Here is a 57,671-nt window from a genome sequence, read left to right on the forward strand (position 1 = left end):
TTGGGCCTCCTTGCCTTGGATGGGTTGCGTGACAACTCCCATCTAGACAAGCGAGGCCCTTCTTCGTAGGTCACTTCGTGGTAACGACTTGCGGAAAACTACGTGCCATTCGCGTTTACGACCGACGCAGCTTGCCGTATCGCACGGCGGGGGCTGTCCGTCACGTCAGCCTAGCTCGCGATGAACACCTGCTTCGGCTCGAATGGCCCAACCGTAACTAGCTCATCCCGAGCCTTCGTCGGATCGGTCGTGAACATCAACACCCGGAGGTTTCGGATCGCTCGCGAGAAGCAAACGTAAGCGAGCCTGCGGCTTCTCTCATGCTGGGTTTCTCGGGCTTCTCCAGAAACGCCCGGCGTCAGCATCTTCGTGAAACTGTAGAACGACCACGACGCTTCGGTGTCATCGAACACGACGACGACATCGTCGTACTCTTCGCCCTTCACTCCATGCTGAGTGCTGAACGGCGTGTTCTCGTCGAGAAACGCACAGTACCGCTCAACCTCAACGCCGCCCATCCCCAGCAATTCGTCTGCCAGCCAATCGCCTTTCTCTACGCGATGTTGCTCGTCATCGTACGTTTCTTCGCGAGGCTTTCTTGTGAGCTGATCCGATAGCCGCTCCGAAGGCCGGATCAGCTCCTCCTCGATACAGCATTTGAGTACGTCTCGAAGCGTTTCCGCCTGGAGCTTCGAAGAGAGCAAGGCTGCGATTCGATTAGCCTCGTTCTTGACCTGCGCCAGCGTCGCGCATGCCAGTGTGCCGTAGGAGCTGAACCGATGGGTGTTCTCGGCCAAACAGCGGCTCAACGACCGAGTATCTCTCCCTCGGTAAGCCACCGCGATAGGAACAGCGACTCCAACGAGCGGTTTCAACAAGTAGTGCGTGCCCGATTCGTAGTCATTCTTTGCTCGTTGCGACGCGTAGTCCCCATTGAACAGGTCGTGCAGGGTCAAGAAGCCGAGCCGCCGCGCGATCATCCGACGGGCCAAGAAAAGCTGCTTCGCAGTCGCGTTGTCGCTCCACCCCCAATCGGATAGGGCTTGGTGATAGGAGTCGATCGCACGCTCCAGTTGAGCTTCGCTGTATCGCTTGCCTTCTTTTGGCGTTTCGGCTTGCACCAAGGTTACTTGTACGCTGCTGGGTAGTTCGCTGTTCTGTGGGCCGGGGACTTGCTCCAGGTCATTGCGGAACCGGTTTAGCAGCTTGATGACCTCCGGGCCGCTGCGGAAGTTCTCCACCTTCGTGATGCGTGCAGCCCCCTCAGGCCCCGTAAACTCCGATTGCCCCTTGTCGTAGATCTGCTGCATGGGATCGCCGAAGTAACCGACTACCGGCAGGCCGTCCCCGGCGCAAAGTACGTTGAGGGCGGCGACGACCTCGGGGGACGTGTCCTGGGCTTCGTCGACAAAGAAGTAGGGGTGCCGCTGGCCCAGAACCGCTCGGAACGCCTTACTCGATTCAATGAGCTCTGCCGCGATTCTCAGCAGGTCGTCATGCCCGATCTCTCCGGCGAGAAAATCGCTGTATGGGGTATCGTCCCCGTACCGAAACGTGTCAACGCTTCCTAGGTGGTCGAGAACCTGTTGCAGCGCCGCCGCCTTCTCCCTCGCGGTGATGGAGGTCTTGGTCTCGTTCCCTTTGTCTTTGTTCTTTTGCTTGTCGATATCTGCTGGCAGCAGGTGCTTGCTTACTACCTCGCGGATGCTTCGGTCATGGCCGCTCAGCACGCCCCACAGAAAACTGTGCAGCGTAGACACCAGGACGCGAGGGTCGTCGCGCAAGCGGCTGCGGATGACCTCGGCCGCCCGGTTGGTGTAGGTGATGCATACCGCCTGTTGGCCAGCTTGCAGCAGCTGATCTCCCTCCGTACGCATGAGCGTCTTCAAGGCCTCGACGAGCGAAGTCGTCTTGCCTGATCCCGCGCCCGCCACAACCGAGAAGCTGCGTCGCGCCAACAGGCACTTCTCGATCTCGCGGTCGGCCTCGGTCGGCTGGTGCTTATTCGCCATCACCCGCCTCCTCGGACCGGGGATGCCCACTCAGCCTTAGCTTGGTTTCAAGCCATCGCAATCCCTCCGCGATGTACTCGGGCGTGGTCCACTCGGATTGAGTGTGTGCGATGTTGAGTGCAAATTCGGTCTTTTTGAACGACTTGGAATGCACCGCCTTGTAGACCGTCTCGTACTCAGCTGCGTGGTCAAGCCCATTGGCCAGGTCATCGGTAAGCGACAGATCACCTTTGCGAAACAGGGTCATGTTCTCATAGACGAACGTCTCCTCGAACGTTCTGCCGTGCATTGTCTCCGTGCGCTCAGCAACGGACGAGGGCCTCTGGTAGGTGACATAGCAAACGCCTGCTTGCACCGTTCGCTGCGCATCTGTGAGGGCAACCAATTCCTCGATCGTTGTCTTGCCGAGCAACGCCTTAAGCGCTCCGTTGGAAGTCGAGGCGCCGGGAGTGTTCGCGGGGACGGCGCCGTCCCTCTTTTTGCCTTCGACTGGCCCTACCGAATCAACATCGGTGATGACGAGGTAGGGCAGCCCGAGGAATCGCATCAGGCCCGCAAACCTATGGGCATAGGCGCCGCTCACCTCGAGCACGGTCAGGTAGCTCCGTCGTAGCGCGGGCGCCGCTTTATCAACCATTAAAGGGAGCAGCAGATTCTCGGCGGCACCTTCTACCAAGACAGCCGCGTCAGCGAAAAAAAGGTCGCAGTGGGTAAGTCTCAGATAACGCTGCAGGAACCGGCGGGTCTCGTCTTCGGTCCATTGATCGTCGTCGTTCGCCACTTCTCCGTCGCCGGGAGAGAAGCGTTTCAGGTTCAATACCTCCGAAGCATTCATCCCGGACGTGTCGGGCGTGTCAGCCACTCCGCGGCATCGACGGAAGTACCGGACGCTGTCGAAGTCGACCGTATCGAGGATGTGCGATGAGTGAGTCGTCACCACTAGCTGAGGCGTCATCTCCGATTGCTCGTACTTTGTGGCGGCAGCCTCAACGATTCTCCAGACATTGCTAATGAAGGTCTGTTGGGCCTGGGCGTGGAGGTGTACCTCCGGCTCTTCAACGAATACCACTAGGCAGGCCGGTCTCGCCTCCTTGGTCTGCATCCAGTGCAGGTGGTGATCGCAGACGCGGAGGGTCATGAAGATCAGGTTCTTCACGCCGAGTCCGTTGTAGTTCTCGGGCAGCGGGTGCTCGGTCGCTGCGTCGACGTAGGCCAACGTCGCGTTGTGCTGCAGCGCAGTCTCGGACTGAAGTGCCGAGATGATGCGAGGCGTTCGATCATTAACGGACGGAACACCGAGGCCCTGGAGCGAATCGAGCAGCTCCCCGAATACGTTGGCGAAGTGAACAGTTAGTCCTGCGTTGTGCTCGTCGATCAGGCGGTTGGCGTCATCGCTGGCTTCCGCCTTGTCGAGGTGGCGCCGGTAGTAAGACGTAAACACCTTCGACAGCAAGGTGCTACCACCGCGCTCGTGGTCGTCGAGCCCCCGCTGCGCCTCGACGTACCTGGCTTGGATTAGCGACTTGAGAAGCGGCTTGCACCGATCCTTTGCAAGCAGCGTGTCGTCCACTCCCTCGTTCGTCCGTTCGAGCTTGTAGTACTCGAGCCCTGAGTGCTGCTTGAGGACGCCAGGAAGGCAGAGGTAGTCGCTGATAGGCTTGCTGGGACTCTCGGCCCCCGTCGGCGTCAGACGCGCCGCGTAGTCATCTCGGAGCTTGTCGAGGTCTTTCAGCGCAAACCGAACGCGGATGCCCACCTCTTGATGCTCGCCAAGCAGATCGGGCAACAGATCGCTGACCCTTCCGTAGTCTTGCTCCGGGTCTACCGAGAACCAGAGGTCGAGGTCGATTGACGGCAGTGACGCGCCGTCGGCTTCCGTGTCTTCGCCGAAGTCGTTGAAGCTCTTGAGCGTCGAAGCGGAGAAGTCGTGAAATGCAAAGTCGCCGTCTCCAAGGAAGAGTCGAAACAGGTCGGTCACGGAGGTCTTGCCGCTGTTGTTCGGGCCGACAAATACCGTCTCGCCTGGCTCGAAGTCGATCGAGACGTCTTCGAGCCGCCGGAAGTTGCGGATGTTGGCTTGCTTGAGTCTCATGGGCAGAGAACCGCTCTGTTGGGCCGACTAGGTCACGACGTAATCATAGCGATATCTCCTCCCGCCGCAGCTACTGAGACACGGGCCACGAGGTAGTCGGGGGGCACTGTGACAGAAAGTTGTCACGCACCTCGTCGCACCTCAACAAGTCGCTAAGGTTCGTCACCGATGGGGTACAGAGGTGGAGTACGCAGCAGTTGGAGCGAACCTGCGTCGGCCCGACACGCCGAGGAGTGTTTGGCACGCTTCAGAGCCATTGCGTTGACTCACTAGCCATCTCCACCGCACATAGCTTTGACGCAAGGCAGTCAACGCTCGCGGGGAGACGAGAACGCCGTAGCGGTTGATCAAGCAGCGTGCTTCCCGCTGTCGTACTTCGTGACCGATGTCGAACCGACTGAGACTCTCGCCGGTCGTCGTCGACACTAGAGGCTCTTTACGTCGCAAATTTCGGCCTCAAGACGCTTCGTCTCGGTACACGGCATCGATAGCCGCTTGCTGCTGGGTCGGGGCCAAGTGACGGTAGCGTTGCCGCATTTCTTCGGTCTGGTGCCCCATCCAGGCGTCGATCATTCGTTGGTCGATGCCCTCCGCCATAGCGTTCGACGCAAAAGAGTGCCGGAAGACGTGGAAGCCGCGGACCGCCTGCCAAGCCGAGTCTTTCAAGGCGACCTCGAAGAAGTGATCGGCTGCATCGGTGGTCAACGGCTGATCGTTGTCACGTGTCAGTGCGTACGGACCGGATGGGTGTTCCGCGAAGTACCGCTTGAACACCCGGCCCAGCAGATTCGTCATCGGAACCCGGCGGAAGCTCAGGGAATGCTTGCGGGAACGCTTCTTTTCGCGGACTAGAATCGTGCGTCCTTCGAAGTCGAAGTCGGCCTTCTCAGCGCGGAGCAGCTCGCTGCGTCGCATCCCGGTGTGGGCAACGAGCACGAACATCGGGTAGACAAAGGGAAGCCCGGCCTGCTTTGAGGCGTGGTCGAGCAGGCGATCCACCTCGGGGCGGGTTAGGAAGAGTGATTCCCAAAGAGCGGCTTCTTGAGCCTTCGACAACTTACCCCCGCTGACGGCCCGTTGGATCTCCGCCAGGATCTGAAAGGGGGGCTTCTCATCCCGCTTGGGGTAGATCACGTGGCTGATCGGCGGCGGGTTCTCGACGTACTCTTGCCGCTTCGCCCAGTTCCACACCAACCGGAGGGTCGTGATCTCTTTCTTGATCGTGTCGGGGGTGATCGACCGTTTTGCGTACTGATCTCTGGAGCGGAGTTCGACGTAACCCTGCACGGTGCGTGGCGTGATCGCGGCCAATCGAGTCTTGGGTTTCAGGTGCCGGAGCAGGTGCTTAAAGTGCAAACGCTCTCCAGCGAGCGTCCGGGGCTCCTTCGACCCGGGCGTGAGTTCCGCTTGGTAGACACGGAACAGATCGTCCAAAGTCTGCACCTTCGACGGCTGCCGCCTAGCTTTCCGGACCCGGGCTCCCGAGACGATGAAGGCGCCCTCTTCCACATCCGGTGGCAGCTCAACCAGCCCCATTTCGATCATCCGCAGAGCCTCCTCCACCTGCCCGAGTGAGGCAGCGGCGACGGGTCGGCTCTTGGTGCGGAGCGACCGCTTGTACTCCTGGCCGGAGTAGCGGAATCGAACACGGTAGCGACCCGAGGCCGGGTCGATTTCGAGACTGGCCATTTGGGGGCAGTGGGAGCGAAAGAGAGCGTTCTTGTGACGCAATCATCCTTCCCTACTGCCCAATGACGGACCACCAATGTGACCGCCACACGAGTGCCACGGTGTGTCAGATCCGTGTCAGGCGGCCAAAACTGCCCGAGGGCCAATCGACGTAAGTCGTTGCCAGGTAAAGGGTGGCTGAGGGGTCTCGAACCCCCGACCTCCGGAATCACAATCCGGCGCTCTAACCAGCTGAGCTACAGCCACCACAGCAGCGACTCGCCGCACGCAACCTGAGGCTCGCGGGCGAGTCTCCAAGCGTATCGCCCGCCCAGGCGGCGGTCAACGAAGCGCCCAAAGCGGTTCACCGCCCGCTCCCGAGCGGCTCGGCCAGCCCCGCACCTCAGCGGCGGACGACCCACGCTCGAGCAACAACAGCACCAACCACCAGCCCGGCAGCAAACGCGGTGGCGATCGTGGGCAGGTCGAACGTGGTGACATGGGCAAGCAGCGACATCGGAGAGACCTCAGGGGTGGTGAAGAAACGCCGGGAAAAGCGGCGCGGGGACGATGACTTCAGGGCCTGACGTTAGTGACCCGCGGGCACCGCCGCAAGCTCGGGCAGCCGTTCGGCCGCAAACCGCCGGTACGCGTCGTCGAGCTCAGCATAGCTCTGATCGGCAAGGCGGCTTAACTCGGCCCCGTCGGGCCGGCTGTAGTAAACCCCCTTCAGATAGCGGACGAGGGTCTCCGGCTGTTGTTCGGCGAGCATCGCCACCAGGGCGGTTGCCTGGGCATAAACCTGGGCCAAATTTGGCTGCCGCTGGAGGTCCGACTGCCCCCAAGCTGTCAGCTCGGCGATCGGCAGCGGGCTGGCAATCTGCGCAGCGGAAGCCAGCCGACCACCGCGGCCAATCGTGTACCAACCGGGCTCCGCGGGCCGAAGCGTCTCAAACCAGCAGGCCACCCCTTCAATCACCCAGAAGTTGGCGTTCTCCCCCGCCGCCCGGGCCTTGGGTGCCGACTCCTGAAACATCTGGTGTACGGCCTCGTGATAGAGCGTGGGACGCAGTCGGGCGGCCTCGGCGGGTTCCTCCGCGTGATAAAAGTGTGCCGCACGGAGGGTGTCAAAATAAATGCCGAGCGTCTCCTCGATCCGTGGTTGGCGCCGCCGCAGGTGCTCCACATACCCCTGTTTGTCGCGGTGATAGACCACGCGAAAGGGCCGACTCGGCTTGGGAACCACGCGGTCGCCGGCGAGCAGCTGGCGCACCTCACGATCCGTTGCCCAGTAGCCCGCGAAGCGCTGCCGCCAAAGCTGATAAAGATTCTCCAGTTCGGCAGCCAGCGCGGCCCCGGCTTCCAACGAGTGATTGGTTGTCACGAGAAAGTGGTCCGTACGCACCTGCCAGCCTTCGTCGATCGGGTCGCGCCGCTCCTGCACTTCCGCCGCGGAAACCCAGCGCCGTCCGTCCGGGCGCTCCCCCGCCGCGTAGCGTGACAGGTCCTCGGGCTTCACCCAGCCATAGCGGGCATCCCAGCGATAGCCACGGCGGGCCTGATCACGCTGGTAGGGAGTCACCCACGCGCCGTCGAGCCACTCATACCCCAGCAGCCGGCGGGCGGCCCGATGATCGGGATCAAGCGCCAACGCCTCGTGAACCAGCCGCAGGGCGTGCGACGCCTCGCCTCGCTCGGCAGCCTGCTGCGCTTCAGCAAACCGCTCGACGGCTTGCTGGCTTTCGGGCTGAACCCCTCGCAGACCGTTGTAGACGTCCGGGGCGATCGCCAGACGCGTCGTCTCCGCGGCCCAACAACTTGTTGAGACCGTGATCGTCAGGCAGAGGATCCAAACGGGGTGCATGGTTCTAGCTTAGCCTACGAGCCGAACCGTGCTGGATTGCCGTGCTGGATTGCCGAGTGGTTTGCGCAGCGGGCTGCGGCGGATTTACGCGCCGCCCTGCTCTGCCATGGCCGCATCGAAGGCGATCTGGCTGGGGGCAAAGTCGAGCTGCTGAACAAACTCGGCGGCCTCGCGGGCACCATGGTCACGATCCATGCCGCTGTCTTCCCACTCGACTGAGAGCGGTCCGTCGTAGCCCAGCACGTTCAGTGCACGGATGATCTCTTCAAAGTTTACGGCACCGCGTCCCGGTGAGCGGAAGTCCCATCCGCGCCGCGGATCGCCAAAGTTCAGGTGACTGCCCAGGATGCCGCTCCTGCCATCGAGCGTGACGATCGCGTCTTTCACATGGCAGTGATAGATCCGATCGGGAAACGCGCGGAGAAACTCGACCGGGTCGATCCCCTGCCAGAGCAGGTGGCTGGGATCAAAGTTGAAACCAAACGCCGCGCGCCGCCCCAGAACGTTGAGCGCTCGTTCGGCCGTGTGGATATCGAAGGCGATCTCGGTCGGATGAACTTCCAATGCGAACCGTACGCCGCACTCGTCGAAGACGTCGAGTATCGGATTCCATTGCTCGGCGAAGAACTGAAAGCCCTCCTCGATCATCGCTTCGGGTGCCGGCGGGAACGAGTACAGCAGGGGCCAGATCGATGATCCCGTGAAGCCATTCACCACCCCCACGCCGAACGCCTTGGCTGCGCGAGCCGTGTTCTTCATCTCTTCAATGGCGCGCTGATTCACGTCCTGCGGCCGGCCATCACCCCAGATTCGCGGGGGTAAGATCGATTGATGCCGAGCGTCGATCCGGTCGCAAACCGCCTGACCTACCAGATGGTTGCTGATGGCGTGGCACTCCAGATCGTAACGATCCAGCAGCGCACGCTTGTCGGACACATAGTTCGGATCATCGAGCGCCCGATCGACCTCAAAGTGGTCTCCCCAACAGGCCAGCTCGAGCCCTTGGTAACCAAAGTCCGACGCCTTTTGGGCGAGCACTTCCAAGGGCAAATCGGCCCACTGACCGGTGAACAGCGTAACGGGGCGGGGCATAAGAAGACTCCGGCGGTGGGGGGCCAAGCGACCGTCGTTCGCAGACAACCCGACCAAGATCGGAGGGGCCGGACGCTGCGCGAGCGCTCGCTGACCTATAGTTAGGGCATGAGTATCATGAGGAGCCTCGCCTGCCTAATCGTGCTAACCGCTACCACTGCGGCGTCTGCCGTGGTGCGGATGGAGATCGCAAGCGAGTCTGGACCGAACGCTACCGCACAAAGCGCGTGGCTGCAATTGCTCGCGGAACTCGACGTGACCGGCGTGCGTGTCCGCGGCCTGGGGCCGGGCGACAAGCCGAGCGTCGAGGACCTGGGCACGCCCGAGCGTCCGCTGCCGCGCGTGCTGGGCATTCTCACTCGCCAAGGGGTCCTGGAGCTCCCCGGCGGACGTTTCACGATCCGCCAGCGGGAAGCCCTAGCCGCATATCTTGAGCGTCTCGAAGGTGACGGTGCCGCCGCCGTAACCGCCAAGCGGGGCCGTTTCGGACTGACTCGCGATGAGTTCCAAAAGGTGTTTGTCGCTCTCGGAGCGCCGATCGGGGCGATCAACCGCCAAGAGTCGCTGGAAGCCTTGCTGCTCCGCACTGCCGCGCAGAGCGGCATGCCTCTGTGGATTGATCCGCGGGCTAAGCCGGCGCTGCGGGCAAGGCCAACAACCGACAAGGTTGCGACGCTCGCACGGGGGGCGGCGCTCGCCGTGCTGCTCCGGGCCGAAGACTTGAGCCTCGCGCCCGAGAAACCCGTCGGCCAACCCGTGCGGTTAACGGTGGCCCCAAGCTACGGCGAGAACAAAGAGGCCTGGCCGATCGGCTACAAGCCGGAGACCAGTCCCAGCCAGACCGCCCCGGTGCTCATGCAACGCCTGCCGGTAGAGATCGAAGGGTTTACGCTCGCGCAGGCGCTGGATGCCATCGAGGCCCGGCTGGGCGGCGTCCCCCTGGTGTACGACGAGTTCGCGTTGCGGCGTGACGCGATCGACCCCACGACGACGCCGGTCAAGCTAGCCCGCACCGAGACGTTCTATAAACGGATCATTGATCGGCTGGCGTTTCAGGCGGGCCTCAAGACCGAGCTACGGATCGATGAGGCGGGGACCCCCTTTGTGTGGCTGACGCGCTAGCCATGGGGCTGGTCAGCAGATCAGGCTCCCCGCCCACCGCCACCGCCAGGACCGCCGCCGCGTCCGCCGCCGAACATCGCGCGCATGTCGCGGCCCGACATCGGTTCTTCGCCGCGTGACTCGAGTTCGTCGTTGACCATCGCGCGAAACTCGCTGAACTGGGCGCGCATGCCGGGCTCGAATTGATCGAGCATCTGTTTGCGACGCGAGTCGCGTTGCTCCTCGGACATGTTCCCCCAGCGACCGCCGCCGCCGCCAGGACCGCCGCCAGGGGGCCCCTGATCGGTACGGTTTTCGCGCTCGCGGCGTGCCGCTACGATGCGATCCGCGCGATCTGAGATCTCACGCTGCAGCTGCTCCTTGGGAAGCGAGAAGAGCTCGTTCATGCGTCGGCTCGCCTCCTCCTGCATGCGGGGTCTTCCTCGCTCGAACAGCTCGCGCCGCTGTGCATCGGTGAGCGACTGAACCCCCTCGCGAAACGCAGCGCGCTGCTCTTCGGTCGCATCGCCACCGAAGACATTTTTTGCTTGCTCCTCAAGCTCAAGCACCCTGGGATCAACCGACTTACCAAAGACACCAAGGGCCCAAGCGCCGGCCGCCAGCAGAAAGACGAGTCCCACCAGCGCGGCCACAAGGGAGTTCTTTTTCTTGTTGCTTTTCATTCGAAGATCCTTCGCCTATTCGGCCACAACGACGGCATCGACATGGCCATCGAGGTAAAGATAGTTGCGCGAGCCATCGTCGCCGGGCGAGCCGTGTACTGATTCATAATCATACACCACCCAAACCCGCGAGGAACTGCGCTGCTGATCACTGCGACGGTCGGCGAGCACTTCGGGACGTGTCTGGCCGCCATAGCGGTCTCCCGGATACTCGTAGCTCGTTCCCTCGATGTCGAAGTAGCCGTAACGCGAGGCGTCGTCTCCTAGCGCGCCGAAGAACGGGCCCAGAAACTGGCGTTCCTCTTCCGAGCGGGCGTTGACCGACTCCTCGGTAATGTCGAGCAGTCCGGAACCGGTACGCTCCAGATCATTGGGACACCGCCACGCGGCGGCGCTGTCTTCCATCTGCGCGGAGAGCACCTGCCGCAGCCCGGGCAAACCGCGTGGGTTGAAGCTGGCGGGCATCCGGGCGGCCTTGGGAAACTTGGCCCGCTCGCCCCGGGCACCCATCCAGTTGTCGAGCGCTATGCCGACCTGTCGGAGATTGTTCTTACACTCGGTGCGACGAGCGGCGTTGCGGGCGGCCTGCACCGCGGGCAGCAGCAGCGCCACGAGGATGCCGATTATGGCGATCACCACCAGCAGCTCAACCAGCGTAAATCCGCCGCGAGCCAATGGCCGTGTGGAGTCTTCCACGCTCGAAAACCGCGGCCGGCGGGCGGGCAACATACCGGGCTGCATGATTAGGAAACCTTATTCGCCGTAAAAATCGTCGCGCAATCGACTGTATCGTTCTGAACCCCCGAGAGAAGCACGGGTGTCGAAAAAATTGGCCCCGCCGGGAATAAATTTGCGACCTCCCCCACCGGGGGGGGGGTTAAAGCCCCCCCTTTGCCACGCGTTTCAGGCGGCACTCTTCGGAAGGCGTGGTGGCCGGTATTCTGGCTGCCATGGAAGAAACGCTCGAAAAACGTCCAGCGCACGTCTGGGGTTCGGTAACGGTGCCCCGCGGCAAATCGGTTGAGGTCTCGCTGGCGGTCTCCGAAAGCTACAGCGGTCTGACGCTGCCAATCCCCATCTTTGTCCGGCGCGGACGCAAAGACGGCCCGGTGCTGTTGGTCTCTGCCACGCTGCACGGCGACGAGCTCAACGGTGCCGGTGCGGTACGCCGACTGATTGCCGACCCGAACCTCTCGCTGCTGCGTGGCACGCTGCTGCTGGCACCGGTGATCAACCTGCTGGGTTTTGATCGCCACAGCCGCTACCTGCCCGACCGCCGCGACCTCAACCGCTGCTTTCCCGGCTCGCGCACCGGAAGTCTCGCGAGTCGCTACGCGCGGATCGTTTTCGAAGAGCTTGTCGGTCGGTGCGATTACGGCATCGATCTGCACACGGCGGCCCTCCAGCGCACCAACTACCCGAACGTGCGGGCCGATCTTTCCGACCCGCGTGTGGCCGACCTCGCACGGGCGTTCGGGGCCGAGATCATTGTCGATGGCCAAGGGCCCGAGGGCTCGCTCCGCCGCGAGTCGTGCCTCGCCGGCCGGCCGATGGTCATCCTCGAAGGGGGCGAGGTCTGGAAGGTCGAGCCCGATTTTGTTGATTATGCCGTGCGGGGCGTGAAGAACGTGCTGTCGTATCTGGACATGATCGAACAGCCACGCATTGAACCGACCAATCAGATCGAGGTGCGCCGCACCACGTGGGTCCGAGCGGACCACGGCGGCTTCCTCGACATGCACGTTAAGCCTGGCAACAAAGTGGCCGCCGGAGCACCGGTAGCAACCAACACCAGCCTTGCCGGCGCAACCATCGAAGTGCTGCGGGCCCCCCTTGAGGGAGTCGTGCTCGGCGTCACAACGCTCCCGTCGATCGCCCCAGGGGATCCGATCTGTCACCTCGGCGTGCTCGATCCGAATCCCCAGGTGCTCCGCTCGTTTCCCCTGGATAGCGCTGGCGAAAACCAAACCGAAGAGCATCTGCATCTGCTGACAGCCGCCGACCTCTCGACGGACGAGCACGCGGGCGATGATACGACCAACGAGACCGCGTGAGACAGATGCTTCGAAGGTCGGCACGCTTAGGGGCACTGCGGCTAAGAAGCCCCTGCACAGCGCCGTTACCCGGCTCTGCCTGCGGTGTGGGCCTCGTTCGGAACGAGTGATCTCAGGGGGTCTCGGTCGGCTGGGTGTCCGCGCCGGGCAGCGCTCCCGCGGCGAAGGCCGGATGATCGGTGTAGAAGAGTGCCGAGGGGTCCACGCCTCTGTCGGCGAGTTCTCTCAAACGCTCGGCAAAGCCACCTGTTCGCGCTAGCCAGGGCAGCACCACGAGCCACACCAGCAACCCCGAAGAGAGCCAGAGCATGGTACGCCACCCGCGTTGCTTTTCATTTGGCCAGCGCATCGGCGGCTCCGGGAAAGAGCACCTCAAACACCAGCAGCGCCATCAGCAGCGTCAGCACCAGATTCAATCCCTGACCGCACACATACAGCACCAGCGGCTTGCCTCCCCGCAGGTGGCGACTCAGTTCACGAAAATCAGATTCCAGCCCGATCGAGGTGAACGAGATACAGAAGCACCACGTGCGGAGTGTCTTGGTAGCACCGGAGATGGTAGAAGCCACAAGGGGTTCACCCTCGGGATGCCATGCGGCGAGCGCTGAGAAGAAGAGCGACGCCCCGAGAAAGCCGAACAAAAACTTAGGAAAGCGCCGCCAGATTTCCGCTGCTGCACCGGCGAAAGTGATCCGCGTCGACGCCGCGGGATCGCGTTCCACCACCGTGGTCCAGTAGGTCGCCACGCCGAACGCCACCACGCCGATCAGGCAGTTTTGGATCATTTTGATCGTCGCCGCCACCAGCAGGGCCGTGTCGCCAAGAGCCGCGCCGGCAACGCCCACCGCACCGGTTGAGTCGATCGTCCCGCCAATCCAAGCCCCCGCGACAACCTCGTTGAGCCCCATCAGTCGGGACACCGGGGGCATTACCACCATCATCAGCGCGGTGAACGCCAGCGACAGACCGATGGCCACCGAGAGCTCTTCTCGCTTCGCCTTGCACGCGGCCGCGGTGGCGATCGCCGCCGACACCCCGCACACCGACATGTCTGCCGACACCACCATGTTGAGCGTCCGCGACTCGATCCGCAGCACACGCTGCCCAAACCAGTACGTCATAATCAGCACGACAGGCGTGACAATCCAAGCGATGCAGATGCCCGGCAGGCCCAGCGCGAGGAGCTTGCCTATGAGCACCTCGGCTCCGTAGAGCACCAAGCCTGTCTTGACGAACAGTTCGGTACGGAGCGCCGGACGTAACCAGCCGGGAGTGCCGAAGAGATTCGCAACGATCAACCCGAGCGCGATCGCCCAGACGGCGTACGCCAACCCGTAATAATCGACAACCGCTTGTTCGCTGAGCAACATGGCAAGCGTGGCCAGCGTAAACAGCGCGGCAAACCCCGGTAGGAAGCGACGCACCGCGGCACCGCCGGACAAGCTGTTGCCAATCGTGAAGACAACGAGCAGCACAAGCCCGGCACCTACGATACCGACGCCGACGCCGGAAAACGCCTCGAGCGGTGAATTGGCCCATCCGCCAGGCGTTGCCAGATAGGGCTTGAGCGGATTGGCGATCGACGCCGGCTTGGGCTGCTGGGGAGCGAAGGTTCGCTGGTACTCGAGCGCGACCGCCGCTAAACAAACGGCGAGCAGCGCCCCGCCCAGAAGAATGGCAAGCCAGTCTTCCGTAAGGCGTCCACGTTGCCCCGGCGTCTCTAGTTCCATCGGGGGTCGATCGGTGCGGAGAGGGAGAGTGTCTCGAACTATCGGTGCTGGTCGCGGGAGCGTCTTGGCCGAACCGCGGCGGAGACGCCCGCCCCTCTACTCGTGATTAAAGCAACCCGTCGAGCTCTTGGACGAGACGCTCGAAGTGGTCGAGCGCCGTGGCAACGGGTTCCGGGCTCTCCATATCCACGCCGGCTGCGCGGAGCAGGTCGAGCGGGTGCTTGCTGCATCCGCCTTTTAGGAAGCCCAGATAGTCGGTGAGCTCTTGCTGGCCGCCGTTGAGCACGCGCTCGCTTAGCGCGATCGCCGCCGATAAGCCGGTCGCGTACTTATAGACGTAGAAGGCATTGTAGAAGTGAGGTATGCGGAGACACTCTAGCTCGAGTTCTTTGTCGATCACAAAATCGGGCCCGAAGTAAGCATCAAGCAGACCGCGGTAGACGCTGCGGAATGCTTCAAGCGTGAGCGCCTCACCGGCTTCGGCCAGAGCGTGAATCTCTTTCTCGAACTCGGCAAACATGGTTTGTCGAATGATCGTGCCCCGGATGGCGTCGATCTCGCGATTGATGAGATAGGCACGTTCCTGGTCGGTTTTTGCGCGTTCCATGAGGCAGCGGCTAAGCAGCTGTTCGTTGAACGTGCTCGCGACCTCGGCCACAAAGATCGTGTAGTTGTAATACTCAAACGGTTGATTACGGGCAGAGTACCAGCTGTGCATCGAGTGGCCCGCCTCGTGGGCGAGAGTGAACACGTGGTCCAGCACATCGGGCTGGTAGTTCATCAAAATGTAAGGATCGCCCGCGTACGAACCGGCGGAGAAAGCCCCCGAGCTTTTCCCCTTATTGGGATAGCGATCGCACCAGCGCCCGCCGAGACCAGCTTCGAGCGTCTTGCAGTACTCTTTGCCGAGCGGGGCAAGCGAATCGATCACCACACGAACGGCTTGATCCCAGGTGTGCCGTTTATCCAGCTCGCTGAGGATCGGCACGTAGGTGTCATACTGGTGGATGTCCTTGAGCTTCATCTTGCGACGACGGAGGTCGAAGTACTTGTAAACCGCCGGCAACTTGCTGCGCACCGCCGCGATGAGGTTGTCGTAAACCGCTACCGGCACGTTGTCGGAAAAGAGCGACGCCTCGCGCGCAGACGGGTAGTTGCGCGCTTGGGCGTAGTAAACCCCCTTCTGTACCGAGGCCTTGAGCGACGCCGCGAGCGCGTTCTCGTGGTCGGCAAACTCGGCGTAAAACTGGTGGAATGCCGTTTTCCGCACCGCCCGCTGCGGCGAGTGGAGGAAGACGCTAAAGCTGGACTGGTTCAGCTCCATCGTCTCGCCCTTCTCGTTCTTGACTTCGCCGAACTTGAGGTCGGCGTCGGTCAATTGACGGAAGATGTGGCTGGCGGCACCCGACATCTCACTCTGCAGCGCGAGCAGCCGCTCTTCGCCTTTGGTAAGGGTGTGGGGCTTGTAGCGCGCCATGCGCTCCAGCAACAGCCGATAAGGTGCCAGAGCTTTGGCATCGATCATCTTCTTCAGCTTCGCGGCCGACATCGAAAGGATCTCGGGCCGGATGTAGCTGCTCAGCTCAGCAGCCCGAGTCGCGGCGTGCTGCAAGCGGCCCATCATCGCCTGATAGCGGCTGTCGGCCTGGTTCTCGGTGGTGCGGAGCATAGCGTAGTAGCCGAGCGCCTCGCCGTCGCGCTCGATCTGGCTATCGAACTTCAAGCACTTGGAGAGCGCCGCGGGGCCGTCGGCCAGCGTTCCGCGGAAGTCGGCGTACTTGGGAACCCGTTTCTCCCACTTCTTGAAGGCGGCTTCCCAGGCTTCGTCCGAAGGGAACAGGCTTGAAAGGTCCCACGTGTCGGCGGGCTTCACTTTGTCACGTGTCGGGATCTTCTTCATGGCAGATTCAACCAAGCCGTGGCGGAGAAAATTAGTTGTTTGTCGTGCTTCAGTAACAAGGTGATGCAGGCATCAAGCACCCGCGCGGCGGGTGTGTGCTCGACGAAAAAAGATTGTCACCACTTCCACAGCGCGGTCCCCCATGAAAGCCCGGCACCGAAACCGCACATCAGTAGCTCGTCGCCCGGCTCGATCGCCCCGCTGCGCAGCGACTCGTCGAGCGCCACAGGGATGCTCGCGGCCGAAGTGTTGCCGTACCGATCCAGATGCTTGACGACCCGTTCGCGGGGCACGCCCATGGCGTCGGTCGCGGCGTCGAGGATTCGGGCGTTGGCTTGATGCAAGAGCCACAGCTTGACCTGATCGCGGTCGCGGCCTGCGGCGGTCAACACGTGCTCGAACGTGTCCTCAAGCAAACGAACGGCCCACTTGAAGACCGGCCGCCCCTCCATCTCCATGAGCCAGGGCGTGCGGCCGTCTGCATCGCGTGCGGCGTTGACGACAAACGGGAGTTCGGCTCCGCCCATGCGACGCGTCAACAGGTCGGTGCCCAAACCATCGGCCCCGAGCGTGCCCGCGAGCACCCCCTGATCCGTGCGACCGGGCGAGACCACCACCGCACCGGCACCGTCGCCAAACAAGGGGAAGGTCTTCTTGTCATCGGGATCGAGCACACGGGTGTTGGTGTCGGCACCGATCACGAGCACGTTGCGCGCCGCGCCCGTGGCAACAAACTGCACCCCGGTCAGTAGCGCGTACATGAACCCGGCACAGGCCGCCACGACATCCATAGCGGGGCAGTTGAGGCCCAGATCGCTCTGCACCCGCGTGGCGGTTTGCGGCATCAGGCGGTCTGGCGTGAACGTGGCGAGCAGCACCAGGTCAATCGCGCTCGGATCGATTCCCGAGGCCTCAATCGCCCGGCTCCCCGCCACGGTCGAGAGCGTGCCGGTCGTGACCCCTTCGGGGGCATGGCGGCGTTCGCGGATGCCGGTTCGCTGGATGATCCACTCGGCGTCGCACCCCAGGCGGGCCAGGTCCTCGTTGGTGACCACCTTATCTGCCAGGCAACAGCCCGTGCCTGAGATCCGCACGCCGGTCTGCGTGAAGAGCGGGCCGCGGCGGATCTGAATAACGGGCTCGGGCATATCGCAGCAGCGGCAAGACGGGAAATCGGCGGAGCCCTAGCAGGCTACGGCCCCGCTGCCCCGGTCGGCAACCCCACGGCCGTTTGCCCCGGTGGGCGTCAGGCCGCGGCATGACCCACCCGGGCGTAGAGCCGAGCGTTGCCGCGTTTGCCCACCTCGCGAGCGGCCCCCATCTCACGCAGGCAGTAGGCGGCCCGCTGGGCGACCCAGCGCGGGGCGTCGAGCGCCGCAGCCAACTCGGCGGTGTCAAAGGGGTCCGTCAACGGGCCCCCTACCAGCCGCCAGAGGTCGTCGCGGGTGGCCAGCTCGATGGTTTCCACCACACGCACAAGCCGCTGGTCTTCAACAATAAAATCGTTCTCACGCCATCGGCGCCGCTTGCCGTGCCCCGGATACCGCAGTTCTTCGACCTCAACCAGCGGGGCTTCGATCCGCACCCGCTTGTGGGGGAACGCGCGCGTAAAGTGGACCAGCTCGTCGAACAGATGCGCAGCGATACCGCGTTTCGGGCTCCACCGACGGCCGACCTCGGTGCCCCCCTGGCAGTCGAGCTTGATAAGCCTCCGCCGGGCAACGATCGGCTTGACGACCAGCACATCGTGCCGACGCCTGAGCGCACGCACCTTGTCGCGGATCGCCGCCAACCCGCCGTGCTGCACCTCGATCAGCAGGTCGTCGCGGACCGCATCGATCCGATACCGCCCGACGCGTACCTCTTGCTCGCCGAGGTCGCCCGCGTAGAGCGCTTTAAGCTGTTGATGGAGGGATGTCGCCATGAACCACCGGGAAACGCACGACACGGTGCGGGGATTGAGTCCGCGCGCTCAATCGAGCTGGACACCGAGGTCTTCTACGGTGAACAGCGTGGTCAACTCGTAACCCTTCGCCGCGAAGGCCGCCCGACCTCCTTCAAGGCGATCAACGATCGCGAGCACACGTTCCACCTTGAGACCCTCAGCCTCGCAGAGTTCGATCGCTTTGAGGCTCGAAGCGCCGGTCGTGACCACGTCTTCGACAATGACGATCGACTCGCCAGGTGAGAACGGCCCCTCCACCTGTTGGCCCTTGCCGTGTGCCTTCGGCTCTTTGCGGACGATCACACCGCGGAGCGGGTAGCCCTTGATGCCGGCGGTCGTGAGGATGGCAGCCGTAATGGGGTCGGCACCAACGGCCATACCGCCAACGAGCTTAGGCCCCTGGCCCATCTTCAGCCGTAGTTCGCCGATGAGGTTGATCATCCCCTCGCCGATGAGCCGCGCCCCGCGTGCATCCAGCGTGACGCGCCGGCAATCGAGGTAATAGCTCGCCTGTTTGCCCGAGGCGAGCGTAAAGTCGCCAAACTCAAGAGCGTTGTTACGGAGTAGCTTGGCAAGGGCGTCGCGGTCGTACATCGGCTAGCGATTGGGGGCTAAGGTCAAAGAGGGTCGGGCCCTACGGTACCCGATAGCTGACCCACGCGGTTGGCGATTTGCCTAGCCTCGACTTGAGTTCGTCGAGGAGGGGGGCAAACCGTTTCTCGTGGGGGAGCGGCTGATCGCCTGCGAGCAGTTCCTCGCTTGCCCAGGATACCGCGCTGCCGTGGATGGCGGTGGTGCTTTGCGCGTGCGACTCAGCGCGTGAGGCTCCGTGTGTGAGACTCAGCGCCACTTCGCGACCCGACCAGGGCTCTCTCTCTGCGGCGAGCAGCCACCGGCCCCGCGAACGGTGGCTGCCTGCTGCCGCGAGAGCGCTTGTCTGACTGACCAATCAACGGCGGATGATAACGGTTGAACCCACTGACAAGATGTCGGTTAGCTCCTCGGCGTCGCGTGGGGCAACGACCACTTCGGGTCCGCCGTACCGCCCCGTCGAAGGGCCGATCGTGATGGGTGCCGTGGCCCCCACCAACACGATGCTGCCCGCCGGTGCGGGGGCAATATCTTGGACGCGCAACTCGATGGCGTCGTAGGGCAACGCCTCGGCGGTCACTTCAAAGCGACCCGCGAAGCGATCCCCCAGCATGAGAACCAACTCGTTGGTTTCGGGGTGGATCTCCGCGGAGAACGGTCCGGGGATCACCTTCAGCGATTGCCCAGGGCGGACCGCGTCGGCCGCCGGCACGCCATTGATCTTCGCCAGCAAACGCCAGGGCACATTGTATTGTGCGGCGATTGATTCAAGGGTCTCGCCCGCTTGCACAACGTGCGCCGGAGCCAACCGATGCTCGCGAGAATCGTAGATCAGCGTTCCCGCCAAACCGCTCAACAAGCGATCGATCTCGGCACGCCGCGCGGGCTCAACGCGAGAATCGGCACGCCACGCGGAGAGCAAGCGGTGCGCTTCAGAAAGATCGCCTACACGCAGAGCCGCCTGGGCCGCGGTCCAATCGGCTTGCGAGGGGTCCTCGGCAGGGGCACCAAAGTTCAGCGGGGTGGTTTCAGACTCGGTGTAGTTTTCGTAAGGGGGCAACGCGTCCTGTTCGCTCGAGCCGGGTTGGGCAGGGGCGTTTGACGGCTGGGTCGGCGAAAGCCGTCCTGTTACCGAGCCATCGGCTGAAGCCGCGGACGGCGTCGCTTCGTAGCTCGGAGCAAGATCGTTCGTCGGCTGCCCATACCGATCCGTGGGGATCGCCGCACTAGGAGAAAGCGGCTCGCCGTAGCGGGGCGCGGCACTCGACGCGGGCGGCGTGACGACACTTGCCACTGCCGTTCCGGGCCGGCCAGTGGCTGGCTCGGCGGTGCTGGGCAACGGCTGGCCCTCGATCTCGGGCAGCTCCGGAAGCTCTGGCAACGCCGCCTCGTTGGCTCCCTCGTCCATGCCGTCGAGCAAGGCTTGGGGCTTGGTCGTTTCGCGCTTCGTCTCGCCGAAGGCTGGCGGTGCCAGATCGGTACCCGTCGCGGGTGATCCTGTCAGCTCGAACAGGGGAGCCTCGTCGGACACGCCTTCCGGCGAGGCCATCGAAACCTCCGCCGGTTGCAGACCGAAGCCATCGTCGAAGGCTTTGCCGCCGTCGTTGATCTTCAGGACAAGGAAGAAGCCGATCGCCGCCAGGACGGCAATCGTTGCTAGGGGGCGGATCGTGCTCATCGCGTTGGTCTCTCCGTGACGACGCGTCGCGCTCGGCAGAAACGAAGGGGTTGGTTAAATCACGAGCTTTCGGCTCTTGCTCGCCAGAGATTCGGCGTGAACCCTTTTGCTCAAGGCGTGCTATAGGCCATTTACCCTCTTCGCCGCTACGTCAGTTCGCGGGGGTTGCCCCCCAGCGATAGCGCGCGAGAATCGGGGGCCCACCAGGTCGGCGGGCAGCTTTGTCTTGCCGCATGCTCTCTTGGGTCTTGCCACATGCCCTCGGTGGGCGGCGGGGGATTCCGCAGGCCTCTCCCCACACGCACATGAAAAGCACCTCTCCCCCCGATCATCATGCGGTCGATTCTCGCTCAACCGGTCCGGCCAAGACCCCGCGGCGGCGCAAGATGCTAACGCTCGTGCTAATTTCGCTAGCACTGCTATCGCCCGTCGTGGTGATGGCCCTCTACATCGACGATTGGTCGCGCGACCTCACAACCAATCGCGCGGCGACCGCCGTGAAAGCCTCCGACCCGCGGCAGCGGCCGCTGACCCTCGCCGCCCAGAGCGACGCCCCGATGATCAATCGGGCTCTAGAGGCCTTTGCTTCGGAGCGGCCGGAGTGGAGCCTCGTCGATCCGCTCGACCCGCCCGCCGACTCACCGCTTGCCAGCGAGATCTCCGGAAAAATCGAACAGCGCTGGAGCCTGGTTCGCACCACGGCGCTAATGCGCTACCGTGACGATCTGTGGCTCGTTGCCGAGCGGCTCGACGATGGTCGGCTGCGTGTCCACGCCGAGAGCCGCTCGCGAATCGGCAAAGGAGACCTGGGCCAAAATCCGCGCAACCTGCGTGAGCTGATGGCTGCGCTAAAGGATCACTTGCCGCAGCAATAGCGGCACCAGAAAGTCCTTCCGCAAGTTGCGCGTGAATCCTTTTCGGCAACAAACCGTATTGTTCTTGACACCGAGCAAGACGACGCCCCTTCCGACAGAAACGCGCCCGCGCTAAGGCAGGCGAGCGTCGCTTCCGAATCACTCAATTCGCGCGCGTTGTCAGTCGATCGACAGAACACAAGAAACCCTCCGTGTCAACCTTCATCGCGCTAGCAATCCCCAGAAAGATTCTCCGCTTTGTCATCGCGACGCGACAGCTATAATTGGGTCAGAGGCGCACTCGTGTGCCCGACCTCCCGCTAGCCGCGCTGTTGTGCTGATCGCTCTGCTGCTGTGCTGATCGTTCAGTCTTTCGTGCCGAGTCGCACGCGGCTGCGCGGCGCGGGGGTCCTTTGCTACGTTATCGCTTTCTCATGCCCGCTGATGCCTTGTGCTGTTCGCTCGTCCCAAGATCGCCGAACTAACGCTGCGACTCTTCGGGCGTTCGTTGCACCCCGAGCTGTTTGAGGTGCATCAGCAGCAGCACCTCACCCGCGCAGGCTACGAGGCAACCATCGCGGTCACTAGCGCCGGGCACGTTGTGTGCTGGCGTTACGAGGGACTTACGCTGACCGAGGTTGCCGCTTCGGCCCATCAGCCCTTGCCCGCCAAACGCCGGCTGATGTTGCACTCGTTTGGTCCCGAACAGACCGACACGATCGAGTGCCGCGGTGGCGTGACCTACGAGGTGTCGTTCGCGATCGAGCAGCTCTCGGCCGAGGCGTTTCGGAACTATCAGAAGGAACTCGACCTCGCGAGTCTGCAGAGCGCCGCGGGAATCGACGGGGGTCACGATGGTGGCAACGTGCTGGTGCATCGTTTCGATGCGGCCGGCCGAGTGGGTGTCGGTGCCACGAGCTATGTCGATACCGAGGCGCGTGACCGTTCTTTCCGAGTGCGGACGCTGCACACGTTCCCCGATGACGGTGCGATCGTGAAGACGCAGTCGGTGTTCCGCCTCCCCGGCGGCCACGCCTAGCCTCCGACTGCTGTCTTCGTTTTGCCCTAAGAGCGCTCCTGCCGCAGCGTGTCGAGCCAACCGGCAAGCACCGCGGAAACGGCCGCGGGATTCTCGATCGGTGCCATGTGACCGGCATCGGCGATCTCGTGAAACTCGCCCCGCGGGGCGCTGCGAGCAAACGCCCGCATCTCTTCCGGCGGGCTGATTGTGTCCTGTGCGCCAGCAATCGCCAGCAGCGGCAGATCGAGCGAAGCAACGAGCGCGGTTGAGTCGGGGCGAGCGGCCATCGCCCGCTGCGAGGCGGCGATCGCGGCGGGATCGGCCTGCTCAATCTGCGCGAGCGTCTCGCGAACCGCAGCCTCGGGGGCTGAGGTCGCCAGCAACTTCGGCCGCATCATGCCCGCGATGCGGTGTGAACCCCACTCTGCCGCGTGCTCGGCCATTTTGATTCTGCCGGCACGGGCGTCCTCGTCATCGGCAACAACGCGGGTGTCCATCATCACGAGGGCCGCGATCTGCGCGCGGTGCCGACGCAGCATTTCCAGCGCGATGTATCCGCCCATCGAGAAACCGACCAGTGTGACGGGCGTTTCGATCCCGCTGGCTGCGAGGATCGCGGCGAGATCATCGGCGTACCGGGTTAGCGAGGGACTGTCCGTGGGCCAATCCCCGAGCGTTGAGCCGCCGTAGCCACGCAAGTCGGGGGTAAGGACGCGCCAGCTTGGCTCCAGCGCCGCCTGCTGAGCCCGCCACATCCGGCCGGTGAGGGGGAAACCGTGAACCAGCAGCACCACCGGCGCCTCCCGAGGGCCCGCATCGCGGTATGCCAGCGTTGCGCCGTCGAGTTTGAGCGTGGCGTGGGTTGCTTCGCGGTTGATCACGAGGGAAATCTCTTGGTGTACCGCAGCGAGCAGCCTGTGGGGCTTGATGACAAGCAATGCCTCACAACGGTTACGGCGCTACGAAAATCGATCGTGAAGGACCCAAACTCCGCCAGAAAACGTTCCGCGCGCCGCCGTGGCGAGAGACTACAGCGGCGTGTCCGCTGAGGATTCGGGCGTGGCTTTAATCCGGTGATTGATCCCGGCTCTTGCCCGTTCAACCGCCGCGACGCTGCATTTCTTCGATGTAACGGCGGAGCCGCTCGACTTCGTCGGTGACGGCACTGAGCTTGAGCATGTTTTCCACGCGTTTGACGAGCTCTATCTTGTTGACCGGCTTGGAAAGGAAGTCGTCCGTTCCCGCATCGACGGCCCGCTCGATATCGCCCAACTCGTTCAGAGCGGTCACCATCAGCACCATCACGCCGCTCGTGGCGGGGTCGCTCTTGAGGCGCTGGCAGACCTCAAAGCCGCTCAGCCGGGGCATCATCACGTCAAGCAGCAGCACGTGCGGCTTGAACGCAGCGACCTTGTCGAGCGTGTCTTGTCCGTCAACCGCGATAGCCACCTCGACATCGAGCCCCGCGAGGTAAGCCTCGAGCAGCTCAACGTTTGGTTCGTTGTCATCCGCGATCAAGACGCGGTGTTTATCGCTCATCGTGATCCTTGCAAGAGCTTGGGGAGCGAACACTTTGCCCGCCACGGCAACCGGGGGGGCTTCCGCCTACATCGCGACCGTCTGAAGCTCGGCGTTCAGCGCGGCCGAGGGAACGGGGAAGCCCGTGCACAGCTCACCCACCTGGGCCCGCAGTCGGGCGTGCAACTTCTCGTCCTCCGGTGCCTTGAGCCCTTGCAGCATCCAGTCGCCGATGGTCCGCATCTCTTCGATCCCCATGCCACGCGTTGTTAGCGCTGGCGTGCCGACGCGGATGCCGGAAGGGTCCATCGGCTTCCGCTCGTCAAAGGGGATCATATTCATATTGATCGTGATGCTGCAGCGCTCGAGGACGGTTTCCGCCGTCTTTCCTCCGATGCCCAGCGGCGTGACATCGACCAGCATCAGGTGGTTCTCGGTGCCCCCGGTAATCAGACGCAACCCGCCCGCGGCGAGCGTCTCCGCCAGCACCTTGGCGTTGTCGAGCACTTGCTGGATGTAGGTGCGAAATTCGGGCTTGAGGGCCTCGCCAAAGCAGACCGCTTTGCCGGCCACCACGTGCATCAGCGGCCCCCCCTGCGTGCCGGGGAAGACCCGGCTGTTGAGCACCTTGGCGTACTCCTGACGGGCCAGGATCAGACCCGAGCGCGGGCCCCGCAACGTCTTGTGCGTGGTGGTGGTCACCACGTCGGCAACCTTTACCGGATCGTCGTGCAGGTGGGCGGCAACGATGCCCGCGTAGTGAGCCATATCGACCCACAGCTTGGCCCCCACCTCGTCAGCGATCTCGCGGAACTTGGCGTGCGGGATCTCGCGCGGGTAGGCACTGGCACCGGCGATGATGAGCTTCGGCTTGTGCTCCCGCGCCAACCGGGCGACCTGATCGAAATCCAGCCGGCAGTCTTCCTTGCGGACCCCGTAGGAATGGAAGTTGTACAGCATGCCCGACATGTTCAGCTTCATGCCGTGGGTCAGGTGTCCGCCGTGTGCCAGGTCCAAGCCGAGCACCGTATCGCCCGGTTCGACCAGCGCGAGGTACACCGCGGCGTTGGCCTGCGATCCGCTGTGCGGCTGGACATTCGCGAACTCGGCCCCAAACAACTCTTTAGCTCGATCACGGGCGATGTCTTCCACTACATCCACGTGCTCGCAGCCGCCGTAGTAGCGTCGGCCCGGATAGCCCTCGGCGTACTTGTTAGTCAGCACGCTGCCCACCGCCTGCTGCACGGCGGGGCTCGTGTAGTTCTCGCTCGCGATCATCTCGAGCCCGTCTTGCTGCCGATCCATCTCGGCGGCAATCGCGCTCCAAACCTGGGGATCGTTCTGCTCGATATAGTTCATAACTGGGAGAGTCCTGGCTGCTTGTCGTGCGCTTGCTCGGCGACAGGGCCGATCGGAACGTCTAACGTCTGGCGCGGGCCGCCGTAGGTGCGTTAACCGCAAGCGGGGTGCGAATTGCACCGCTCGCCACGCGGACTTCGCGAGAGGTTCGCTAGCGCCCCTTTCCGATGTGTTAGTCTCGGCGATACCGAGCGGGTTGTCGAGCGCCCTGGGCGTGGATCTGGACGCGGTATTGGCCCTCGTTCTCGGCTAATTGGTTGGGCGTGTCGTTCGCCCGCAGATACAGCGGTCCGCCGCGTTCTGCGACGAAGCTGCCAGAAACGCCGAGCGGGATTGCACGCAGTAGCCCGTTGGGCCCCCCTCCGACGGCAGCCGCTAACTCGCCGATCGGCCTGCCGGCGTGGTAAGCGAGCGTCACCCCCTGGGGCTCGCAGGGCCAGGGTTCGCCCGTGGGCTCGCGACCGATGACGCATCTACCGCTCGCCTCGAACCGATAGGTTGTTCCAGGTACCGCAAGAACGCCTGTCGGTTGCCAGCCCCGATCGGCCCGAACGACCACCTGACGCGATTGCTCCGCCGCGAGCGGTGTGGACTCAACCAGGTCGATCGCCTCACGCTCAATATCGTGCCCGTAGCAGAGCGTGCCGACAAACAGCCGCCACTCTTGTTCGAGCAAACGGCGATCCTCCGCAAAGGCACGGTCGAAGCGGGCGGCGAAATCGTCGGCACGCACCTCGTTAGCCAGCGCCCGAAACCGTTCTTGGTAACGCGGGTGGGTATCGAGCAGCTTTGCCAGCGCCCACACCCACGCGTACTCGGTCGGGCTCATGGGGGTTCGGTTATCGAGCTTGCGCACCGCATCGAGCGGTCGCAACGAGCGGCGATCGGCTACGGCATCGGCTACGGCATCGTTCAGAAGCCCGACACGCCCCCAGTCGGGGGCCGCAGCACGGCTCGCGGGGAACACCGCCAGACTCAACCGCTTGAGCTGGGGATCCCAGGCGTGGGTGCCTAAAAGCTCGGCGATCCCCTCCATGTACCACCCGGGCCCGCAACCGCCGAGTTCGGTCAGCATGTAGGCGTGCGTTGCTTCGTGCAGCACGAGGTGCCGGCGATAGTAGTCGGTCGGTTGCTCACGCACCCAAGTGCGGCTGCCCAACGCCAAACCGTTGGCAAAGTCACGGCGCCCGTCCGGCATTAGACCGGCGGACTCGAAGCGTGCCTCTTCAGCAATCAAGCACAGACGCACCCGCCAGGGGTTTTCTTGATCTTGCCGCGCGGAGCCGAATCGCGCTTCCCATTGCGGAACCGCTCGGTCGATCACAATCGGCAAGCTGTCGATCGCCTCGGACGAGGGAAGATCGGTAATCAGCTCGGCGTGGCGGCTCGCCAGGACACGGAGACCCGAGCGGCCGACGGCCCGCTCATCAACCGGCTCGAAGGGCGGCCAAACAAGCGCCCTCTGGCACCAGACCGGCGACGCCAACAGCACGAAGAACAGCAGTAAACCTAATTGACGCATGGGCTAACGCGGCTGGAGCAGCCCCCGCAACAGCCCATCAATCGCCCCGGCGGCAGCGGATTGGAGCAGTTCACGCGAGATCTGTTGGAACGCTTGGCGATCGATCTGCGGCTGCTTGAAGGTTCCCCGCACCGGGATATCAATCGAACGGCCCCGGAGCCCGCCCAGCAGCACGGGCCGACGCTGAATCCACTCTTCCTGGATCGGAACTTGCAGCAACAGATCGAGTGTTTCATCGATACCGACCGAGCCCTCGGACTTGACCAGGGCATCTCCGACCAAGAACTCCAAGCCGCGGTGATAGACGCGGCCTTCGGCCATTGTGAACTCGATCGAGCGGTCGCTCATGGTGAGGATCGGGCGCTCGTTCGAGGCCGCCACTCCTTCCACGCCATCGCGAACCACGCCGCGGATCTGCCGCACAAGCGACACCATCTCAGCGATCGAAGGGCCCGGGAGAACTTGCACCGAATGCACGTCGAGCACGCCACGGACGCGGCTGAGCTTGGGATCGTCGAGCGGCGTGCGGGCCTCGGCCAGCGCGATGGAAAACCGTCCGTCCGCACGGGTCGCATCTGCCAGCACCGGGGCGATGTACTTCAGCACCCGCTCCGAAACCTTCTGCGAGATGGCCACCTGCGTCACGAGCGGCCCCGGTGCCACCTCGGCATAGCGGGGCGTCGGAGCCAAGCGTGCCGCGGCCTGGGTCGTGAGCCGGCCGGTATCGCCGATCTGGACGTCGATCGGATCAACGCGCAGCAAGCCTGCGCGGAGCGTCGCGATCACCTTGCCCGGTCCGACCGCTAAGCCAAACAGATCGGCCCCCTGCCAGGGTGCCTCGAGCCGGCCCGTGAGTCGCTCGATCCCTGGAGCGCCTGCCGCAACCGAGGGGGCCCCCGCCGCGCCGGGAGGAGCCGGAAGCGACTGGTCGCCTGCTGGCGGGTCATCGCTGGAAATCTCGAAGCGGGCCGTATCACGACCGACCAAGCGAACGCTGTCGGCAAGCTGGGGCCAGAGCACCGGTGAAAGCCGCTCCAGATCGTAGTTCACTCCGCCGTTGACGCGCACGCCTGCAAGCTGCTCAAGATCCTCGATGCGCCCCGCGACCGAACCGGTAAGCGTGGGCGAGTTGATCCGCAGCTCTTGCAGTTCGAGCGACATCCGCTTGGTCCCGTCGGCACGGCGGCCGGGTTGCAGGAGCGCGTCGCTCTGAGCTTCGAGCTGTACCTCACGCCACAGGTCTTCCAGATTTGTGCCCGCTACGCGCGTCAGCCCGAGGTTCTCGCCGGTCGCCCGCACCTTGAGTAGCGTTCCCTCGGGGATGCCACGAAGTGTCGCCTTGCCGACAATCGCGCCGTCGGCGAGCACGTCTCCCGACTGCGGCCGCTCGGCCTGCCAACGAGAGAGGCGTGCCAGATCGCCCCGAAAGCTAACCTCACCCCGCCAGCTCTCAGCGGCACCGGGCGTGACCTCGAGGTTGCGCGCGCTCAGCGCGATTGTCGAGCTTTGCAGACGCGCCTCGCGGGTTTTTACACGCCCCGTGGTGGTGTCCCACTCGGCGTCGGCAACCAGCTCGACAAGGGGTTCGCGCGCAACCAGGGTCGCCGGTTGGGAGGGGTCCGGCGTCGGTGCCACAACCAGATCGGTCAGCACCACTTTGATCGGGTCTGCGCGACCACGCGTTGTGCCCATCTGGCCCTCGACCGAGGCTTCAACCCTGCCCTGCAGGCCGAGCGCTTCAGGGGTTGGCAGATCGGTTTGCAACAGCCGGGCACGACGCAACCAAGTGACCAAGTCACCGGTCAGGTTTCCGCGATAGCTTCGCGCCTCGTTGGCCTGTGCGGCTGGCAAGAGTTCGAACCGCAGCGTGTCTCCTTCGGCTGTTAGCTCGCCTCGTGCCGATGACGGCGTCAAACTTGTAGCCGAGGACGCACCGCCCACATCGAACACCAAATCGCGCTCGCGGGCGAGCGGTCGATCGGCGGCCCCCACCAGCAAATCCTTGAGCCCTCCCTTGGCTGACCACTGAACGCCCTGAGTCTCGGTCTGACGCCACCGGAACTGGGCGTCGCCGCGACCAGCGAGCCGCCACGCGCCGAGGTCAAGAAACTCGCCCAGGTCGGTCGCCAGCTTGGCCAAGTCAAAGCTCGCTTGCCCCTGGATCTCCGTGGCGTCGCCGTGGGCTCCCGCGGTCAGGAACCGCGATTGACAGTCGAGCGCTTGAAGCTGCCATCCGCGCAAGGGAGCCGTGGTGTCGATCGCCGGTGGCCCCGTGGCGTTAGCGATCATCTTGATCGGCGTCCGCCAGGCGAGCGGTCCCTCAGGCGAGCTGCCGACAAAACCTTCCGAGTTGGCTTCGAGCACGATCGTCGTGTTGTTCCCGGGACGCGCAACATCGAACTTTGCGGTGATCAGTCCCTGATCGATTTGCACCCCCTGCCGAACACTCAACACACCCGGTGCCAGCGCCGCAAGCCGCGCCAAATCAATCTGCATTCGCCCGCGCAGTGCCGAGGGTACGACCGTCACCCCCTGTTGCCAGTTGGCCCCGTCCGCAGCGGTCACGGTTCCGGTGAGATCAGCCCTCACAAAATCGATCGCGGGGCTTAGCTTGACAATCTGTAACCGGTCGTCGCCGGCGGCAAACTCCCAGGGGACCGCCATCTTCTTCAGCCGCACCAGCTGGCCCCGCGAAGCGTTGCCCTGGAACGCGCCTTCATCGACCGCGATCTCTCCCCGGCTCCGCCAGCCGCAAGCGAGTGCCCAGCCAAGCGGGTTGTCTTGCAGCGCGGGGGCCGTCGGCACCGGACGCCAGACCATCTCGCCGCCACCGTTGATCACACCAGCCAGCCGTGCCGCAGCGTCATGCCGGCGCAGCGCCAGCCCCAGCACCGTAGCCGAGACGCCTCGCACGCTGAATACAGCGCGTTGCTCGGCGGCGGTGTTCGGTTCCGCACCGGTAATGTCGAGCGCAAACTCGCCGCGCGGTCCGTCCACCGGTGCCATCCCACCACGAATCTGTGCGGTCATCGCGCCGGTGCTGGCGATCACCACGCGAGCCTCGATCGCCTCCGCTTGCCAGCGTTCGCCGGTCGCCGCATCGGCCAGTCGGACGACCCCTTCGCTGAGCGTTAAATCCAGTGGACGCTGAACACGACCGGCGGGGGGTACGGGCGGTTGATCGGAGGGAGGCTGTGCAGGTTTGCGCGCGGCGGTAATTCGCTGGGTCAGCGCCTCAAGCGTGCTGCCCGCGGGGGTGAACGTGGCGTACAGCAGCGGCTTTGAGATCTTCAGTGCGATCGGGGCCGAACCGATGAACGAGGTCCAACCGCCCGTTGCCTCGATCCGCTCGGCGGAGGCGATCAGCTCGCCGTCGGGGTCGCGTAGCTCGACCCCGGTCAGCGCTAGCGGGCCGGTCCAACCAACGACACTCCCCTTTGCGCTGAGCTTGCCCACTTCGCTCGGAACCACGGTTGCTAGCAACCGATTGTGAGCCGCCGTTGTCGCGACGAGCGTCGGGGCCGCTACCAGCAACCCGAGAATCGTCACCAGTGCGATCAGCCAGCCGCGACGGATCTTCGCCCGGCGCGTCTTCCCACGGCACGGCTTCGCGCAGCGGTACGCGGCGCGGCGGGAAGAGGTTAAGTAAGGCATGCGAAGACCTGCGGTGACGCGGGGACGACTCGGATGCCGATTCTACGGCTCGGGTCCCGCGGGAGCTACCGCGACGATACTGGCACCACACTGGCACCACGCTGGCACCACACTGGCACCACGCTGGCACCACACTAGGGCCACGGGCTTCGCTGGAGACTCACAGGTCGAAATTGACCGTTCTTGCCAGATACCGATAGAGACGGCGGCCGACCGTCATCGGCTCGATCTCGATCTTGGCTTCGCCCAACAAGCCGACACGCAGCCGCTCGTGAGCAGCACGGGCGGGTTCAGGAAGTTGCTCGTAAGCGGCAAGCGGTGCCACCGCCTGAAAGTGGGGCATGATCGGCTTCGGCCTGCCGGTGGCATCCATCTGCGTGAGGATCGCGCCGCCTTGGAGGCTGGAGAGACGCGGCGGGGTTGCTGGCATCTCATCGTCGGCAATCTGCTTAAGTCGGCTGACGTACTCGCGATCGGTGGATTGATTGAGCAGCAAACGGACACGCTGCCCGGTCCTCACTAACTCGATCTCTTCTTGGTCAATCGCCAGCCGCGCTTCCAGGGCCATCGGATCCCCCACGCGGCAGAAGTGGTCTCCCGCTTCGAGCGTGGCCCCGACGTTCTGCTCGTCGAGCGGCGTGCCGTGCCAGCCGGTCAGCTGTTTCGCATCGGTCTCACGAGGAGTGACATAGTCGGGGGCCATGACGACTCCGGCGCGCGGAGCACGCAGCTCAAGCCGGGCCGCGTCTTCACGCTGCTTGACAAGTTGCCGACGGCTTGAAGCCAGGCTCTCTTGCAGTTGGGCCATTCGCGACGTGGCGCGTGAATCGCCGTAGCTGATCGTTTCAAATGCGCGCAGCTCGGCTTGGTCCGCGGCGATCTGGCCTTCGATCCGGGTAAGCGTTAACAGCGTCTCGGGGTTTTCGAGTCGGGCGAGCAGCTGGCCTTCTTCGACCCTATCCCCCGGCCGTACCAGCACATCGCGCAGCACACCGGGCGATTCGGCGTAGACGTTCGCGGTGGCGCTGGGGTCGGGATGGATCTCAAACGGACAGAAGACGTAGGCGGGCAGCGGAACCAACACCGCCGCCGCAATCAGCGCGGCTAGCAACAGCCCCGTCACAACAACCGGCGTACGTTTCACCTTCGAAAGCCTCCCGGGCACACTGAGGAACTTGTAGACCTTCCAGAGCGGCTGACCCAGCAGCCCCCACAACGCCATCAACGCCAGGGCCTGACCGAAGATCTTCAGCCCGTAAGGCTCGAGCACCTGATTCAAGAAGTACAGGATCGAGAACACCACCACCCAGCGATACACGGCCGCCGCAACGGTGTACAGCGCGAACATCCCCTTGTTGCGTTGCGGAAGGAAGGGGTCCTCGGGTTGCTCCAGCCCCAGGCACCACTCCGACAGCTTACGGGTGAGAATCTGCGTGGCCTTCTGGCGGAGGTTGGGCACCTCCATCAGGTCGCTCAAAATGTAGTAGCCGTCGTACTTCAGCAGCGGGTTGGCGTTGAACAGAATCGTGCTGACCGAGCTAACGAACATAATGTTCAGGCACAGGTAGTTCAGCAGCCCGGGCTCGGTGAACCACCAGATGAACGTACAGATCGAGGCGAGCACGACCTCTACGTACATGCCCGCTGCTCCGATCGCGGCCCGATGCCACTTGTTGGGCAGCATCCACGAATCGCTGACGTTGCAATACAAACACGGCGTCAGCACGAGCAGCATGACGCCCATTTCGTGGCACTCGCCGCCGAAGTGCTTGCAAGAGAGGCCGTGCCCAAACTCGTGGAGCACTTTCGTGACCCCCAGCACCGCGCCCAAGAGCAACCAATTCTCCCAGCCGCGGTCGGTAAAGAACGCGTCGAACGACGGCAGCTTCGCACGGAACACGTCGAACTCAACCGCCACGAGCGTCGCCGCTGCGAGCGTCAAGCAACAGCACAGCACAAATACCGGTGTGGAAAAAAACCACCGCACGGGAGGCAACGCGTACAGATAGTTCAGCAGCCAGTCCGGATCGATCCCCTTGAAGCGAATCGACAGCACATTGGACAGCTTGCCGAGCAGCTCTTTGCGTTCGCGCTCATCGCGGAGCTTCTTGAGTTGCTCGCCCTGCCCCGCCGCGTCGGCAATCACCAGACCGCTGCGGTGCAACGTGCCGATAAACTGTTGCAGCTCTTCGGTACGGATGGTCTGCGGCGGGAACTCCGCCTCGAACCGATCCGCGATCTCCTCCAGGCTCGACTCGCCGTCGAGCATCCGCAAGATCGCGAACTCTTCTTCTTCAAAACGGAAGTACTGCAAGGCCACGGGGTCTTTGACAACCCAGTACTGTCGCCCTTGGTAGCGGTGTTTGCGCGCCGAAAGATCGGGCCGCACGCGGATCGGCATCCGCCGCGACTCGCTCGAAACCAGGCTATCCGCGAGCGTCGCCATGAATCTTAGCGGAGGCGGTTAGAACAGAGCGGAAAGAGCATGATCACTTGGCGGGGGCCCGGCGATCACCAACCTGCGACTCGCCACCGGTGCCCAAGTGAATGGTCATGGTGGTGGGCAGCTTGGGCTGGAGCAACCAGCGCCCCTTCACTTGTCGGTTCGCGACCTCGGCTCGCACCCGATAGCGATAACGTTTGCCCATCGGCTGGGCGCGGGGGTCCACGTGGACGATCCGACCGGTTGCCTCGTGGACCCGGCCACGGCCGGCGGTCACCTCGACCGTCACTTCACAGCCATCGATCTCGCCAGGATCGTACTCGTCAAAGTACAAGAAGCCGTCGATCTTTAGCGTATCGAGTTGCGCGATGCGTACGATCGGCTCGCCGGGTTGAACCCATTCTTGCTCGTCGCGGAGCACCTCCAGCACAACCCCCGTAAACGGCGCGAGCACGCGGCGTTTATCTACTGCGATCTGCGCCGCATCGAGCTCCGCCTGCTTTGTGTCCGCATCTAGCTTAGCAAGGATCCGGTCTTTCTCGGCCTTCTCGATCGCCAGCTTCGAACGGTCGTACTCGAGCTTTGCTTTGCGTCGCTCGTTTTCAGTCGTCGATTTATTCACGCGCAGGTGTGCCTGCTCCATTTCTTGCCAGTCTTCTCGTGCCACTGCCGCGGCGGCGCGCGAGTAAACGATCTCGATATCGTCTTCCGCGCGTGCGTCGGCGGCCCGCTTGCCGTACTGGGCGATTCGGTAGCCTTGTCGCACGTCACGGTCATCAACCTGAGCGATCAGCTGCTCAGCCTCGACGAGATCGCCCTCTTTGACTCCGAGAAAAACGAGAACGCCCGACTCTTCTCCCGGCACCTCGACGTCGTACAAGAAGTCGATCAAACACTTTTCAATCCGCGGATCAGCGCGGTCGGCGTTGTTGTTCGGCTGCGCGGAAAGCGGCTCACGCGGCCACGCCTGGTAATCCTGCTGCGCAGAAAGCAGTGTCGCGTTCAGCAAGCCCGTTGCGATCAGGGCGAGCGGTGTGAAGCGTATTGCAGGGATTCTCATATCGGGCGGAGCACCGACACCGCGCGAACGGCACCGGAACATCGAAGGGGACGGGAGGCGGGCAGCGTCTAAGTGGCCTGAGACGCTAAAGTCGAAAGAGCACCTTCGCACGAATAAAATCGATCAGGTCATGAAGATAAGCGTAAGCCAAGCTGCGCTTGCCGCAGGTCACTTTTGCCTTGACCTCGGCACCCACCTTGGGGTCCGGTGCCGCGGCTCGGAACGCCTGTTGGTCGAAGCGGACTTTCAAGAAGACCGTGGTCCCCTCTTCGCCACGCACCTCGGCCGACGCGGCAACGCCGTCGCTGGTAAGAATGCCTTGGAGCTTGGTGTCGGTGCTCGTGGCGAGCAGGAACTCCACCGGCAACTCCCCGCCGGCTTCGCGCAGTGCGGCGTTGATATGGCCCATGCGCTTCTCGGGCATCTCGACCTCAAGGATCCAATCCCCGTCGGGGTTGGCAACCTCGAGCAGCACGTTGCCCCGCTGCACGGGTCGGCCCATGAGCAGCTCTTCGACGTTCCAGGTGATCACCTGCCCGGCGATCGGGCTGACAACGGTCAGCGATTCTTGCTTTTCTTCGAGAAGCTGCTGCTCGGCACGGAGCGTAATGAGCTGCTCCTGAACACGCGCCAACTTGGCGTCTTTGCCCTCCTTCTCAGCGCGCGGCAGATCGGGCTCGAGCAACTCGGTTTGCAGCGTGTCGGCCTCGGTCAACGCCTCCTGGATCTGACCGCGGACGACGGTCAAGTCTTTTTCTAAATCGTTGCTCCGCATCTGCAGAAGCTGCTCGCCCTGCTCGACATGCTGCTCGTGCCGAGCCGTGACCTCGATAACGGTGCCCTCGACCTTAGCGAACACGTTGCGGAGCTCTTCGGGCCGGAGCTTGCCGTCTCCCTCGAGCGTGAAGTCCTTCTGGACGAAGGCAGCGGCGAGCCCCAAACCGACTAGCAGCGCACCGACTGTCAGCGTCTTGGGGAGCGTTCGCCCCCGGAACAGCCAGAGCGCCTTGCCGAGCAACTTCCAGAGGGGCATCAGGAACAGCCCCTCGTGCTCTTGAGCGTTCGCGAGCGCTGTCTCGCTATGGCTGCGGACCACATCCACTCGCTGACGGAAGCCGTCGGGCACCCGGTTGTCGACCATCTGCTCGACAATGATCGCGCCGATCACGCGGGGGGGCTTTGCGCGACGGGCCTCGATCGCTTCGGGAGCCTCGTCTTCTTCACCCCGGCGATCGATCAACGGCAGGATCGCCATAGCTTTGGTGTTCGACTCATCCACGTACGCTTCGACGGCCTTTTCGACCTGCGGAGCGAAATCGGAGGTGTCGCCCGTGTACCACACGTCTTCGCCGGTTCGGGCCACTGCCCGCGCAACCTTCGTGAGCATGGTCGTCACATTCGAGCGCGAGTCGAAGGTGTCCTTGCCACTGATCGCTTGGATCTTGAGTCGGCCGCCATGGCCGGTGGCGACCGTTACGCGGTCGGCACCGATCAAGCGGCGTCCGTCGTTGGCGATCGTGTAGCTGGCCTGACGGATGTCGAGCTGCTCGTGAGCCCGCCGCGTAAACGACTCGAGCTGCTCCCACAGCGACTGTTTGTCGGCCAGGTGCAGCAGCCGCCGCGACCGCAGGTAGTCGCCGGCCAGCTCGCAGCTCTGTTCGAGAAAGCGGAGATAACCCTGCTGGACTTGGGGCCGCGCGCCCGGCCGCTGGAAAACCTCGACCACGCCCTGGGGGCCCTGATCGTTGTGGACCGGGGCGAGCACCAGCAGAAAATCGGTCGCATTGGCGGGGGCCTGGTCGTCCGAGTCGCCCGGCACGATCTGGCCGTCGCTGGAGAAGCCCGAGTGGGGCGCGATCACTTCGCCAGTTTCGCCGTGCAGTACACGGTGCACCAGGCGGCCATGCTGCGATTGGGCGATCGGGTTCTCGATCAGCCCCGTCTGGCGCAGATTGATCTGATAACTGAGCTGCAGCCCGCCCGATTCACTGAGGGTCCAGATGGCACCGCCGACGGCAGCCAAGGCCGCAACGACTTTGTTGAGCAACTCTTCGTAGTAACGATCCTGGCTAATATCGCTGCGTGACAGACCGCCGATCTGCTGCAGAATCGATTGGATCTCGCGTTTCGCACGGGCGACAGCGTCCGCATCGACCCCGGCCCCGGCTGGGGCGGGCGACGCGGGAGGCGGCACACTAGAAGATTCAGAGGCACTCATAAGTAAGTCGATTCTAGAGCAATCCCGCCGCTGGCGCCCGCTAAGAACTGCCAAGGTCGTGGCGGGATTCCTCGACGAAAACTGCCCGAACGGCAGAATCCGCCTAGCCAACCGGCGCCGCCTAGCGGCACAATAGTAGGCTTAGCGTGACTGAGCGTGCGGCTCACGGGGCTGCCAGCAGCCCCCCTGCCTCGCTTACGCCGCGGTTTACCCCCCCACCACCACCGAAATCGATGTGTCCGGGCCAGTTCGCCTGGCCCCCCGTATGGCAAAGCAACAAAAGCAGAAAGAGGAGGCGCTCGAGGTCGAGGGCGTTGTGGTCCAGGCCTTGGCCAACACCCGCTTCCGCGTCGAGATCGACGGCGGTCACCTCGTGAACGCTCACGTCGCGGGTCGGATGCGCAAGCACTTCATCCGGATCGTGCCGGGCGATAAGGTCCGCGTGGAGCTCTCCCCCTACGACCTCACGAAGGGGCGGATCACCTACCGCGAGCGCTAAGCCTCGGCACCGGCAAACCGGCAGAATCCACGTGGCAGCGGCCCGGTGTGATCGTCTTGCTCGCCAGCCGCTCCGCGATGCCGACCCGTCGGCGACCGCAGTTGGACCCCGCTACTGCGCTCCGCTGTGCCAGTAGCCCCAACCATTCAAGCGGCTTGTTTCTCGGACTTGGCACCCAGACTTTGGCACCCAACCGTGTGGGGGCTCAATAAGCAATCGCCCTGGCTACGTGGCAATTATTGGTCCTGGTTGCGTTCCGCAAGCCAGCGTGATGCGTTCGCGGGAACGATCGGGGGGCGGTGCGATCTTGCTTCGCCGGCAAGAACCCGCCACGCTGTGCGAACAGCTTCTTCAGGCGGCAAGTCGATTCTTGACCGCTCGGGGCTGTCTCTCGATTTCTTGATCCTCACCACAGGAGATGCGTCTGTGACCTCTCTGCTCTCGTTGGCTCGCCCGACGCTTTCAGCGGCCACTGCCAGCCGATACGTGGCGTTGGTGGCTTGCGCACTGGTTACTAGCCCGATCTACGCCCAACCAACGGCCCCCGCGGCCGATGGAGCGGACGTCGAAGAAGCCACCGGCCTCCAGACCATCGCCGCTGCCGCCCTGTCGGGTTATCGGCCGCTCATGGAAGACGTGCGGTTCATCGGCAAGCTCGCGGGCTACCCCGGTGCCGCTGATATGGCCGAGGGAATGCTCGCGATGGCAACGCAGGGACTGGGGCTCGAGGGATTGGGGCTCGATGCGTCACGCCCGCTGGGCGTGATCCTGCAGACCGACGGAGCCCAGTTCGTCCCGCTGGGCTGTCTGCCCGTTGCTGACATGGGCCCTGCCATGGACCTGATCGAAGCCACCCAGCTCCCCTACGAGGAACTTGAGGACGGCGTCGTCCAGATCGAGATGCCCGACCGCACGATCTATCTCAAGTCGGTTGGTGACTGGACCTATATCGCGATGTCGCCCGAGGCCTTTGACGCCGCCCCCGCGGACCCGCTGCCGGTGCTAACCGATCTGGTCAAGGACTACGACCTGGGCGTACGAGCCTTCGTCCAGAAGGTGCCGCCGATGTATCGACAGGTGGCGCTCGGTGCCATGCGGAGCGGTATGGAGCAAGGCATGGAACAGCAGGACGGGGAGTCCGACGAAGATTACGAGGCGCGGATCGAACTAGCCGAAGCACAGATCGATCAGCTGAGCGCCCTGATTGAAGAAGTCGACGAGCTCACAATCGGTTGGAATCTGGACGAGAAGAACGAGAACACCTATCTGGACATCGCCATCACCGCGCTGCCCGAAACGGATATGGGGCTCGCGCTCTCGACCTACAACGAATCAAACTCGGCCTTCGCGGGCTTCTTTGATCCGAAAGCCGCTATGGGAATGGTGGGCGCTAGCAAGCTGCCGCCAGAACTGGCTGAGAAGCAACGTGCGCAGACCGAGTCCACAATCGCGGTGCTGCGTAAGCAGATCGAGAAGGGCATCGAAGATCAGAAGGAGTTCGATACGCCCGATGCCCGAGAGAAGCTGCGTTCCGCTGCGACGGATCTGATGGACGCCTACGAGGCGCTCATGAGCGAGGGGCGCACCGACATCGCCGCCACGGTCCATCTGGAGAGTGCCCAGGGGGCTTCGCTCGTGGCGGCGGCTTACGTCCCCACGCCGGACAAGATTGAGTCGGCCTTCAAGACGTTTACCGAGGTCCTGGCGACCAAGCCGGGCTTCCCCGGCGTGGAGTGGGACGCCGACTCTCACGCCGGTATCCGTATGCACCGGTTGTCGATGCCGTTGCCCCCCGAGGCCGCCGCCTCGACGCCGCTGCTGGGCGATAAGATCGAGGTCTCGCTCGGTGTTGGGACCGACGCCGTTTTTATTGCGGCTGGTGCCGATTCCGTTAGCCTGATCAAGGCGGCTTTCGACGACTCACGAGCCCGCGATGGTGAGCCGATGCCGCCGTTTGAGGTCTACGCATCGATCGGTCAGATCATCAAGGCTGTGATGCCGGTCGCCGAGCCCGAGGCGAAACCGGCGATACAGATGGTGCTCGACGCGCTGAAGGATCAGCCCGAGGGAACCGATCACGTTCGTTTCTCCGGCACGAAAATCGAGAAAGGCATCCGCATGCGTTACGAGGCGGAGAGCGGCGTGCTGAAGGCCCTCGCCGCCGCCGCGGTAGCAGCGCAGCAGCAAGCAGCGGGCGGTTTCTGACCGCGGCGTCCTGCTGGTTTGCTTCGTGCCCCCTGAACCCGCACGGGGCTCGCTCGTCCGATAACCCGGTGCGAGCGAGCCCCGTTTGCTTTTCGCCAACCGCCCGGCGGACTACCGTGTCGCTGTAAGCCCGTCACCTTCTGTAAATCTGTCCCGCCTGCCCGACCGCTCATGTCGCTTCCGCCCGATAGCCTGTCGATCGCTTCTAACGCGGGGCCCACATCGCCCTATGTCACACAGATCGCCGGCGTCGCTGTGCCGGCTCTCGCCGAGCGCTTCGGCACGCCTTGCTACGTGTACGACGCCGCGATGATCCGCCAACGGATCGCCGACTTGGCACCGTTCGACACGGTGCGCTACGCCCAAAAAGCCAACTCGAACCTGTCGGTGCTCAGGCTCGTCCGGGGCGCGGGGGTGCTGGTTGACGCCGTCAGCGCGGGAGAGATCGCCCGCGCGCTGGCGGCAGGCTACCAGCCCGGCCCCGGAGACCACGCAGCAGGACAGCCGGCAGAGATCATCTACACGGCCGACATCTTTGATCGTGCATCGCTGGACGCGGTCATCGAACACGATCTGGCAGTCAACTGCGGCTCGCCCGACATGATCGATCAGTACGGCGCGCGCTGCCAACCGCTTGGAAGAAAGCGGGGGGTGACGCTCCGGATCAACCCGGGTTTCGGCCACGGCCACAGCCAGAAGGTGAACACCGGCGGCGAGGGGAGCAAGCACGGTGTGTGGCACGAGCAGATTGAAATGTGCGTTGAGCGTGCCGCCCGCTACGGCCTGACGGTTGAGGGGCTGCACATGCACATCGGATCGGGCACGGACATGGAGCATCTCGGCCGGGTCGCTGACGCGATGCAGGCTTTCGCGCTGCGTGTGGGGCCGAGCGTTCACGCGATCAGCGCTGGCGGCGGGCTTTCTACCCCCTACCGGGGCAACGAACCCCCGGTCGATGTGGCGGCTTACTACTCGCTGTGGGACGCCACGCGGCGTCGGCTGGCCGAGGCGTGGGGCCACGCCGTTGCGCTCGAGATCGAGCCCGGTCGTTACCTGGCCGCTGAAAGCGGCTCGCTGGTGACCGAGGTGCGGGCCGTCAAGCAAATGGGGACCAAGGAATACATCCTGGTAGACGCCGGTTTCAACAACTTGGTACGGCCTGCCATGTACGGTGCTTATCACCCCCTGGCGGTTTGCCCCGCCGAGGGGGTACCTCAACCGTCGGCCGCGCTGGCCTCGTTTGTTGTGGCGGGACCGCTGTGCGAATCCGGCGATATCTTCACCCAGAAGGAAGGGGGCTATGTCGAAGAGCGTTCGCTCGTGCGGCCGCGGGTGGGTGACTACCTGGTCATTGGAGCCGTGGGAGCGTACGGCTACACGATGGCCAGCAACTACAACAGCAAGCCGCTCGTGGCCGAAGTGCTCATCGACGGGGGAGAGCCCCGCCTGATCCGGGCGGCGCAAACGCCGGCAGACCTGCTCCGCGGCGAGACGAGCGAATCCTCGCGAGATTAGCGGGGCAATGCGGCGGGGCTAACCGCGGCGGTGGAGACCGGCGGCGTGACGATCCGCGGGGCGTCCGCTAAGCTAGCACCCCATGACTACCGCCACGCCGTCCGCCGCGTCGTCGGCGTCCGCAGCTCTTCACGACACGACCAGCGACCCCTCTGCCGAGGAGCCGCTCGCCCTGGATCGGATCCACCAAGGTGACTGTGTCGAGCTGCTCTCACGCCTGCCAGATCACTCGATCGATCTGGCATTTGCCGATCCGCCGTTCAACATCGGTTTCAAGTACGACGAGTACGATGATTCGCACCAGGATGAGCACTACCTCGCCTGGTGCGAGCGCTGGATCGCCGAGCTGCAGCGTGTTGTGAAGCCGAGCGGCTCGTTTTGGTTGGCAATCGGCGACGAGTATGCCGCTGAGCTCAAGGTTGCCGCAAAGCGGCAAGGATTCACCCCGCGTAACTGGGTCATCTGGTACTACACCTTCGGGCAGAACTGCCGACGCAAGTTCAATCGCTCGCACGCCCACTTGTTTCACTTTGTGCAAGACGAAGAACAGCACACGTTCAACGCCGAAGACCCCGCCGTGCGGGTCCCCTCGGCCCGGGCGCTGGTGTACGGAGATCGCCGCGCGAATCCCACCGGGCGGCTCCCCGACGACACCTGGATTCTCCGCCCACAGGACCTGCGCGAAGAGCCCGATGCGTTCCAGCCGATGGACGATACGTGGTACTTCAGCCGCGTGGCGGGCACGTTCAAGGAGCGGCAAGGATTTCACGGCTGTCAGATGCCCGAGCAGTTACTCGGGCGGATCGTGCGGACCTGTTCACGCCCCGGGGATTTGGTGTTGGATCCGTTTGCCGGCAGCGGCACGACGCTGGCGGTCGCCAAGAAGCTCGGGCGCCAATTCCTCGGCTTTGAGCTTTCGACCGACTACGCGAAGTATGGCAACCAGCGGATCGAGGCCCTCGACGTCGGAGACGATTTGAACGGGCCGGCCGATCCCGTCGGCAGCGCGCCGACAACCGCCAAAGGACGCCGGCTGAAGGGGCATCCGCTCGTCGGGCCGACAGCGCACACGCCACAGGAAGCGGAAGCCTCGCCGGTAGAAACCACCGCGGCCAGCCTTTCCGCAAAAGAGGCTCCCACGCCCGTTTCGAGCGCTCACGCCAGCGCTGCTCCAACGGCCCCGGTGGGGCTGTCACTGCGTGAGCTCACCGAGCAAGCGCTGATCGAAGCCTTCTCGGCAACGCGCGACGGTGCTTCGGTCGATTGGTTGCTGTGCGATGCCGCTTTGCAATCGCGCTTTCATGCGGACTGCGCCAAGGCCGGGCTCCTCGGGGGGCCTACGGATTGGAATCTTGAGCTGCTGCGGCTCCGTAAGGCCGGTAAGCTGCCTCGGCTGAAGTCGGTCTCGCGTCAAGATTTTTCGTCGGACGAACTCGATCGAGTCGCCTTCGCCGCAGAGATCGCTTGGTGTGAATCGCTGCGCAAGCACGCGGTGGCATCGCTCGACGAGCTTTTCTGCACACCGGATAAAGCGCAAACCTTCGACAAGATCGCCGCCAAGTATGCCGGCTGGCAAGCCGAGAGCGTGACGATCTACCGCTGGGCGGCACTGCGGCTACGCAAGGCACGGCACGCTCTTGCCGAAGAGGCCAAGCGCTATCACTACGTTTTAGCCAGCCGTGAGTTTGAACGCTTCCAGGCTTTTCCTCGCATGCGGGTCAACCGCTACGATGGTCTGGCTGGCCTGTACCTGCTGCGCGAATCCGCGCACAAGCCGGTCTACTTGGGGGAGACCCACGATCTGGGACGCCGGCTCGAAGATCACCGCGGGGCCAAGAGCGGCCTGCGCAAGACCGCACAGGTGGCGGTCATTACGGCTGAGGAGCTGCCCAGCGACGACTATCGCCAACCGCTGTGGGTGGCCCTGGTGCAACGTCACGCCCCGCGGCTCAATCTGGCACCCGTCTCGCTCGATGCCTGATGGTCTACTTGCCCGGTGCCGAGCAACTCAGCAAGCAGCAATCAGCGATTGAGCGTCGCCTTGACGTACAGCGCCTCGATCATGCCGCGTAGCAACTCTGCTTGGTCCGATTCAAGGATCGTTCGCGCCTTGTCGAGTGTCGACCGATTGGCGTTCATCTGTTGGGCCGTTAGAACGACACCTACTTCGGTCATTGGCCCGCCAACGCCGACCCGGCTGGCAAGTTCGCCAAAATCGTGCGGGGTCCAGTCTTCAAAAAGCGACTCATGAGCCTCGACAGCCGCCTCGATCGCTGGGTTCGAGGCGAGGTCGAACTCCGCAACCGCCGCTTCCGCGTCACCCGCAAACAGGTCGTCTGCCGAGACGCCTAGCCCTTCGGCCAAGCGTTTGAGCGTCTTCGCGTGCGGTTTCTTAGCGGCGTGCAAGATGCCGCGGAGAGTCCGGGCGTCGAGTCCCGTCTGCTGACAGACTCCCTCGTAGGTCAAGCCGTCGCGAGCCATCAGCCGCCGCAGATTGTGGGCGACGATCGAGGCTCGGCTACGTGCGGGAAGGGCCACGTCAAACCAGGGGCGAATAGCGTGGGGCGAACCGACTCATAAAGAGAGTCTATGCCTAGGAAACATAGCTTACGCAACGGCTAGCCGCATTTAATTGCGGTCCCTGTTCCCGCGATTCTCGGCGAATGATCCCTCTCCACTGAGGATCTGAAAGGCTTATACGCATTCTTCGGGGAAGAAAAGTGCTTGAACGCCGACCAACGACTCGTGCGCTATCGTCGCGCTAGGGGCAAGGCCCTCGGCGAGTGGTGCCAGCAACCATCTTCCTTCGGGCCACCGTACGGCCGCCATCGCGGCACACTCCTCGAGCAGCTGATAAATCCGCGCCCGGGTCACGCTCAGACGGGCAGCTTGCTGCTTGACCGAGGAGGCTCGTGATCCGGTTGCGAGGCGTTCCGCTGCCACTTGGGCCACTTCCTGGCCCAGGTCGTGGGCGACCTGCTCCAGCAGGGGGGCGATGACCCGCCGCTGCAAATCCTCGGCTCCGACCAAGCGGGGCGATTTATTCGCCAAAACAAGCCAGCGGTTGACCGCCGGTACAAACCGGGGCTGAACAACCACCTCTAAATGCTCGTCAAGCACGGCGGTCGAAAGCGCCTCGTGAACCGCCAAGAAGACTTCGAGGATGGCTTGAACCCGTTTCTCACCGTGCGTCTTCATCTGCCGAACCTCGGCGAGGGTCCGCGTGGCATAGTCGCCCAGGGGCTTCTGCCAGATCACCGACGGCAGCGACTGCAGACACGGGGCGACGCGCCCCAGCACGCAATCGTGCATGCCACCACGCCGAACCGACTCGGTCCACAGGCTCCAAGCCGCCTCCGAAACCTCTGCCAGACGATCCTTCGTGCCAGCGGCGTCCTGCGTGGCATGGCGCGTTGCCGTGGATAGCGCGCCGGGTAATCCAAACGGGGCATGGGGGTCGTGGGCCTTCAGTGCCCGGCGTAACAGATCGAAGAGTCCGAGGATTTTTTTCTGCCCCACGCCAGGCGTTCGCATCAGCACCGCCAGCTCGTCTGCCAGCAGCTCGCGTACCGGTCGGTCCAGCAGCGCCAGCGGCAGCGTTCGATCGGTCGGCAACACCCAGTAAGAGAGCGGCCGATCGAGCCGACCGTCGGCGGGCACCGCAAGCAACGCGCGACGCAAGCGCTCGTAGGTCCCTTCCAGCCGATACCGATCGCCGATGACGCCCTGCGGACGCACGGCAAGCGGGACGCTCGCTGTGGACGGCTGACGGGGGGGAGTCTTCCCGGCTCGGCTTGCTTTGCTCGCCATGGGCTCCCGCTCTGCAATCGGTCTTGCGTGGCATCCTTAGCAAGAATGCGGTGGATAGAGATGTCGGTGCGTGACAGGAAGGGCGGTGGCGTAGGGTGGCCACCAATGACAATTTTCCCGTGCCTGCAATGTCGCTGGGAGAAGCAGATTGTCAACGAGCAGCCTGCCGCACCGAGCCTTATTTGGGTGACGAAAACTGTCACTGGGGTGGGTGCGGGAGTAGCTTCACCCGCCCAGCTCGCGCAAACTGCGCACGATGCCACCCCTCGCCTCCAGCACCGCCGTCCCAGCGCGTCCCCACCTTTCGGGAAGCTCACCGCTATCTGCAACGCTGCGCAACGCTGAGGATCGTTCGGAGCGGGTGCTCGTAATCGGAGCTGGCACCTCGGGCCTCGCCATGGGCAAAGCGCTGCGCGATGCCGGCATCACCTACGACTGTGTCGAACGCGAGCCCGATCTGGGCGGCAACTGGAACATCCGTCTCAACGTCAGCAGTGTCTGCGAATCAACTCACCTCATCTCTTCTAAAAAACTCACGGAGTACCCCGACCACCCGATGCCGGAGAGTTGGCCCGAGTACCCCAGCCAGGGCCTCGTGCTCGAGTACTTGCGGAGCTATGCCGAGCGGTTTGGGCTGCGTGAGTCGATCGAGTTTGGCGTGGGCGTTCGCCACGCCCAGCCGCTTGATCCCCACGGTTGGCTTGTGGAACTCGATGACGGCCGGCTTCGCCGCTACGGTGCCATCGCGATCGCCAACGGCCATAACTGGGACCCCGCTTGGCCCGACTTCCCAGGCGAATTCAGCGGCCTCGCGCTGCATTCCAGCCAGTACAAGTCGCCCGACCTTTTGCAGGGGCGTCGGGTCTTGGTGGTCGGCGGCGGCAACTCGGGCTGCGATCTGGCCGTCGAGAGCGCTCAGCACGCCGCCACCACACGGCTCAGCCTCCGCCGTGGCTACCACTTCTTGCCGAAGTTCTTCCACGGAACGCCGATCGATATCTGCGGCGAACGCCTGCTCCACGCCCGCGTGCCGCTTGCAGTGCGGCGTGCGCTGGCGCACGCGATGGTTTTCTTCCTGCTGGGAACGCGGCGTGGCACGGGCCTGCCGCGGCCCGATCACCGGCTCTTTGAAACGCACCCCACGATCAACTCGCAGCTTTACTACGCCCTGCGGCACGGCGATCTTGCGATCCGGCCGAATATCGAGCAGCTCGAAGGGGACCACGTGCGGTTTGTTGACGGTTCGGTCGAGCCGTTCGATGTGATCCTGTACGCCACCGGATTTCGGTTGTCTTTCCCGTTTCTCGACAGCAAGCACCTTAACTGGTGCGGCGACTCGGCCACCGGCCGACCCGAGCTGTACCTGAACGTGTTCTCCCCTATGCGCGACGACCTGTTTGTTCTGGGTATGATTCAGCCCGATAGCGGGCAGTGGGGTCTTGTGGACCTCCAGTCGCAACTCGTGGCCCGTACGCTCCTCGCGCAGCGAGAAGGGTCACGCTGCTACGAGCGCTTTGTCGATCGCAAGCAGCGGACGAGCGGCTCGGCTTCCATAAGCTATCTCGCGACGCCTCGCCACCGACTGGAAGTCGAGCACTTTTCTTACCGTCGGTTGCTGCGGCGTGAGCTCCGCCGTCTCGGCAAAGCGCCGCACCGAGTGTCTCAAACGTCAATCGTTTGACGGTCAACGCCGTATTCAGCGTTCGGAAACAGCGCGCGGGCCTCGGCCAGTGGCGCTGCATCGTCCGCGGCGCGCGGATCGCGGTGCACCATCACAAGCCGTTTCACGCCGGCGCTGCGAGCGGTTGTCGCGGCTTGGCCCGCGGTGCAGTGGCCGGTGGTGGTCGCGAGTACGGCGAGCGTCCCTTCGAAGTACGCTTCGTGCAACAGCAGATCAACACCGCGGATCGCGTCGAGTGTTGCCGGGCTCGGAGCGGTGGTATCGGTCACCAACGCCAGCGACTTACCGGCGTGATCGACGCGCACGCCAAACGATCCGCCCGGGTGCTCAAGCGGAAACGTGCGTAAGGTCGCCCCGTTGCGGAGCGGCATTACGGCATGGTTCAGGTCCAGAAACTCGTGCACGACGGGCACGGGAAAGAGTTCGGCAGCGAAAAGCGACTCACGCACGGCAGCGTTAACCTCGGCTGCAGCGTGAACACGAACCGTCACGGGCGCGCCGGCGTGAGCTAAGCCCAGCAGCGCCGTCAGGCCCACGATGTGATCGATATGGGCATGCGTGAGGAAGATGTCAAGCTCCGAGGTGGCGATTCGATCGTGCACACGGAAGGCCGCCGTCCCCGCGTCGAGCATCACACCCAACTCAGGCAGCAGCACGCACAGCGTGTGTCGCCGCTCGTTGGGGTGAAAGCCGCCCGACCCCAGAAGCTCGATTCGCATAACTGGCTGATTCCTACTCGCTGCGACAATGAAACGGCTGGGCCCCCGTCCGCGAGGTCAGCGGCGGTGGGTTCGATCGATCGTGACGATCATCGCAGGGCGGGCTGAAGCGGCGTAGGCACCGGCCGCTGCCGAGGCACCGCTAACGCGGGTATGTTGGTGAGCAAAGGTCGGCACTCTGCGGACCGTAGCACACCCTGCCCCCTCAGATCAATGAAGCACCTCACCAGCGCTCGTCGAATCGCCCGGTGGTTCGTCCAAGCCAGTCTGGCGTTGTCCGTTTTGCTAGCCCTTGGCTGCGGAGCGCCCGAGGTGCCCAAGGAAGTGGTCGTATATACGTCGCTCGACGAGGAGTTTTCCAAGCCCATCTTCGCCGCCTACGAGCGCAACACCGGCATCAAGGTTGTTGCCGTCTACGACACCGAATCGACCAAAACCCTCGGGCTAGTCAACCGGCTGATTGCGGAGAAGGACGCCCCGCAGTGCGACCTCTACTGGAACAACGAGATGCTGCACACGCTCCGTCTGAAGCGACTCGGCCTGCTTCGCAAGCAACCACTTGAGTACGCACAAGACTATCCGCGCGAGTATCGATCAAAGGACAACGACTGGTACGGTTTCGCTGCGCGGGCGCGCGTCTTGCTGGTGAACACCGACCAGCTCAAGCGGGCTCGCTGGCCCGACTCAATCGAGGACCTCACCGATCCTCAGTGGGCCGACCGGTGCGGCATCGCAAAGCCGCTGTTCGGCACCACCGCCACGCACGCCGCGTGCCTGCATCACACTTGGGGAGCGGAACGCTTCGAGAAGTTTTTTAAGCGCGTGAAATCGAATTGCCGCATCCTGTCGGGCAACCGACGCGTTGCCAAGGACGTTGCCGAGGGCAAGCTGCTGTTCGGGCTAACCGACACGGACGACGCGATGCTCGAAAAGGAATCCGGCGCACCGGTCGAGATCATCTACCCGGACCAGCTCGGCACGGACGGAGCCGAGGCGCTGGGAGTGCTATTCATCCCCAACAGCCTGGGTTTGATTGCTGGCTCGCCGCAACCCGAGGCGGGGCACGCGATGGCCGAGTTCTTGCTGACGCCGATGGTCGAATGCCGACTGGTTGACGGACCCAGTGCGCAGATCCCGCTGAACAAGAACAGCAACTCCAAGGCACGCGTCAAAACCCCGTCCGAGGTGACGCCGATGAAGGTCGACTGGGAGGCTGCCGCTGAGGGGTGGGACTCTGCCGCAAAGTTCTTGGCGGAAGAGTTCTCGATCGCCCTGTGAGTGGGCAAGCATTGGCTCCTCTCTCGCAACGCAACAACCCGCGGCGTTCCGCCGCGGGTTGTTGGCTTGTTGCCCGGCAACGTTAGCCGAACGGTTAGACAGAGAGGCTAGTCTCGGCGACGCGGCCCGATGACTGCCCCCAGCGCGAGGGCCAGCAGGGCGAGGGATGCGGGCTCGGGAACGACCAGCGCGCCGACAGCTTCGATCGCGTTGATGTCGATCACTCCGTAGCCGCCGTCTACCAGGTTGGGGCTGATAACCAGCGAGCTAAGGGCGTAGGCCTGATCCCAGACGTGCCCGCCGTGGGACAGGAACGACGCTCCCAATCCTCCCAGCGACGCATCGAGAACAAACAGCTCGGATCCGGTCGCGTAATAGCCGTCCGGATCGCTGGGGTCGGGGATCTGGCGGATGCTGAAGATCACCTGGTCTCCCGGTGCGCCGGTGGGATCGCGATCGAACGTATCGATATCTCCAACCACGTCCCGCACCATCAAGGCATCGACGTTGATCGCATTGTTGCCGTCAATGAACGTCGGAAACGGCAGCACGCCTGAACCCACCGGCCCCAACAGCGAGGTGACGGCGGTCACGATCGTCGCGTGCGACAGGTACGGCGTTCCGCTCGCGTTCCAGACGCTCGTGGCAGGCGGACCGCCGACTACGCCGCTGAAGAAATCTACGTCGAGTGAGTACTTGTCGGCATCGCCCGTGATGCCGGGTTCAGGGCCCCACAGCTCGACACCATCGATATCGTCGGGCAGCGGCATGCCATTGATCGCACCTTGGACGGCCCAGACCCCGTGTGTCGAAGGGGGCGCGAAAGCGCCGGCAAGCTCATACGAAAGTTCTCCCGCTCCCCCGATCGGAGCGCCCCCCGACAGAAAGATCGGACCGGCCGAAGGGATCGTCGCCGGGCGGAACCCGCCCGCCGGCGAGTCGTACACACTGATCATGTTGTCGTGCGAGAAGATCAGGTGGGCTCGGTCCGCGCGTAAACTCCGGAAGAGCGCGTCGTTGTGATTGGCAATCGCATCGACTTGGTCATCAGGCGAATAGTTCGGACGGCTTCCTGTGTAGTCCACACCGTCGGTCGTTCCGCCCACACCATCCCACGCAACAACCTGCTGGGGGTCGGGAAGTCCGCCGACGCCCGCGGTGCTGTGATCTCGGTCGTGGGAGTACTCTTTGCCAAAAACTTCAGCGGGTTTCAACAGACCTGGCCCGATCACAGGTATCGCCCCCGGCGGGTTCACAACCGGGGTGTAGGGGATCGTCGCGTTGGCGGTAGCGGCAGTGATCGCTAAACCTGCTGATAGCACCGAGGACACTAAGCTCTTCATCGCATCCGCTCCTTGTGTGGGGAGCTCATCAAGAAGAATGAGCCCGGGGATAAGCTGTCGCGAACGATTGCTCGCGGCACAACGCATCGGCGTCATTACGCTTATCCGCATCTACCAAAGCGACCCGACAGGACCGCGGCGTGATTCCGTCCAGCGGCTACAGCGGCGGCCTTCAAGTGGCAGCACGCTTAGCAGCCCGTAGATTTACTCGTCGGGCTGCGATCCGCAGGAAGCGAATCCAAAACCACGGCCCGAAAAGCCGGGGTTTTGCGAGCCGTGAAGAGCTTGCTCTGAGCTTGGCGTGGTTGAAAAACGCCAGGACGGCTTTTTTCAACAGGCTGCTAGTCAACAGCGCTTGGCAATCTCAACGATGCAACGCGCGCATACCCAAGCCGGCCAAGCCAAGCATGGCATGGCGCTCATCGTGCCCACGACGCACGCGCCTGCCCAAACAAAGAGAAGCACTCAGCCGACACCGTTCGCCGCAGAAAAACCTTGCGCGAACCAACGCACAGCGATTGCTGACAGCCTCGCTTTACCCGTGTGAGTCCGGGAAGTGCTACAGCGCCCGGCGGCGACGCTTGGTGCGTCCGCCAAAGGGTTTGGGCTTGGGAGGTGCAGGAGGCTCGGGGGGCACCGTGTCTCCAGCCGACTCCGACGGCGCGGACGGATCCTGTTCGTCGGTCTGCTCGGCGGCGATGCCGTAGTACCGCACCTGGGCCGGGGCCGACCGCTGAGCTTTACTCGGATCGACCGCCTCGAAGCCTTCGATCGCGTCCTTAAGCAGCACCTTGTTGATGAGCATCTCGATGCGCGTCAGCTCATCGCCTTCCTCGCGCGTGACGAACGTAAAGGCCACGCCCTCGCGGCCCATGCGTCCGGTGCGACCCACCCGGTGCACGTAATCGTCGGACGACTGAGGGATGTCGTAGTTGATGATGTGCGAGATGCCCGTGACGTCGATCCCGCGCCCCACGACGTCGGTCGCGACCAGCAGCCGTACCTCGCCCGCCCGGAACTGCTTCATCACCCGATCGCGAGCCCCCTGGGCCATATCGCCATGGATACAATCCACCCCGAGGTAGCCCTTCTTGCGAAGCCGTTCCTGGACCTTATCGGTGCCCCGCTTGGTGCGACAGAAAACGATCGTCTGCTCCGGCTCCTCGCGATCGATCAGCTTGCAAAGCAGATCGAATTTTCGATTGCCATCGACGGTGAAATAGTGCTGCTCGATCGTATCGACCGACTTGCTCTTGGGCGAGAAGTCGAGCGTTTGTGGCTCGTGCATGTATCGCTCGGCGAGCCGTTTAACGCCGGGGGCCACGGTCGCGGAGAGCAGCAGCGTTTGCCGGCTAGCCGGGCACCGGCGCAGGATCTTCTCAATATCGGGACGAAAGCCGATGTCGAGCATCCGATCCGCCTCGTCGAGCACCACAATCCGCAGGCCACGGAGGTCCAGCGTGCCACGTGAAAGGTGATCGATCACCCGGCCCGGCGTGCCGATCACAACGTCGATGCCGCGTTCTAGCTTGCTGATCTGCGACTTGATCGGCTTGCCACCGTACAGCGCCACACAGCGGCATCGCTTCTTGGCGGCGAGCCGCTCGAACTCGCCGGCAACCTGCACGGCCAGCTCACGCGTCGGCACAAGTGCCAGGGCTTGCGGCGAGCGCTCTTTGCCTTCGTGCTCAAGCAGCGTTTCAATAATGGGGATCGCAAACGACGCGGTCTTGCCGGTGCCGGTGCGGGCCTGCCCCAGCACGTCGCGTCCGGTCAGGGCGATCGGGATCACGCCAGCCTGAACCGGCGAGGGCTTCTCGTAGCCGATCGAGGCGAGCGTCGCTAGCATGTCCTGCGACAGACCGAGCTCGGCAAAACTATCGGCGACCCCCGGCGTTTGGCCCCCCAAGTCCTGGCTCTCTCCAGGCTGATCGGCGAGCTCGTGATCGGGGTTGGTTGCGGCCGAATCATCAGCCGCATCAATAGCATTGGGGGCCGCGCCGTTCTCGGCCGGCGCAGCTTCATCGGAAGGCGACACGCTATGAGGATCCTAGGTTGAGCAGTGGCTGAGAAGCGCCGCCGCTCAACGAGCAGTGCCGCTTCCGAAAGGGGGGCAAACGAGAACTAGAAAAATCTCCGTCGCCGCCCCTGGCCTGGACTCACCCCAGCAACGTGGCCGGTGTCATCCGCGAGAGCGGCTCCAACATGCTTCTCTAACGCTAATCATCTTAAGCACTTACGCTGTAAAGGGCAATCGCCGGGCGGTCATCCGCCGCGCGGCGAAGACCGCTCTGATGGCCCGCTAGAGGCCACGCCACCCGTCGAATAACGGTCAAACCGAGGTTCCGGGCAGATCGTGGAGTGCGCGTAAAGCAGCACGGGCCAGCACCCGCTCAGAAGAGCTGGTGCTGGCCCGTTGCTAAATCAACAGCCTTTTCAGCAAAGCTGCTTACTTCTTGGCCGCGGTCGCCTTCTTCGCGGGGGTCCGCTTGGCGGCCGGCTTAGCGGCGGTCTTCTTGGTCGACTTCTTCGCGGCAGCGGCCTTCGGCGCGGCCTTCTTGGCGGCCGGCTTAGCGGCGGTCTTCTTGGTCGACTTCTTCGCGGCAGCAGCCTTCGGCGCGGCCTTCTTGGCGGCCGGCTTAGCGGCGGTCTTCTTGGTCGACTTCTTCGCGGCAGCGGCCTTCGGCGCGGCCTTCTTAGCGGCCGGCTTCTTGGCGGTCGCGGTCTTCTTCGTAGCTGCCATTTTGAATGGCTCCTTCCCTGGGGGCGCCCGGTGTAGTTCGAGCGTCGCCTCCCCGGGCGCATCACATGGAGAGACAAACGCTTCCTGGTACCGCTTCAATCGGCATCAACGGAGGTTTCCGAATAGGCCGATCGCCAGGTCTGCGCGCATTGAAGCAATTGGTGGCGCGCCGCGTCAATAGGAGATCAGGGAAACGCGGGGACCAAGGGTGGGTTGCGTTGGTCGCGCGCTCTTGTGAGTCACCATACCCTGCGGACTGCCACTCCGCGGCGCGACCGGCTGTCGTAATCATGGCACGCTCGAACGCTCAAGCCCCGATACCCACGCGCGGAGCCGCTCAAACTGAACGCCAAAGTCATCCGAGACAGCCCCCTGCGGGCTCTTGAAGAACGCCGCGAGCGCGTTGATCGGCCCCGCCTCGCCGCGCTCCTCGGCGAGCGTTATCAGCCGAGCCAGGTCCAGCACCAAGGGTGCCGCCAGGGCCGAGTCGCACCCCTGCCACGTGAACTGAAGTGTCATGGGAACCCCGAGAAATCCGCGGAAATGAACGTGATCCCATGCCGTTTTCCAGTCGCCGAGGCTGGCGATCGGCTCGATCGAAACGAGACTCTGCGGGGCGTACCCCAGCAGCCGGGCGAGCAAGGCGTCTTTGCTGTCGATCTTGGAGCGCTTGTTGTCAGGGTCCGCGAGGACCGCGCCATCGCGGTTGCCCAACAGGTTGTGTCCCACCCAGCTCTCCACGCGCAGGGCGCGTTTGGCGAACATCGGCGCCAGCACCGACTTGAGCAGCGTCTCGCCCGTCTTGCCGTCCCGACCCGCGAGGGGCGTACCACAGGCGACCGCCCGCTCTTCGAGCGCCGCGCACGATGCCCCCAGCGACGGTGTAAAATTGATGAGCGGCATGCCGCTCTCGATCGCCGCTAGCGCGTACAACGAACTCGCTCGCAGGGGGCAAGATTCGGCGCGATCGAGCAGCGGGTTGAGCTGATCCCAAGTTGTGGGGAGCGTGTCGGCGGGCGTCGGCGGCTCGGTCGAACTGAGGATCGCCACCACAACTTGATCCAGCTGGTTACTTTCCCGGAATGCTATCAAGTCGGCCTTGATCTGTTCGACCAGTGCGCGGGGGGTGGCGGAACTCGTAGGCGATCCGGGGGTAAGGGCGTCGATTGCCGTCCCGCTACGGAACCGTACGCCCGGCCTAATCCGACGATCGATCGCATCAAGCGTGGTCGCGTGGCGGTCGGCCAACCCGACCGGTAGGGCCCCGTTCTGCCTTTCCAGTTCTCGGGCCGCTTCGAGCAGGGTGCCCGCGCGCACTTCATGGCCGCCGAGAACCCAACTGCTCCAGGGAGCCTCTTGATTCCACGAGGGAAAGTCGGGGCCGGCCAAAAGCGGAGACTCGGTAACGAGCCCTACCGTTGCCGCCTCGCTGCCAGCCCGCGCGAGCTCGGCGAGGCCGACAGCGACGGTCGCCGCGACACCCCCTCGAGCCCCAACTAACCACAATCCGCGTTTTTTCGCGACCATCGTACTTCTTTACCCCGTTCGTGCTTCGCAAAGATGCTGACGACGATCACGGATAGCACAGAAGCGGTCCGCCAGATACCGGGCGACGCCCGTCGAAGCGGGACGGAACCGGCCGATCACGCGGACCGACGCCCCGGCGAGCGGGTACCGACTCGGCCGTGGTGGAACTAAACTACCGGGTCGCCCAAGATTCGCTCGCGGGCATCCCTGATTTGCTCTGCTTAGCACGGCGTTTTTTCTCGCTACTGGCCTTCGTGACGATGTTCGAAACCGTTCAAGCTGCTCCTGTCGATCCGATTCTGGGCCTCACGGACGCCTATAAGGCCGATCCGGACCCCAACAAGATCAACCTGGGGGTCGGCGTCTACCAAGACGCAAACGGCGTGACGCCCGTCCTGCCCTCGGTTGTCGAAGCAACGCGTCGGGTCGTGGCGGCTGAAAAGACAAAGTCCTATCTGCCGATTCCCGGATCGCCGCAGTACGGAGCCGCGGTGCAGCGTCTGATGCTCGGTGCCGAGCACGAGGTGATTGCGTCCGGACGGGGCTCAACCTCGCACACCCCGGGGGGAACCGGGGCGTTGCGTGTGGTGGGAGACTTCCTCAAGCAGAATCTGCCGGCCGCGAAGCTGTGGCTGACCGACCCCACCTGGGCCAATCATCCGGCGATCTTCGCCGCCGCGGGGGTCGCGACCGATTCGGTCCCCTATTTTGATTCGGCCACAAATGGTTTGGCCTTCGACGCCCTGCTAGCGAAACTCCGCACCCTGCCGGCCGGAGACGCGGTGCTCTTGCACGGATGCTGTCACAATCCCAGCGGCATCGACCCGACCGTGGAACAGTGGCAACAGATCGCCCAGACGCTCGCGGAGCGGGGCGTCTTGCCGGTGCTCGACTTCGCGTATCAGGGGTTTGGAATCGGTCTGGAAGAGGACGCTCAGGGTCTGCGCGAGTTCTGTCAGACCGGTGCCGAGCTGATTATCTGCAGCTCGTTCAGCAAAAACTTCGGGCTGTACCGCGAGCGTGTCGGTGCCGTCACGTTCATCGCCGCCGATGCCGATCGACGCGATGTGGTCCAGAGCCAGGTCAACCGCGTGATCCGCACGCTCTACTCGAACCCGCCGGCCCACGGCGCAGCGCTGGTCCAGACCATCCTGGACGACGACGCGCTCGCCACGCAGTGGCAGGCCGAACTGGCAGAGATGCGCACCCGCATTAACGGTATGCGGACGCTCCTGGTGAAAAAATTGGCCGAGCACGGCGTGCCGGGGGATTACTCGTTCATCGAAAAGCAGCTCGGCATGTTTTCGTTCAGCGGCCTCACCAAGCAGCAGGTGGAGCGCCTCAAGCAGGAGCACTCCATTTACATGGTGGGCTCGGGTCGGATCAACGTCGCGGGGGTCTCTGCTGCGAATGTCGATCGGCTGTGTGCGGCAATCGCCGCGGTCTGCGGCTGAACCGCGGACCGGACGCCCCCCCAATGCGACGGCTGCTCGCGGGCTTTCGCTCTTAACCACAGGCGGTGAGCCCCGTTTCGGCACGCGTTGGGCGTCCGGTGAGCGCGATTCTGACGCCTGACCGGGCCCCGTTGTTGTTAGTCGGGGTTTGGCGAAACGGAACGACTGCATAAACTTGGGCGACTGGGCCGACTCTTCTCTTCAGCGGGGACCTTCCCGCACGCCGGTGGCGTTCCTCCCCCCGCTGTCCGATCTTCCTCCCACCACGGGACCCGTCCGTGAACATCCTCTTCGCGACGTCCGAAGCCGTTCCGTTCTGCAAGACCGGGGGCTTGGGCGATGTCGGTGGTGCTCTGCCACTCGCTTTGAGCAAGATCGGGCTGCGACCGACCGTCGTCCTGCCCGCTTTTCGCCAGGCGCTTGAGTCGGGTCAGCCGCTGGAGCGGACCGGGGAACGCTTTGAGGTGCAGATCGGGCCCAAGCGGGTCGCGGGCGAGTTCCTGCGCAGCCGGTTGCCCGGCAGCGACGTGCCGGTTTACCTGGTCGAGCAACACGGGTACTTCAACCGCGACGGCCTGTACGGCGACGCCGGAGGCGAATACCGCGACAACGCCGAACGGTTTGTGTTTTTCTCACGCGCGGTGCTCGAAGCGATCGAACGCTTCGATCTCCAGACCGACGTGCTGCACTGCCACGATTGGCAAGCCGGCTTACTGCCGGCGTACGTCAAGACGCTGTATCGCAACCGACCGGTGATGGAACGCTTGGCGACGCTCTTCACGATCCACAACCTGGGTTACCAAGGAAGCTTCTGGCACTGGGACATGGAGCTCACAGGGCTCGGCTGGCAGCACTTCAACTGGCGTCAGCTGGAGTTCTACGGACAGCTCAACTTCATGAAATCGGCTCTGGTGTTCGCCGACGCCATTAGCACGGTCAGCCCGCGCTACGCTCACGAGATCCAGACCCCGCCGATGAGCTGCGGGCTTGAAGGTGTGCTCCAGCACCGCCGCGAGGACTTGTTCGGTATTCTCAACGGGATCGACGAAGACGTATGGAACCCCGCGATCGATCCGCACATCGCTCAGAAATACTCGGCGGATAACTACGCCGCCGGAAAGGCCGCGTGTAAGCGTGCCCTGCAAGCCGAAGTCGGTTTGCCACAACGGGACGATGTGCCGCTACTGGCGAGCGTCGGACGGCTGGCCGATCAGAAAGGCTTCGATCTGATCGCCGAAGTCTTGCCCCGCATGGCCCAATCGCTTGACGCGCAGTGGGTGCTGCTGGGATCGGGCGATCCGCACTATGAGCAGTTGTTGCAGCGACTCGCGGCAGAAATGCCCGAGCGTGTCGCGGTACGGATCGGCTTCTCGAACGAGCTGGCCCACCGCATCGAGGCCGGGGCCGACATGTACCTCATGCCCAGCCGTTACGAGCCCTGCGGGCTCAATCAGATGTACAGCCTCAAGTACGGTGCCGTGCCGATCGTGCGCGAGACCGGCGGCCTGGCTGACACGATCGTCAACACGACCGAATCGACACTCGCAGCGGGGAATGCCAACGGTTTCTCGTTCGCCGACGCCTCGGCCTATGCCCTCTCGATGGCGATCGATCGGGCGGTGCGTGTCTATCGTCAGCCCGACGTGTGGCGTCAGTTGGTAACGACCGGCATGGAGCAGGATTGGTCGTGGGACCGTAGCGCCGGGCAGTACGCCGAGCTTTACAAGCGGGCGATGGACTGCGTCGGTGCGCCAGCGATGGCTTGACGCGCCCGTTGGACGCCGATTGTCTGTGAGAGACTCGGGAGCCCGCCGAGTGTGGGCTTTCCCCCTCTCCCCCTGTCGCTGTCGCTGCTGCCGCTCTGTTCCCACCCTAACCGCGCCGCATGCTGCGCGCCAGGTGTTTCTTGACCGATCCAACTATCAGCCACTGGGTCGAATCCCAAGCGACGGGCCGGCGCGTACGGATCGCGCCACGCCGCGACGCTCGGCCGAGCGATTTCTCGCCCCATGCCGAGCGGCGCTGCCCGTTCTGTTGCGGTGCCGAGGGAGATACGCCTCCCGAGATCGAACGGATTGCCGACGACAAGGGCGGCTGGCTAGGTCGGGTCGTGCCCAACCGCTACGCGGCCTTCGAGGCCCCCGACGGAGCCCAAGAGGTGGTCATCGAGTCGCCCCGGCACACAAAGCGCTTTGTCGATCTCGCGCCGAACGAAGCGGCTGCCGCCGTATCGCTCTGGGCCCGCCGACTGACCTACTGGCGCGCGCAATCCTCAACAGGCTACGAGCTGGTATTTAAGAACGAAGGGGCCGCGGCCGGTGCCTCGCTTGAACACACCCACAGCCAGGTGGTGGCACTCCCGGCTACACCGCCCGGCTACTCCCCCGCTGGGTCTACCAAGCTCGCTCGCGACGCGCAGGAAGAAGAGAGTCTGCGTATCTTGGCTGAGAACGGGCTGGAGGCGTTTGCTGCACCGACGCCCCGCTTCGCCTACGAAACGAGTGTGGTGGCGGAAGAAGCCCGCCAAGATTTTTCCCATTACGTTCAGAGCGAAACTGCCAGCCACCTCGCGGAGCTGTTACGGCAGGTGTTGCTCGGCATCCGGACGGCGAGCGGCTTCGACGCCTTTAACCTGATGATCGATGCCCCCCGGGGCGGCTTACCGTGGCGGATCGATATCACGCCCCGACACGCAGTCATGGCCGGTTTCGAGCTGGCCACGGGCATGTGGATCAACGCAACGCCCCCCGAATTTGCCGCCAAACGATTGCGTGAAGCGCTAGAAAACGATCGCCTGAGCAACGGGCAAGGCGGCCGCTAAGGGCCTGTCCGAAAGGG

42 protein-coding genes and 1 tRNA gene are annotated in these 57,671 nt (G+C 63.7%); 13 read left to right on the plus strand and 30 right to left on the minus strand.

What is annotated here, in order from left to right:
• Nucleotides 1–170: 170 nt before the first annotated feature.
• The 6 genes from Pla111_RS07245 to Pla111_RS07270 form a co-directional block, all read right to left on the minus strand.
• Nucleotides 171–2,012: a UvrD-helicase domain-containing protein gene (locus Pla111_RS07245; protein ID WP_146572865.1), complete on the minus strand. Its 1,842-nt coding sequence runs from the start codon at nt 2,010–2,012 to the stop codon at nt 171–173.
• On the minus strand, nt 2,002–4,104 hold the full coding sequence (locus Pla111_RS07250; RefSeq protein ID WP_146572867.1) for an ATP-dependent nuclease: 2,103 nt from the start codon (nt 4,102–4,104) through the stop codon (nt 2,002–2,004). Before Pla111_RS07250 ends, Pla111_RS07245 begins: the two co-directional genes overlap by 11 nt.
• 456 nt (nt 4,105–4,560) lie before the next feature.
• Complete coding sequence (locus Pla111_RS07255; protein WP_146572869.1) at nt 4,561–5,793, minus strand: tyrosine-type recombinase/integrase; 1,233 nt, start codon at nt 5,791–5,793, stop codon at nt 4,561–4,563.
• Nucleotides 5,794–5,965: 172 nt separating this feature from the next.
• Nucleotides 5,966–6,039: transfer RNA gene (locus Pla111_RS07260), tRNA-His, on the minus strand.
• Between the two features lie 322 nt (nt 6,040–6,361).
• Complete coding sequence (locus Pla111_RS07265; protein ID WP_146572872.1) at nt 6,362–7,636, minus strand: DUF1570 domain-containing protein; 1,275 nt, start codon at nt 7,634–7,636, stop codon at nt 6,362–6,364.
• Nucleotides 7,637–7,720: 84 nt separating this feature from the next.
• Nucleotides 7,721–8,728, minus strand: coding sequence for a sugar phosphate isomerase/epimerase family protein (locus Pla111_RS07270; RefSeq protein WP_146572873.1), 1,008 nt, complete (start codon nt 8,726–8,728; stop codon nt 7,721–7,723).
• Nucleotides 8,729–8,836: 108 nt separating this feature from the next.
• Between Pla111_RS07270 and Pla111_RS07275 the strand changes: the two genes are divergently transcribed.
• Nucleotides 8,837–9,850 (plus strand): hypothetical protein, encoded by a 1,014-nt coding sequence (locus tag Pla111_RS07275; RefSeq protein ID WP_146572875.1) that lies wholly within the window; start codon nt 8,837–8,839, stop codon nt 9,848–9,850.
• A gap of 20 nt (nt 9,851–9,870) precedes the next feature.
• On the opposite strand, the gene Pla111_RS07280 is transcribed toward Pla111_RS07275, so the two are convergent.
• Together Pla111_RS07280 and Pla111_RS17670 are read right to left on the minus strand one after the other, a co-directional pair.
• Entirely contained in the window at nt 9,871–10,512 is a 642-nt protein-coding gene (locus Pla111_RS07280) for a hypothetical protein (RefSeq protein WP_146572876.1), read from the minus strand.
• Between the two features lie 15 nt (nt 10,513–10,527).
• Nucleotides 10,528–11,208, minus strand: a complete 681-nt coding sequence (locus tag Pla111_RS17670) for a type II secretion system protein (RefSeq protein ID WP_391581016.1) — start codon at nt 11,206–11,208, stop codon at nt 10,528–10,530.
• Between the two features lie 233 nt (nt 11,209–11,441).
• Between Pla111_RS17670 and Pla111_RS07290 the strand changes: the two genes are divergently transcribed.
• Complete coding sequence (locus Pla111_RS07290) at nt 11,442–12,566, plus strand: succinylglutamate desuccinylase/aspartoacylase family protein (RefSeq protein ID WP_197524845.1); 1,125 nt, start codon at nt 11,442–11,444, stop codon at nt 12,564–12,566.
• 112 nt (nt 12,567–12,678) lie between these two features.
• Here Pla111_RS07290 and Pla111_RS07295 read toward each other — a convergent pair whose 3' ends face one another.
• The 7 genes from Pla111_RS07295 to Pla111_RS07325 form a co-directional block, all read right to left on the minus strand.
• Nucleotides 12,679–12,915 (minus strand): hypothetical protein, encoded by a 237-nt coding sequence (locus Pla111_RS07295; protein WP_146572881.1) that lies wholly within the window; start codon nt 12,913–12,915, stop codon nt 12,679–12,681.
• Nucleotides 12,899–14,296, minus strand: a complete 1,398-nt coding sequence (locus Pla111_RS07300; RefSeq protein WP_146572883.1) for a YeiH family protein — start codon at nt 14,294–14,296, stop codon at nt 12,899–12,901. The genes Pla111_RS07295 and Pla111_RS07300 overlap by 17 nt, the downstream gene beginning before the upstream one ends.
• A 106-nt stretch (nt 14,297–14,402) precedes the next feature.
• Nucleotides 14,403–16,196 (minus strand): oligoendopeptidase F, encoded by a 1,794-nt coding sequence (pepF, locus tag Pla111_RS07305; protein WP_146572885.1) that lies wholly within the window; start codon nt 16,194–16,196, stop codon nt 14,403–14,405.
• 116 nt (nt 16,197–16,312) lie between these two features.
• A complete protein-coding gene (locus Pla111_RS07310) occupies nt 16,313–17,344 on the minus strand; it encodes a beta-ketoacyl-ACP synthase III (RefSeq protein WP_146572887.1) in 1,032 nt (343 codons plus the stop codon).
• A 98-nt stretch (nt 17,345–17,442) separates the two neighbouring features.
• A complete protein-coding gene (locus Pla111_RS07315; RefSeq protein WP_146572889.1) occupies nt 17,443–18,120 on the minus strand; it encodes a hypothetical protein in 678 nt (225 codons plus the stop codon).
• Between the two features lie 48 nt (nt 18,121–18,168).
• Complete coding sequence (gene pyrE, locus Pla111_RS07320; protein ID WP_146572891.1) at nt 18,169–18,735, minus strand: orotate phosphoribosyltransferase; 567 nt, start codon at nt 18,733–18,735, stop codon at nt 18,169–18,171.
• Nucleotides 18,736–19,090: 355 nt separating this feature from the next.
• On the minus strand, nt 19,091–20,410 hold the full coding sequence (locus tag Pla111_RS07325; protein WP_146572893.1) for a LysM peptidoglycan-binding domain-containing protein: 1,320 nt from the start codon (nt 20,408–20,410) through the stop codon (nt 19,091–19,093).
• 305 nt (nt 20,411–20,715) lie between these two features.
• Between Pla111_RS07325 and Pla111_RS07330 the strand changes: the two genes are divergently transcribed.
• Together Pla111_RS07330 and Pla111_RS07335 are read left to right on the plus strand one after the other, a co-directional pair.
• Entirely contained in the window at nt 20,716–21,285 is a 570-nt protein-coding gene (locus tag Pla111_RS07330; protein ID WP_197524846.1) for a DUF1499 domain-containing protein, read from the plus strand.
• Between the two features lie 430 nt (nt 21,286–21,715).
• On the plus strand, nt 21,716–22,303 hold the full coding sequence (locus Pla111_RS07335; protein ID WP_146572897.1) for a DUF2617 family protein: 588 nt from the start codon (nt 21,716–21,718) through the stop codon (nt 22,301–22,303).
• Nucleotides 22,304–22,329: 26 nt separating this feature from the next.
• Here Pla111_RS07335 and Pla111_RS07340 read toward each other — a convergent pair whose 3' ends face one another.
• From Pla111_RS07340 to Pla111_RS07375, 8 genes are all read right to left on the minus strand, one after another.
• On the minus strand, nt 22,330–23,166 hold the full coding sequence (locus Pla111_RS07340; RefSeq protein ID WP_146572899.1) for an alpha/beta fold hydrolase: 837 nt from the start codon (nt 23,164–23,166) through the stop codon (nt 22,330–22,332).
• 217 nt (nt 23,167–23,383) lie between these two features.
• Nucleotides 23,384–23,824, minus strand: a complete 441-nt coding sequence (locus Pla111_RS07345; protein ID WP_146572901.1) for a response regulator — start codon at nt 23,822–23,824, stop codon at nt 23,384–23,386.
• 66 nt (nt 23,825–23,890) lie between these two features.
• The gene (locus Pla111_RS07350) at nt 23,891–25,162 is read right to left on the minus strand and encodes a serine hydroxymethyltransferase (protein ID WP_146572903.1); all 1,272 of its coding nucleotides are present in this window, start codon (nt 25,160–25,162) and stop codon (nt 23,891–23,893) included.
• 172 nt (nt 25,163–25,334) lie between these two features.
• Entirely contained in the window at nt 25,335–26,684 is a 1,350-nt protein-coding gene (locus Pla111_RS07355) for a hypothetical protein (RefSeq protein ID WP_146572905.1), read from the minus strand.
• Between the two features lie 3 nt (nt 26,685–26,687).
• Nucleotides 26,688–30,338 (minus strand): hypothetical protein, encoded by a 3,651-nt coding sequence (locus tag Pla111_RS07360; RefSeq protein WP_146572907.1) that lies wholly within the window; start codon nt 30,336–30,338, stop codon nt 26,688–26,690.
• A 160-nt stretch (nt 30,339–30,498) separates the two neighbouring features.
• Nucleotides 30,499–32,784, minus strand: a complete 2,286-nt coding sequence (locus Pla111_RS07365; protein ID WP_146572909.1) for a biotin/lipoyl-binding protein — start codon at nt 32,782–32,784, stop codon at nt 30,499–30,501.
• Nucleotides 32,785–32,827: 43 nt separating this feature from the next.
• Nucleotides 32,828–33,841: an efflux RND transporter periplasmic adaptor subunit gene (locus Pla111_RS07370; protein WP_197524847.1), complete on the minus strand. Its 1,014-nt coding sequence runs from the start codon at nt 33,839–33,841 to the stop codon at nt 32,828–32,830.
• 85 nt (nt 33,842–33,926) lie between these two features.
• Nucleotides 33,927–36,059 (minus strand): efflux RND transporter periplasmic adaptor subunit, encoded by a 2,133-nt coding sequence (locus tag Pla111_RS07375; protein WP_146572913.1) that lies wholly within the window; start codon nt 36,057–36,059, stop codon nt 33,927–33,929.
• A 265-nt stretch (nt 36,060–36,324) separates the two neighbouring features.
• Between Pla111_RS07375 and infA the strand changes: the two genes are divergently transcribed.
• The 4 genes from infA (at nt 36,325) to Pla111_RS07395 (ending at nt 42,259) form a co-directional block, all read left to right on the plus strand.
• Nucleotides 36,325–36,558, plus strand: a complete 234-nt coding sequence (infA, locus tag Pla111_RS07380) for a translation initiation factor IF-1 (protein ID WP_146572915.1) — start codon at nt 36,325–36,327, stop codon at nt 36,556–36,558.
• Nucleotides 36,559–36,984: 426 nt separating this feature from the next.
• The gene (locus Pla111_RS07385; protein WP_146572917.1) at nt 36,985–38,763 is read left to right on the plus strand and encodes a hypothetical protein; all 1,779 of its coding nucleotides are present in this window, start codon (nt 36,985–36,987) and stop codon (nt 38,761–38,763) included.
• 171 nt (nt 38,764–38,934) lie between these two features.
• Nucleotides 38,935–40,278 (plus strand): diaminopimelate decarboxylase, encoded by a 1,344-nt coding sequence (gene lysA, locus Pla111_RS07390; RefSeq protein WP_146572919.1) that lies wholly within the window; start codon nt 38,935–38,937, stop codon nt 40,276–40,278.
• Between the two features lie 82 nt (nt 40,279–40,360).
• On the plus strand, nt 40,361–42,259 hold the full coding sequence (locus Pla111_RS07395; RefSeq protein WP_146572921.1) for a DNA methyltransferase: 1,899 nt from the start codon (nt 40,361–40,363) through the stop codon (nt 42,257–42,259).
• Between the two features lie 41 nt (nt 42,260–42,300).
• On the opposite strand, the gene Pla111_RS07400 is transcribed toward Pla111_RS07395, so the two are convergent.
• Nucleotides 42,301–42,816 carry a helix-turn-helix domain-containing protein gene (locus Pla111_RS07400; protein ID WP_146572923.1) on the minus strand — a complete coding sequence of 172 codons (516 nt, stop codon included), beginning with the start codon at nt 42,814–42,816 and terminating at the stop codon, nt 42,301–42,303.
• Between the two features lie 156 nt (nt 42,817–42,972).
• On the minus strand, nt 42,973–44,088 hold the full coding sequence (locus Pla111_RS07405) for a hypothetical protein (protein ID WP_146572925.1): 1,116 nt from the start codon (nt 44,086–44,088) through the stop codon (nt 42,973–42,975).
• Nucleotides 44,089–44,344: 256 nt separating this feature from the next.
• Here Pla111_RS07405 and Pla111_RS07410 point away from each other — a divergent pair, with 256 nt between their 5' ends.
• Nucleotides 44,345–45,769, plus strand: a complete 1,425-nt coding sequence (locus Pla111_RS07410; RefSeq protein ID WP_146572928.1) for a flavin-containing monooxygenase — start codon at nt 44,345–44,347, stop codon at nt 45,767–45,769.
• Here the strand turns inward: Pla111_RS07410 and Pla111_RS07415 are convergent.
• Nucleotides 45,751–46,488, minus strand: coding sequence for an MBL fold metallo-hydrolase (locus tag Pla111_RS07415; RefSeq protein ID WP_146572930.1), 738 nt, complete (start codon nt 46,486–46,488; stop codon nt 45,751–45,753). The genes Pla111_RS07410 and Pla111_RS07415 overlap by 19 nt on opposite strands.
• Before the next feature lie 213 nt (nt 46,489–46,701).
• On the opposite strand from Pla111_RS07415, the gene Pla111_RS07420 reads away from it, so the two are divergent.
• Complete coding sequence (locus Pla111_RS07420) at nt 46,702–47,766, plus strand: extracellular solute-binding protein (RefSeq protein ID WP_197524848.1); 1,065 nt, start codon at nt 46,702–46,704, stop codon at nt 47,764–47,766.
• A 107-nt stretch (nt 47,767–47,873) separates the two neighbouring features.
• On the opposite strand, the gene Pla111_RS07425 is transcribed toward Pla111_RS07420, so the two are convergent.
• From Pla111_RS07425 to Pla111_RS07440, 4 genes are all read right to left on the minus strand, one after another.
• The gene (locus Pla111_RS07425) at nt 47,874–49,109 is read right to left on the minus strand and encodes a PEP-CTERM sorting domain-containing protein (protein ID WP_197524849.1); all 1,236 of its coding nucleotides are present in this window, start codon (nt 49,107–49,109) and stop codon (nt 47,874–47,876) included.
• Between the two features lie 559 nt (nt 49,110–49,668).
• Nucleotides 49,669–51,147 (minus strand): DEAD/DEAH box helicase, encoded by a 1,479-nt coding sequence (locus Pla111_RS07430; RefSeq protein ID WP_231930812.1) that lies wholly within the window; start codon nt 51,145–51,147, stop codon nt 49,669–49,671.
• Between the two features lie 411 nt (nt 51,148–51,558).
• Nucleotides 51,559–51,852, minus strand: coding sequence for a hypothetical protein (locus Pla111_RS17185; RefSeq protein WP_197524850.1), 294 nt, complete (start codon nt 51,850–51,852; stop codon nt 51,559–51,561).
• Between the two features lie 288 nt (nt 51,853–52,140).
• Nucleotides 52,141–53,379: an inositol-3-phosphate synthase gene (locus Pla111_RS07440; protein ID WP_146572936.1), complete on the minus strand. Its 1,239-nt coding sequence runs from the start codon at nt 53,377–53,379 to the stop codon at nt 52,141–52,143.
• Between the two features lie 158 nt (nt 53,380–53,537).
• On the opposite strand from Pla111_RS07440, the gene Pla111_RS07445 reads away from it, so the two are divergent.
• The 3 genes from Pla111_RS07445 (at nt 53,538) to Pla111_RS07455 (ending at nt 57,654) form a co-directional block, all read left to right on the plus strand.
• The gene (locus Pla111_RS07445; protein WP_391581017.1) at nt 53,538–54,833 is read left to right on the plus strand and encodes an amino acid aminotransferase; all 1,296 of its coding nucleotides are present in this window, start codon (nt 53,538–53,540) and stop codon (nt 54,831–54,833) included.
• A 278-nt stretch (nt 54,834–55,111) separates the two neighbouring features.
• Nucleotides 55,112–56,599 (plus strand): glycogen synthase GlgA, encoded by a 1,488-nt coding sequence (gene glgA, locus Pla111_RS07450; RefSeq protein WP_146572937.1) that lies wholly within the window; start codon nt 55,112–55,114, stop codon nt 56,597–56,599.
• A 119-nt stretch (nt 56,600–56,718) separates the two neighbouring features.
• Nucleotides 56,719–57,654: a galactose-1-phosphate uridylyltransferase gene (locus Pla111_RS07455; protein ID WP_146572939.1), complete on the plus strand. Its 936-nt coding sequence runs from the start codon at nt 56,719–56,721 to the stop codon at nt 57,652–57,654.
• The last annotated feature ends 17 nt before the right edge of the window (nt 57,655–57,671 follow it).

The organism is Botrimarina hoheduenensis (genome assembly GCF_007859815.1).
GTDB lineage: Bacteria > Planctomycetota > Planctomycetia > Pirellulales > Lacipirellulaceae > Botrimarina > Botrimarina hoheduenensis.

What these genes read in the sequence shown, in the direction of transcription:
- Pla111_RS07455 (WP_146572939.1), top strand. Translation starts at nt 56,719, where the DNA reads ATGCTGCGCGCCAGGTGTTTCTTGACCGATCCAACTATCAGCCACTGG.
- Pla111_RS07410 (WP_146572928.1), top strand. Translation starts at nt 44,345, where the DNA reads ATGCCACCCCTCGCCTCCAGCACCGCCGTCCCAGCGCGTCCCCACCTT.
- Pla111_RS07310 (WP_146572887.1), bottom strand. Translation starts at nt 17,344, where the DNA reads ATGCCCGAGCCCGTTATTCAGATCCGCCGCGGCCCGCTCTTCACGCAG.
- Pla111_RS07295 (WP_146572881.1), bottom strand. Translation starts at nt 12,915, where the DNA reads ATGCGCTGGCCAAATGAAAAGCAACGCGGGTGGCGTACCATGCTCTGG.
- pyrE (WP_146572891.1), bottom strand. Translation starts at nt 18,735, where the DNA reads ATGTACGACCGCGACGCCCTTGCCAAGCTACTCCGTAACAACGCTCTT.
- Pla111_RS07280 (WP_146572876.1), bottom strand. Translation starts at nt 10,512, where the DNA reads ATGAAAAGCAACAAGAAAAAGAACTCCCTTGTGGCCGCGCTGGTGGGA.
- Pla111_RS07420 (WP_197524848.1), top strand. Translation starts at nt 46,702, where the DNA reads ATGAAGCACCTCACCAGCGCTCGTCGAATCGCCCGGTGGTTCGTCCAA.
- Pla111_RS17185 (WP_197524850.1), bottom strand. Translation starts at nt 51,852, where the DNA reads ATGGCAGCTACGAAGAAGACCGCGACCGCCAAGAAGCCGGCCGCTAAG.
- Pla111_RS07405 (WP_146572925.1), bottom strand. Translation starts at nt 44,088, where the DNA reads ATGGCGAGCAAAGCAAGCCGAGCCGGGAAGACTCCCCCCCGTCAGCCG.
- Pla111_RS07245 (WP_146572865.1), bottom strand. Translation starts at nt 2,012, where the DNA reads ATGGCGAATAAGCACCAGCCGACCGAGGCCGACCGCGAGATCGAGAAG.
- Pla111_RS07325 (WP_146572893.1), bottom strand. Translation starts at nt 20,410, where the DNA reads ATGAGCACGATCCGCCCCCTAGCAACGATTGCCGTCCTGGCGGCGATC.
- Pla111_RS07365 (WP_146572909.1), bottom strand. Translation starts at nt 32,784, where the DNA reads ATGGCGACGCTCGCGGATAGCCTGGTTTCGAGCGAGTCGCGGCGGATG.
- Pla111_RS07415 (WP_146572930.1), bottom strand. Translation starts at nt 46,488, where the DNA reads ATGCGAATCGAGCTTCTGGGGTCGGGCGGCTTTCACCCCAACGAGCGG.
- Pla111_RS07355 (WP_146572905.1), bottom strand. Translation starts at nt 26,684, where the DNA reads ATGCGTCAATTAGGTTTACTGCTGTTCTTCGTGCTGTTGGCGTCGCCG.
- infA (WP_146572915.1), top strand. Translation starts at nt 36,325, where the DNA reads ATGGCAAAGCAACAAAAGCAGAAAGAGGAGGCGCTCGAGGTCGAGGGC.
- Pla111_RS07350 (WP_146572903.1), bottom strand. Translation starts at nt 25,162, where the DNA reads ATGAACTATATCGAGCAGAACGATCCCCAGGTTTGGAGCGCGATTGCC.
- Pla111_RS07315 (WP_146572889.1), bottom strand. Translation starts at nt 18,120, where the DNA reads ATGGCGACATCCCTCCATCAACAGCTTAAAGCGCTCTACGCGGGCGAC.
- lysA (WP_146572919.1), top strand. Translation starts at nt 38,935, where the DNA reads ATGTCGCTTCCGCCCGATAGCCTGTCGATCGCTTCTAACGCGGGGCCC.
- Pla111_RS07255 (WP_146572869.1), bottom strand. Translation starts at nt 5,793, where the DNA reads ATGGCCAGTCTCGAAATCGACCCGGCCTCGGGTCGCTACCGTGTTCGA.
- Pla111_RS07250 (WP_146572867.1), bottom strand. Translation starts at nt 4,104, where the DNA reads ATGAGACTCAAGCAAGCCAACATCCGCAACTTCCGGCGGCTCGAAGAC.
- Pla111_RS07330 (WP_197524846.1), top strand. Translation starts at nt 20,716, where the DNA reads ATGAAAAGCACCTCTCCCCCCGATCATCATGCGGTCGATTCTCGCTCA.
- Pla111_RS07360 (WP_146572907.1), bottom strand. Translation starts at nt 30,338, where the DNA reads ATGCCTTACTTAACCTCTTCCCGCCGCGCCGCGTACCGCTGCGCGAAG.
- Pla111_RS07395 (WP_146572921.1), top strand. Translation starts at nt 40,361, where the DNA reads ATGACTACCGCCACGCCGTCCGCCGCGTCGTCGGCGTCCGCAGCTCTT.
- Pla111_RS07370 (WP_197524847.1), bottom strand. Translation starts at nt 33,841, where the DNA reads ATGAGAATCCCTGCAATACGCTTCACACCGCTCGCCCTGATCGCAACG.
- Pla111_RS07440 (WP_146572936.1), bottom strand. Translation starts at nt 53,379, where the DNA reads ATGGTCGCGAAAAAACGCGGATTGTGGTTAGTTGGGGCTCGAGGGGGT.
- Pla111_RS07270 (WP_146572873.1), bottom strand. Translation starts at nt 8,728, where the DNA reads ATGCCCCGCCCCGTTACGCTGTTCACCGGTCAGTGGGCCGATTTGCCC.
- Pla111_RS07375 (WP_146572913.1), bottom strand. Translation starts at nt 36,059, where the DNA reads ATGAGTGCCTCTGAATCTTCTAGTGTGCCGCCTCCCGCGTCGCCCGCC.
- Pla111_RS07345 (WP_146572901.1), bottom strand. Translation starts at nt 23,824, where the DNA reads ATGAGCGATAAACACCGCGTCTTGATCGCGGATGACAACGAACCAAAC.
- Pla111_RS07275 (WP_146572875.1), top strand. Translation starts at nt 8,837, where the DNA reads ATGAGTATCATGAGGAGCCTCGCCTGCCTAATCGTGCTAACCGCTACC.
- Pla111_RS07300 (WP_146572883.1), bottom strand. Translation starts at nt 14,296, where the DNA reads ATGGAACTAGAGACGCCGGGGCAACGTGGACGCCTTACGGAAGACTGG.
- Pla111_RS07265 (WP_146572872.1), bottom strand. Translation starts at nt 7,636, where the DNA reads ATGCACCCCGTTTGGATCCTCTGCCTGACGATCACGGTCTCAACAAGT.
- Pla111_RS07425 (WP_197524849.1), bottom strand. Translation starts at nt 49,109, where the DNA reads ATGAAGAGCTTAGTGTCCTCGGTGCTATCAGCAGGTTTAGCGATCACT.
- pepF (WP_146572885.1), bottom strand. Translation starts at nt 16,196, where the DNA reads ATGAAGAAGATCCCGACACGTGACAAAGTGAAGCCCGCCGACACGTGG.